General features: G+C 59.6%; 46 protein-coding genes and 3 tRNA genes (2 of these 49 cut by a window edge). 29 read left to right on the forward strand and 20 right to left on the reverse strand.

What is annotated here, in order from left to right; all coding sequences use genetic code 11:
* The 13 genes from tpiA to B723_RS09385 form a co-directional block, all read left to right on the forward strand.
* Positions 1-367, forward strand: the final stretch of a protein-coding gene (tpiA, locus tag B723_RS09325) for a triose-phosphate isomerase (protein WP_017336472.1). 389 nt of this gene lie to the left of the window's left edge; only the last 367 of its 756 coding nucleotides appear in the window; its start codon lies off the left edge, out of view; the stop codon is at positions 365-367.
* Between the two features lie 4 nt (positions 368-371).
* Complete coding sequence (secG, locus tag B723_RS09330) at positions 372-755, forward strand: preprotein translocase subunit SecG (RefSeq protein WP_017336473.1); 384 nt, start codon at positions 372-374, stop codon at positions 753-755.
* A 22-nt stretch (positions 756-777) separates the two neighbouring features.
* A tRNA-Leu gene (locus B723_RS09335) sits at positions 778-863 on the forward strand.
* A gap of 96 nt (positions 864-959) precedes the next feature.
* Positions 960-1036, forward strand: a tRNA-Met gene (locus B723_RS09340).
* Between the two features lie 138 nt (positions 1037-1174).
* Entirely contained in the window at positions 1175-1633 is a 459-nt protein-coding gene (gene rimP, locus B723_RS09345; RefSeq protein ID WP_010463487.1) for a ribosome maturation factor RimP, read from the forward strand.
* Between the two features lie 47 nt (positions 1634-1680).
* Positions 1681-3162: a transcription termination factor NusA gene (gene nusA / locus B723_RS09350; protein ID WP_007900474.1), complete on the forward strand. Its 1482-nt coding sequence runs from the start codon at positions 1681-1683 to the stop codon at positions 3160-3162.
* Between the two features lie 27 nt (positions 3163-3189).
* Positions 3190-5718, forward strand: coding sequence for a translation initiation factor IF-2 (gene infB / locus B723_RS09355; RefSeq protein ID WP_017336475.1), 2529 nt, complete (start codon positions 3190-3192; stop codon positions 5716-5718).
* 159 nt (positions 5719-5877) lie between these two features.
* Positions 5878-6279 carry a 30S ribosome-binding factor RbfA gene (gene rbfA / locus B723_RS09360; RefSeq protein ID WP_017336476.1) on the forward strand — a complete coding sequence of 134 codons (402 nt, stop codon included), beginning with the start codon at positions 5878-5880 and terminating at the stop codon, positions 6277-6279.
* Positions 6280-6282: 3 nt separating this feature from the next.
* Complete coding sequence (truB, locus tag B723_RS09365; protein ID WP_017336477.1) at positions 6283-7200, forward strand: tRNA pseudouridine(55) synthase TruB; 918 nt, start codon at positions 6283-6285, stop codon at positions 7198-7200.
* A 118-nt stretch (positions 7201-7318) separates the two neighbouring features.
* Entirely contained in the window at positions 7319-7588 is a 270-nt protein-coding gene (rpsO, locus tag B723_RS09370) for a 30S ribosomal protein S15 (protein ID WP_003176135.1), read from the forward strand.
* Positions 7589-7783: 195 nt separating this feature from the next.
* The gene (gene pnp, locus B723_RS09375) at positions 7784-9889 is read left to right on the forward strand and encodes a polyribonucleotide nucleotidyltransferase (RefSeq protein WP_007900459.1); all 2106 of its coding nucleotides are present in this window, start codon (positions 7784-7786) and stop codon (positions 9887-9889) included.
* Positions 9890-10028: 139 nt separating this feature from the next.
* Positions 10029-10104, forward strand: a tRNA-Thr gene (locus tag B723_RS09380).
* 134 nt (positions 10105-10238) lie between these two features.
* Positions 10239-10544, forward strand: a complete 306-nt coding sequence (locus tag B723_RS09385; protein WP_031318375.1) for a DUF6388 family protein — start codon at positions 10239-10241, stop codon at positions 10542-10544.
* Positions 10545-10595: 51 nt separating this feature from the next.
* Here B723_RS09385 and nadC read toward each other — a convergent pair whose 3' ends face one another.
* Positions 10596-11444, reverse strand: a complete 849-nt coding sequence (nadC, locus tag B723_RS09390; protein ID WP_052909685.1) for a carboxylating nicotinate-nucleotide diphosphorylase — start codon at positions 11442-11444, stop codon at positions 10596-10598.
* A 348-nt stretch (positions 11445-11792) separates the two neighbouring features.
* On the opposite strand from nadC, the gene B723_RS09395 reads away from it, so the two are divergent.
* From B723_RS09395 to B723_RS34100, 4 genes are all read left to right on the forward strand, one after another.
* Positions 11793-14009, forward strand: coding sequence for a DUF1631 domain-containing protein (locus B723_RS09395; RefSeq protein WP_017336481.1), 2217 nt, complete (start codon positions 11793-11795; stop codon positions 14007-14009).
* A gap of 64 nt (positions 14010-14073) precedes the next feature.
* Positions 14074-14634 (forward strand): 1,6-anhydro-N-acetylmuramyl-L-alanine amidase AmpD, encoded by a 561-nt coding sequence (gene ampD / locus B723_RS09400; protein ID WP_017336482.1) that lies wholly within the window; start codon positions 14074-14076, stop codon positions 14632-14634.
* The gene (gene ampE / locus B723_RS09405) at positions 14631-15467 is read left to right on the forward strand and encodes a regulatory signaling modulator protein AmpE (RefSeq protein ID WP_017336483.1); all 837 of its coding nucleotides are present in this window, start codon (positions 14631-14633) and stop codon (positions 15465-15467) included. The genes ampD and ampE overlap by 4 nt, the downstream gene beginning before the upstream one ends.
* Positions 15468-17009: 1542 nt before the next feature.
* Complete coding sequence (locus B723_RS34100; protein WP_414879635.1) at positions 17010-17714, forward strand: methyl-accepting chemotaxis protein; 705 nt, start codon at positions 17010-17012, stop codon at positions 17712-17714.
* On the opposite strand, the gene B723_RS09415 is transcribed toward B723_RS34100, so the two are convergent.
* On the reverse strand, positions 17711-18490 hold the full coding sequence (locus B723_RS09415) for a TatD family hydrolase (RefSeq protein ID WP_017336485.1): 780 nt from the start codon (positions 18488-18490) through the stop codon (positions 17711-17713). The two genes, B723_RS34100 and B723_RS09415, sit on opposite strands and share 4 nt — an antisense overlap.
* A gap of 3 nt (positions 18491-18493) precedes the next feature.
* The gene (cra, locus tag B723_RS09420) at positions 18494-19489 is read right to left on the reverse strand and encodes a catabolite repressor/activator (protein ID WP_031318379.1); all 996 of its coding nucleotides are present in this window, start codon (positions 19487-19489) and stop codon (positions 18494-18496) included.
* Between the two features lie 282 nt (positions 19490-19771).
* Here cra and ptsP point away from each other — a divergent pair, with 282 nt between their 5' ends.
* Genes ptsP through B723_RS09435 form a run of 3 tightly spaced genes read left to right on the forward strand, consistent with a single transcriptional unit; the run spans position 19772 to position 25325 of the window.
* Positions 19772-22633: a phosphoenolpyruvate--protein phosphotransferase gene (gene ptsP / locus B723_RS09425; RefSeq protein WP_017336487.1), complete on the forward strand. Its 2862-nt coding sequence runs from the start codon at positions 19772-19774 to the stop codon at positions 22631-22633.
* Positions 22633-23574 carry a 1-phosphofructokinase gene (pfkB, locus tag B723_RS09430; protein ID WP_017336488.1) on the forward strand — a complete coding sequence of 314 codons (942 nt, stop codon included), beginning with the start codon at positions 22633-22635 and terminating at the stop codon, positions 23572-23574. Before ptsP ends, pfkB begins: the two co-directional genes overlap by 1 nt.
* An 11-nt stretch (positions 23575-23585) precedes the next feature.
* Positions 23586-25325: a PTS fructose-like transporter subunit IIB gene (locus B723_RS09435; RefSeq protein ID WP_017336489.1), complete on the forward strand. Its 1740-nt coding sequence runs from the start codon at positions 23586-23588 to the stop codon at positions 25323-25325.
* Positions 25326-25504: 179 nt separating this feature from the next.
* On the opposite strand, the gene B723_RS09440 is transcribed toward B723_RS09435, so the two are convergent.
* Positions 25505-25804, reverse strand: a complete 300-nt coding sequence (locus B723_RS09440) for a hypothetical protein (protein WP_017336490.1) — start codon at positions 25802-25804, stop codon at positions 25505-25507.
* A 407-nt stretch (positions 25805-26211) separates the two neighbouring features.
* Between B723_RS09440 and B723_RS09445 the strand changes: the two genes are divergently transcribed.
* Together B723_RS09445 and B723_RS32880 are read left to right on the forward strand one after the other, a co-directional pair.
* Positions 26212-27753: an alkaline phosphatase D family protein gene (locus tag B723_RS09445; protein ID WP_017336491.1), complete on the forward strand. Its 1542-nt coding sequence runs from the start codon at positions 26212-26214 to the stop codon at positions 27751-27753.
* 132 nt (positions 27754-27885) lie between these two features.
* Positions 27886-28302, forward strand: a complete 417-nt coding sequence (locus B723_RS32880) for a hypothetical protein (protein WP_144425212.1) — start codon at positions 27886-27888, stop codon at positions 28300-28302.
* Positions 28303-28366: 64 nt separating this feature from the next.
* Here B723_RS32880 and B723_RS09450 read toward each other — a convergent pair whose 3' ends face one another.
* A complete protein-coding gene (locus B723_RS09450; RefSeq protein ID WP_031318381.1) occupies positions 28367-30892 on the reverse strand; it encodes a PepSY domain-containing protein in 2526 nt (841 codons plus the stop codon).
* 131 nt (positions 30893-31023) lie between these two features.
* Positions 31024-33285 (reverse strand): TonB-dependent receptor, encoded by a 2262-nt coding sequence (locus tag B723_RS09455; RefSeq protein ID WP_017336493.1) that lies wholly within the window; start codon positions 33283-33285, stop codon positions 31024-31026.
* Positions 33286-33491: 206 nt separating this feature from the next.
* On the opposite strand from B723_RS09455, the gene B723_RS09460 reads away from it, so the two are divergent.
* From B723_RS09460 to B723_RS32060, 4 genes are read left to right on the forward strand one after another with little or no spacing between them, the layout of a single operon-like run.
* On the forward strand, positions 33492-34172 hold the full coding sequence (locus B723_RS09460; RefSeq protein WP_017336494.1) for a Fe2+-dependent dioxygenase: 681 nt from the start codon (positions 33492-33494) through the stop codon (positions 34170-34172).
* Entirely contained in the window at positions 34169-34954 is a 786-nt protein-coding gene (locus B723_RS09465) for a tetratricopeptide repeat protein (RefSeq protein ID WP_017336495.1), read from the forward strand. Before B723_RS09460 ends, B723_RS09465 begins: the two co-directional genes overlap by 4 nt.
* A 56-nt stretch (positions 34955-35010) precedes the next feature.
* On the forward strand, positions 35011-35274 hold the full coding sequence (locus B723_RS09470) for a CopG family ribbon-helix-helix protein (protein WP_017336496.1): 264 nt from the start codon (positions 35011-35013) through the stop codon (positions 35272-35274).
* Positions 35274-35540, forward strand: coding sequence for a type II toxin-antitoxin system RelE/ParE family toxin (locus B723_RS32060; protein ID WP_080995108.1), 267 nt, complete (start codon positions 35274-35276; stop codon positions 35538-35540). The genes B723_RS09470 and B723_RS32060 overlap by 1 nt, the downstream gene beginning before the upstream one ends.
* 91 nt (positions 35541-35631) lie before the next feature.
* On the opposite strand, the gene B723_RS09475 is transcribed toward B723_RS32060, so the two are convergent.
* The 5 genes from B723_RS09475 to B723_RS09495 all read right to left on the reverse strand — a co-directional run bounded on the left by B723_RS09475 (position 35632) and on the right by B723_RS09495 (position 40739).
* Complete coding sequence (locus tag B723_RS09475; RefSeq protein WP_008024420.1) at positions 35632-36795, reverse strand: type III PLP-dependent enzyme; 1164 nt, start codon at positions 36793-36795, stop codon at positions 35632-35634.
* A 493-nt stretch (positions 36796-37288) separates the two neighbouring features.
* Positions 37289-38446 carry a betaine/proline/choline family ABC transporter ATP-binding protein gene (locus tag B723_RS09480; protein ID WP_017336497.1) on the reverse strand — a complete coding sequence of 386 codons (1158 nt, stop codon included), beginning with the start codon at positions 38444-38446 and terminating at the stop codon, positions 37289-37291.
* Positions 38443-39096 (reverse strand): ABC transporter permease, encoded by a 654-nt coding sequence (locus B723_RS09485; protein ID WP_007942812.1) that lies wholly within the window; start codon positions 39094-39096, stop codon positions 38443-38445. Before B723_RS09485 ends, B723_RS09480 begins: the two co-directional genes overlap by 4 nt.
* Before the next feature lie 12 nt (positions 39097-39108).
* The gene (locus B723_RS09490; RefSeq protein ID WP_017336498.1) at positions 39109-40002 is read right to left on the reverse strand and encodes a glycine betaine ABC transporter substrate-binding protein; all 894 of its coding nucleotides are present in this window, start codon (positions 40000-40002) and stop codon (positions 39109-39111) included.
* Between the two features lie 20 nt (positions 40003-40022).
* Complete coding sequence (locus B723_RS09495) at positions 40023-40739, reverse strand: ABC transporter permease (protein WP_017336499.1); 717 nt, start codon at positions 40737-40739, stop codon at positions 40023-40025.
* 388 nt (positions 40740-41127) lie between these two features.
* On the opposite strand from B723_RS09495, the gene B723_RS09500 reads away from it, so the two are divergent.
* Positions 41128-42711, forward strand: a complete 1584-nt coding sequence (locus B723_RS09500; protein WP_017336500.1) for a peptide chain release factor 3 — start codon at positions 41128-41130, stop codon at positions 42709-42711.
* A gap of 252 nt (positions 42712-42963) precedes the next feature.
* Complete coding sequence (locus B723_RS09505; protein ID WP_017336501.1) at positions 42964-43215, forward strand: hypothetical protein; 252 nt, start codon at positions 42964-42966, stop codon at positions 43213-43215.
* A 127-nt stretch (positions 43216-43342) separates the two neighbouring features.
* Here the strand turns inward: B723_RS09505 and B723_RS09510 are convergent, their stop codons facing one another.
* The 9 genes from B723_RS09510 to B723_RS09550 all read right to left on the reverse strand — a co-directional run bounded on the left by B723_RS09510 (position 43343) and on the right by B723_RS09550 (position 56089).
* A complete protein-coding gene (locus B723_RS09510; protein ID WP_017336502.1) occupies positions 43343-44323 on the reverse strand; it encodes a peptide ABC transporter ATP-binding protein in 981 nt (326 codons plus the stop codon).
* Positions 44323-45291: an ABC transporter ATP-binding protein gene (locus B723_RS09515; protein WP_017336503.1), complete on the reverse strand. Its 969-nt coding sequence runs from the start codon at positions 45289-45291 to the stop codon at positions 44323-44325. The genes B723_RS09510 and B723_RS09515 overlap by 1 nt, the downstream gene beginning before the upstream one ends.
* A gap of 10 nt (positions 45292-45301) precedes the next feature.
* Positions 45302-46213 carry an ABC transporter permease subunit gene (locus B723_RS09520; RefSeq protein WP_031318385.1) on the reverse strand — a complete coding sequence of 304 codons (912 nt, stop codon included), beginning with the start codon at positions 46211-46213 and terminating at the stop codon, positions 45302-45304.
* A gap of 13 nt (positions 46214-46226) precedes the next feature.
* On the reverse strand, positions 46227-47237 hold the full coding sequence (locus B723_RS09525) for an ABC transporter permease subunit (RefSeq protein ID WP_017336505.1): 1011 nt from the start codon (positions 47235-47237) through the stop codon (positions 46227-46229).
* Positions 47238-47311: 74 nt separating this feature from the next.
* Entirely contained in the window at positions 47312-48907 is a 1596-nt protein-coding gene (locus B723_RS09530; protein WP_017336506.1) for an ABC transporter substrate-binding protein, read from the reverse strand.
* Between the two features lie 79 nt (positions 48908-48986).
* On the reverse strand, positions 48987-50363 hold the full coding sequence (locus B723_RS09535; protein WP_017336507.1) for an OprD family porin: 1377 nt from the start codon (positions 50361-50363) through the stop codon (positions 48987-48989).
* A 171-nt stretch (positions 50364-50534) separates the two neighbouring features.
* Positions 50535-52136 carry an ABC transporter substrate-binding protein gene (locus B723_RS09540; protein ID WP_017336508.1) on the reverse strand — a complete coding sequence of 534 codons (1602 nt, stop codon included), beginning with the start codon at positions 52134-52136 and terminating at the stop codon, positions 50535-50537.
* A 306-nt stretch (positions 52137-52442) separates the two neighbouring features.
* The gene (locus B723_RS09545) at positions 52443-54068 is read right to left on the reverse strand and encodes an ABC transporter substrate-binding protein (RefSeq protein WP_052909686.1); all 1626 of its coding nucleotides are present in this window, start codon (positions 54066-54068) and stop codon (positions 52443-52445) included.
* A 1304-nt stretch (positions 54069-55372) separates the two neighbouring features.
* Positions 55373-56089: an SIMPL domain-containing protein gene (locus tag B723_RS09550; protein ID WP_017336509.1), complete on the reverse strand. Its 717-nt coding sequence runs from the start codon at positions 56087-56089 to the stop codon at positions 55373-55375.
* A 370-nt stretch (positions 56090-56459) separates the two neighbouring features.
* On the opposite strand from B723_RS09550, the gene B723_RS09555 reads away from it, so the two are divergent.
* Positions 56460-57671, forward strand: the 5' portion of a protein-coding gene (locus B723_RS09555; RefSeq protein WP_017336510.1) for an ATP-binding protein. The gene runs 51 nt beyond the window's last position; the window shows 1212 of its 1263 coding nt (coding positions 1-1212); the start codon lies at positions 56460-56462; its stop codon lies off the right edge, out of view.

A 57671-nucleotide genomic window follows, 5' to 3' on the forward strand; every position in this document is an offset into this window, starting at 1 on the left:
CCTCGAGCAGCGCGAAGCCGGTAAAACGCTTGAAGTTGTCGGGCATCAGCTCGGCAGCGTCATCGAGAAGCTGGGTGTCGGTGTTTTTGCAAAGGCAGTAATCGCTTACGAGCCGGTCTGGGCCATTGGCACCGGGCTGACTGCTTCGCCGCAACAGGCGCAGGATGTGCACGCAGCCATTCGCGCTCAGTTGGCGGCAGAGAATTCTGAGGTCGCACAAGGTGTGCGGCTTCTATACGGCGGCAGCGTGAAGGCGGCCAATGCGGTCGAACTGTTCGGCATGCCGGATATCGATGGGGGGCTCATTGGTGGAGCTTCCCTGAATGCAGATGAGTTCGGTGCGATTATTCGCGCCGCGGGAAACTGAAAAAATGCTGGAAACAGTCGTAGTCGTTTTTCATCTGCTGGGTGCATTGGGCGTAGTTGCTCTGGTATTGCTGCAGCAGGGTAAAGGTGCGGATGCTGGCGCGTCTTTCGGAGCAGGTGCTTCAAATACTGTGTTCGGAAGCCAAGGTTCCTCTACCTTTCTTAGTAAGTTTACTGCTATACTTGCCGCCGGTTTCTTCATAACCAGCTTGGGGTTAGGTTACTTTGCTAAAGAGAAGGCTCACCAGCTGACTCAAGTAGGTTTGCCAAACCCGGCAGTGTTGGAAGTTCCAAAGCAACAACCGGCTTCTGATGATGTCCCGGTGCTTCAAGAGCAAAAGTCGGCTACTCCAGCGACTGACGTGCCTCCAGCTCAAGAGCAAAAGTAAGAAGGGTTTCAAACGTAGTATTGCCGAGGTGGTGGAATTGGTAGACACGCAACCTTGAGGTGGTTGTGCCCATAGGGTGTAGGGGTTCGAGTCCCCTTCTCGGTACCAATTATCAGGAGAGCCCGCTGTTGCGGGCTTTCTTGTAGGTGGAAGGTTACATTGACCCTGTCAGGGATCGGTCGTATACTTCCGCCCCAGCTTTGTCGCGGGGTGGAGCAGTCTGGTAGCTCGTCGGGCTCATAACCCGAAGGTCGTCGGTTCAAATCCGGCCCCCGCAACCAGTTTAAGGAGCCCCTTTTAAGGGGCTTTTTGTTAGCTGGACACTTTCTACGCCGCTGTTCGACGGCGTTTCAAGGATGGGCGTTTCGCCCATTTTTTTATTTTGCATAGCATGCACATACATGCACGAGGGGGTTCAGGTGTCGAGCAAGCTAGAAGAGTTGCAGGCCTTGCTGGCCCCGGTGGTCGTGGCCCTAGGCTATGAATGCTGGGGTATTGAGTTCTCGGCTCAAGGTCGCCACTCAATGTTGCGCGTTTATATTGATAAAGAAGGCGGCGTGTTGGTGGACGATTGCGCCATCGTCAGCCGTCAGATCAGCGGTGTCCTGGATGTTGAAGATCCAATCGCCGTTGAATACACCCTTGAAGTTTCCTCGCCTGGCATGGAACGCCCACTGTTCACTATTGAGCAGTTTGCAAAATTTGCCGGTGAACAAGTGAAGATCAAGCTGCGCTCGCCTTTTGAAGGGCGACGCAACTTTCAGGGCCTTCTGCGCGGTGTAGAAGAGCAGGACGTCGTGGTGCAGGTAGAAGACCATGAATTCCTGTTGCCGATCGATATGATCGACAAGGCCAACATTATTCCCAGTTTTGACTGAGACGCGGATCCCGCGGATCCAATGGCTTGCGAAAGGCGAGGCGTACGATGAGCAAAGAAGTACTGCTGGTTGTTGAGTCGGTATCCAATGAAAAGGGCGTACCGGCAAACGTAATTTTTGAAGCGCTGGAGCTGGCTCTGGCCACCGCTACCAAAAAGCGGTTTGAGGACGAAGTCGATCTGCGTGTGGAAATCAATCGCCACACCGGTGCTTACGAGACATTCCGTCGCTGGACGGTTGTCGAAGAAGCAGACCTGGACGATCCGGCCATCGAAACCTGGCCGAGCAAGGTTGCCGAAACGCATCCTGGCGCCAAGGTTGGCGATGTAGTCGAAGAAAAAATCGAATCCATCGAGTTCGGCCGTATCGCGGCACAGACTGCCAAGCAAGTCATTGTGCAGAAAGTTCGCGAAGCCGAGCGTGCTCAAGTCGTTGACGCCTATCGCGAGCGCCTGGGGGAAATCATCTCCGGCACCGTGAAGAAAGTGACCCGCGACAACGTGATCGTCGACCTGGGCAACAACGCCGAAGCGTTGCTGGCTCGTGAAGACATCATCTCTCGCGAAACCTTCCGGGTGGGTGTGCGCCTGCGTGCGCTGCTCAAGGAAATCCGCACCGAGAACCGCGGCCCGCAGCTGATCCTGTCGCGTACCGCGCCGGAAATGCTGATCGAGTTGTTCCGCATCGAAGTGCCGGAAATCGCTGAAGGCCTGATCGAAGTAATGGCAGCTTCCCGTGACCCGGGTTCGCGCGCCAAGATCGCGGTCCGCTCCAAGGACAAACGCATCGACCCGCAAGGCGCTTGCATCGGTATGCGCGGTTCGCGCGTCCAGGCAGTGTCGGGTGAGTTGGGTGGTGAGCGTGTCGACATCGTCCTGTGGGACGACAACCCGGCTCAGTTCGTGATCAATGCAATGTCGCCGGCTGAAGTGGCGGCAATTATCGTTGACGAAGATGCCCATGCAATGGACATCGCCGTTGGCGCAGACAATCTGGCTCAGGCCATCGGTCGTGGTGGTCAGAACGTGCGTCTGGCCAGCCAATTGACTGGCTGGACCCTGAACGTGATGACCGAATCGGACATCCAGGCTAAGCAGCAAGCAGAAACCGGCGACATCCTGCGCAACTTCATCGACGAGCTGGAAGTCGACGAAGACCTGGCACAGGTGCTGGTAGATGAAGGCTTCACCAGCCTGGAAGAGATTGCCTACGTACCGTTGGAAGAAATGCTCAACATCGACGGCTTTGACGAAGAAACCGTCAACGAGCTTCGCGCTCGTGCCAAGGATCGTTTGTTGACCAAAGCCATCGCTACTGAGGAAAAGCTGGCAGACGCCCATCCGGCCGAAGACCTGCTCTCGCTTGAGGGTATGGACAAGGATTTGGCGATGGAACTGGCGGTGCGCGGCGTAATTACCCGCGAAGACCTGGCCGAGCAGTCTATTGACGACCTGCTCGACATCGACGGCATTGACGATGATCGTGCCGGCAAGTTGATCATGGCCGCCCGAGCCCACTGGTTCGAGTAATTAGGCGCGGCCTGAGGAGAGAAGTGCATGACGCAAGTCACGGTGAAACAACTGGCCGATGAGGTCAAAACACCGGTAGAGCGCCTGTTGCAGCAGATGCGTGAGGCAGGTCTGCCGCACACCGCCGCCGAAGAACATGTGACTGACAGTGAGAAGCAATCTTTGCTGACTCACTTGAAAAGCAGCCACAAGGCGAAAGTGGAAGAACCACGCAAGATCACACTGCAGCGTAAAACCACCAGCACCCTGCGTGTTGCTGGCAGCAAAAGCATCAGTGTTGAAGTCCGTAAAAAGAAAGTTTTCGTACAGCGCAGCCCGGAAGAAATCGAAGCCGAGCGCAAACGCGAACTGGAAGAACGTCGCGCAGTAGAAAATGCTGCTCGTCAGAAGGCTGAAGAAGAAGCCAAGCGTCGCGCCGAAGAAGAAGCGCGTCGTCAGCCTGCTGCTGCGCAAACCGCTTCCAACGACGCCGTTGCAGCGCCGGTTGCAGTTGCCGAACCCGTACGTGAAAGCGCACCGGTTGTTGCAGCTGCGCCAGCTCCGTCTGCTGACGTTCGCAATAAGCAGAACGAACAGCGCCGTCCGGACAAACCACGTGCCGACGATAACAATCGTCGTGGCAGTGGCGATGGCGAGCGCAAAAACGCTCCGCATCGTGCTTCGGTCAAAGAGAAAGCGCCTGCTCCACGTGTTGCGCCACGTACTACCGACGAAGAAAGCGATGGCTTCCGTCGTGGTGGTCGCGGCAAGGCCAAGCTGAAGAAACGCAACGCTCACGGTTTCCAGAGCCCAACCGGCCCTGTAGTGCGCGAAGTGAAGATCGGCGAGACCATCACTGTTGGCGATCTCGCCCAGCAGATGTCGGTCAAGGCGGCTGAAATCATCAAGTTCATGTTCAAACTGGGTACTCCAGCGACCATCAACCAGGTACTGGACCAGGAAACTGCCCAGCTGGTTGCCGAAGAGCTGGGCCACAAAGTGACCCTGGTCAGCGACACCGCCCTGGAAGATTCCCTGGCCGAGTCCCTGAAGTTTGAAGGTGAAGCGTTCTCCCGTGCTCCGGTCGTGACCGTAATGGGCCACGTTGACCACGGTAAGACCTCGCTGCTCGACTACATCCGTCGTGCCAAGGTAGCTGCAGGCGAAGCCGGCGGTATTACCCAGCACATCGGTGCGTACCACGTTGAAACCGAACGCGGCATGGTCACCTTCCTCGACACCCCGGGTCACGCCGCGTTTACCGCAATGCGTGCTCGTGGTGCCAAGGCGACCGACATCGTGATCCTGGTGGTTGCAGCGGACGACGGCGTAATGCCGCAGACCGTTGAAGCTGTTCAGCACGCGAAGGCTGCCGGTGTTCCGCTGGTTGTAGCTGTGAACAAAATCGACAAGCCGGGCGCCGATCTCGATCGTATCCGCAGCGAACTGTCGGTTCACGGCGTGACCTCGGAAGAGTGGGGCGGCGACACCCCGTTCGTATCGGTTTCGGCGAAAGTCGGTACTGGCGTGGACGAGTTGCTCGAAGCTGTTCTGCTGCAAGCCGAAGTTCTGGAACTGAAAGCAACTCCGTCGGCTCCGGGCCGTGGCGTTGTGGTTGAATCGCGTCTCGACAAAGGTCGTGGCCCGGTTGCAACCGTTCTGGTTCAAGACGGTACCCTGCGCCAAGGCGACATGGTCCTGGTCGGTTCGAACTATGGCCGTGTACGTGCCATGCTCGACGAGAACGGCAAGCCAATCAAGGAAGCCGGTCCTTCCATCCCTGTCGAGATTCTCGGCCTGGACGGTACCCCGGACGCTGGCGACGAGATGAGCGTGGTTGCCGACGAGAAGAAAGCCCGTGAAGTGGCTTTGTTCCGTCAAGGCAAGTTCCGCGAAGTCAAACTGGCCCGTGCTCACGCCGGCAAGCTTGAAAACATCTTCGAGAACATGGGTCAGGAAGAGAAGAAGACGCTCAACATCGTCCTCAAATCCGACGTCCGTGGTTCGCTGGAAGCGTTGAACGGTGCCTTGAACGGCCTGGGTAACGACGAAGTGCAAGTGCGTGTTGTCGGTGGCGGTGTCGGTGGTATCACCGAGTCCGACGCCAACCTGGCACTGGCCTCCAACGCTGTACTGTTCGGCTTCAACGTGCGTGCCGATGCCGGCGCTCGCAAGATCGTCGAGCAGGAAGGTCTGGATATGCGTTACTACAACGTGATCTACGACATCATCGAAGACGTCAAGAAAGCCCTCACCGGTATGCTGGGCAGCGATGTTCGCGAGAACATCCTGGGTACCGCTGAAGTCCGTGACGTGTTCCGTTCGCCGAAGTTTGGCGCGATCGCTGGTTGCATGGTTATCGAAGGTGTTGTTCACCGTAACCGTCCAATCCGTGTACTGCGTGAAGACATCGTTATCTTCGAAGGCGAGCTGGAATCCCTGCGCCGCTTCAAGGATGACGCTTCCGAAGTACGTGCCGGCATGGAATGCGGTATCGGCGTGAAGAGCTACAACGACGTCAAAGTCGGTGACAAGATCGAAGTCTTCGAGAAGGTTCAGGTTGCTCGCAGCCTCTAACTCGCGCACTTCAAGGGCCACGCCAAGCCGCCGCATGCAAATGCGCGACATAGCGTCAGGACTCTAAACGCAACGCCCGGTCTGGCTTTTGTCAGGCCGGGCGTTTGCCGCTTTCAGACCCTTCGGGTTTCACCGTGGGGCAGTAACAGGTAACAAGACATGGCAAAAGAATACAGCCGTACCCAACGTATCGGCGATCAGATGCAGCGTGAGCTGGCACAGCTGATCCGTCGTGAAGTCAAAGACCCGCGCGTCGGCCTGGTCACCATTACCGCTGTTGAAGTCAGCCGTGACGTCGGTCACGCCAAGATTTTCATCACCGTGATGGGCCAGGACAACGCCGAAGACATCGCGCAAAGCATCAAGGTGCTCAACTCCGCCGCCGGTTTCCTGCGCATGCAGCTGGCCCGCGAAATGAAGTTGCGCAGCGTTCCGCAGCTGCACTTCCACTACGACGAAAGCGTCGTGCGTGGCGCGCACCTGTCGGCCCTGATCGAGCGTGCGGTGGCTGAAGACAATCAGCACCCGGTTGCGGCAGACGCCGAAGACACCAAGGAGTAATCGGTGGCTCAGGTCAAACGTATCCGTCGTAACGTCAGCGGCATCATCCTGCTCGACAAACCGCTGGGGTTCACCTCCAACGCGGCGTTGCAGAAGGTCCGCTGGTTGCTGAACGCCGAGAAGGCCGGGCACACCGGCAGTCTCGATCCGCTGGCCACCGGCGTGTTGCCGTTGTGCTTCGGTGAGGCCACCAAGTTCTCGCAATACCTGCTCGATTCCGACAAGGGTTACGAAACCCTGGCGCAACTGGGCAAAACCACCACCACGGCAGATGCCGAAGGTGAAGTTTTGCAGGAGCGTCCGGTGACCGTTGGTCGATCCGATGTCGAAGCGGTACTGCCGAAATTTCGTGGTCAAATCAGTCAGATACCGCCGATGTACTCGGCGCTCAAGCGTGATGGCCAGCCGCTGTACAAGCTGGCACGTGCAGGCGAAGTAGTGGAGCGCGAACCGCGTTCTGTTACTATTGCGCGCTTGGAATTGCTGGCCTTTGAAGGTGATACTGCGCGGCTTGCGGTGGATTGCAGCAAAGGCACCTATATCCGCACCCTGGTGGAGGATATTGGTGAGCAACTCGGTTGTGGCGCTTACGTTGCAGAACTGCGACGTACCCAGGCCGGGCCTTTCACACTGGCGCAGACAGTCACGCTTGAAGAGCTGGAAGCGGTACATGCCGAAGGCGGCAACGAAGCGGTCGACCGCTTCCTGATGCCATCGGACAGTGGCCTGCTGGATTGGCCTCTGTTGCAATTCTCGGAGCATAGCTCGTTCTACTGGCTCAACGGCCAACCGGTACGAGCCCCGGATGCACCGAAGTTCGGCATGGTACGGGTACAGGATCACAACGGTCGCTTCATCGGTATCGGTGAAGTGAGCGAAGACGGGCGCATCGCGCCGCGTCGACTGATTCGGTCAGAATGACCGGACGAGGGTGGCTGTTAACAGGCACGGTCACTTCCTCATTTTTAGATACAGGGATTTGTCCCTGGCCTGTTGAAGCTGTTTTTCTGAAACAGTTTCCTGATAAAAGGATTGCCACATGGCTCTCGACGTTCAAGAAAAAGCTCAAATCGTAGCTGACTACCAGCAAGCTGTTGGTGACACTGGTTCGCCAGAAGTGCAAGTTGCACTGCTGACCCACAACATCAACAAACTGCAAGGTCACTTCAAGGCCAACGGTAAAGACCACCACTCCCGTCGTGGTCTGATCCGCATGGTAAACCAGCGCCGTAAGCTGCTGGACTACCTGAAAGGCAAGGATCTGGGCCGTTACCAGGCTCTGATCGGTCGCCTGGGTCTGCGTCGCTAATAAGCGATTGCGCTAGAGGTTGGTTGTCTGTCGTACGTCAGTGGGTTTCCCGCTGGCGTAGGGCAGGCTCCCAGCCTCAAGTTTTATCTGGATACACGTTTTACCCTGGACAGGCGTTGGGCCGATTCCCGACATTGCCCAAGAATTTCGCAAGAAGACAAGTTCCCCAAGAGCCACAAAAGAAGGTAGGACACCGTGAACCCGGTAATCAAAAAATTCCAGTTCGGTCAGTCGACCGTTACCCTCGAGACTGGCCGTATCGCCCGTCAGGCCTCCGGCGCAGTATTGGTCACCGTTGACGACGACGTCAGCGTGTTGGTGACTGTAGTCGGTGCCAAGCAAGCCGATCCAGGCAAGGGCTTCTTCCCTCTGTCCGTTCACTACCAGGAAAAGACTTACGCTGCCGGTAAGATCCCTGGCGGTTTCTTCAAGCGCGAAGGCCGTCCTTCCGAGAAAGAAACCCTGACTTCCCGACTGATCGACCGTCCGATCCGTCCGCTGTTCCCGGAAGGCTTCATGAACGAAGTGCAGGTTGTCTGCACTGTCGTTTCCACCAGCAAGAAGACCGATCCGGACATCGCTGCGATGATCGGTACCTCGGCTGCGCTGGCCATCTCCGGCATTCCTTTCGATGGCCCGATCGGCGCTGCCCGCGTTGCGTTCCACGAAAGCACCGGCTACCTGCTGAACCCGACTTACGAACAACTGAAAGCATCGAGCCTGGACATGGTCGTTGCCGGTACTTCGGAAGCCGTTCTGATGGTTGAATCGGAAGCCAAAGAGCTGACCGAAGACCAGATGCTGGGCGCGGTACTGTTTGCTCACGACGAGTTCCAGGTTGTGATCAACGCTGTCAAGGAACTGGCTGCCGAAGCTGCGAAGCCGACCTGGACCTGGGCTCCACAGCCAGAAGCCACTGCGCTGCTGGGCGCGATCCGTGCCGAGTTCGGCGAAGCGATCTCCCAGGCTTACACCATCACTGTCAAAGCCGACCGTTATGCACGTCTGGGCGAGCTGAAAGACCAGGTGGTTGCCAAGCTGTCCGGTGAAGAAGGTCAGCCGACTTCCGCTGAAGTCAAAGCTGCTTTCGGTGAAATCGAATACCGCACCGTTCGCGAAAACATCGTTAACGGCAAGCCACGTATCGACGGCCGCGACACCAAGACCGTACGTCCTTTGAACATCGAAGTCGGTGTTCTGCCAAAGACCCACGGTTCGGCACTGTTCACCCGTGGCGAAACCCAGGCTCTGGTTGTTGCAACACTGGGCACCGCCCGTGACGCACAGCTGTTGGACACCCTGGAAGGCGAGAAAAAAGACCCGTTCATGCTGCACTACAACTTCCCTCCGTTCTCGGTAGGCGAGTGTGGTCGCATGGGTGGCGCCGGTCGTCGCGAAATCGGCCACGGCCGTCTGGCCCGCCGTTCGGTTCAGGCCATGCTGCCTGCTGCCGACGTGTTCCCGTACACCATCCGTGTGGTGTCGGAAATCACCGAGTCCAACGGTTCGAGCTCCATGGCTTCGGTCTGCGGCGCTTCCCTGGCCCTGATGGACGCCGGTGTTCCGATGAAGGCACCGGTTGCCGGTATCGCCATGGGTCTGGTTAAAGAAGGCGAGAAGTTCGCCGTCCTGACCGACATCCTGGGTGACGAAGACCACCTGGGCGACATGGACTTCAAAGTAGCCGGTACCGCCAAAGGTGTGACCGCGCTGCAGATGGACATCAAGATCAAAGGCATCACCGAAGAAATCATGGAAATCGCTCTGGGCCAAGCCCTGGAAGCGCGCCTGAACATCCTCGGTCAGATGAACCAGATCATTGGCCAGTCGCGTACCGAGCTGTCGGAAAACGCTCCGACCATGATCGCGATGAAAATCGACACCGACAAAATCCGTGATGTCATCGGTAAAGGCGGCGCGACCATTCGTGCGATCTGTGAAGAGACCAAGGCTTCGATCGACATCGAAGATGACGGCTCGATCAAGATCTTCGGCGAAACCAAGGAAGCGGCTGAAGCAGCACGTCAGCGCGTACTGGGCATCACCGCAGAAGCTGAAATCGGCAAGATCTACGTTGGTAAGGTTGAGCGCATCGTCGATTTCGGCGCATTCGTCAACATCCTGCCAGGCAAGGACGGTCTGGTTCACATCTCGATGCTGAGCGATGCTCGCGTCGAGAAAGTGACCGACATCCTGAAAGAAGGCCAGGAAGTGGAAGTGCTGGTACTGGACGTGGACAACCGCGGCCGTATCAAGCTGTCCATCAAAGACGTCGCAGCAGCCAAGGCTTCGGGCGTTTAATCACTCCCCACGCCTGACCGCTTCAACGTTATAAAAAATGCCTCGCCGTGAAAACGGCGGGGCATTTTTTTGTCTGCATGAAATTGAGGCAATTTGGGAAGTTGCCTGACCCTAAAGTCAGTGCTAGGTTTAGCCCACCGCCCGTGTAGCTCAGTTGGTAGAGCAGCGCACTCGTAACGCGAAGGTCGCAGGTTCAATTCCTGTCTCGGGCACCAGCGACACTTTGTTTTCAAATGATCCACGAATGGTTCTGAAGGCCAGACAAACCGGGCTTCACACGGTTTTTTGCGTCAGAGAGATCCTTGATGATCCAGATCCATCTTCCATTCCCCCGATCAGCGAGAACGACATGACCGTTAAAGAATTGACCCAGGAAGCCAGGCACGAAGAAGCACTGAAGAAGTACTTGCTTGATTCGCCCCAGCTCTCCGATGAGATCAAGGACCTGCCCGCCGACGATCAGAAAGACCAGATCCAGTGGGCGTTCGAGGATGAGGCGGAAGCCCAGGGCTTGCAGCCGTGGGAACTGACGCTCAAGTACACCTCGAGCCCGGAAGAGTTCGAGGCGTCGCGCCTGGCGCTGCACAAAGAGGCGGCCGAGGTATTGGGCGTCGAGTGGGAAGAGTACTGCGAGATGAACAATCTGGTGGTCTGACAAAAACGCCAGCCTCAATGAGGCTGGCGTTTTTCATTCAACCAGGCGTGATCAGAGGCTCAAACGCATCGACAGATCGACAGCCTTCACGTCCTTGGTCATCGCACCAATCGAAATGTAATCCACCCCTGTTTCGGCGATCGGCAGCAACGTGCTTTCGTTGATACCGCCGCTGGCCTCCAGTTTTGCCTTGCCGCCATTCAGGCGCACGGCTTCGCGCATGTCATCCAGGCTCAACTCGTCGAGCATGATGATATCGGCACCGGCGGCCAAGGCCTCCTTCAACTCTGCCAGGCTTTCCACTTCGATCTCCACCGGTTTGCCCGGGGCAATCTTGTGCGCGGCGTTGATCGCTTCAGGGATGCCCCCGCAGGCGGCGATGTGGTTTTCCTTGATCAGGAACGCGTCGTACAAGCCGATGCGGTGGTTGTGGCAGCCGCCGCAGGTCACGGCATACTTCTGTGCCAGACGCAGCCCCGGCAGGGTTTTACGGGTATCGAGCAGCTTCACCTGCGTCTGGCCAACGAAATCCGCCAGGTATTGCGCGCGTGTGGCCACGCCGGACAGCAATTGCAGGAAATTCAGTGCGCAGCGTTCCCCTGTGAGCAGCGAGCGCGCGGGGCCTTCGAGGTGGAACAGCGCCTGATTGGGTTTCACCCGTTCGCCGTCGCGCACCTGCCAGTGCACGGCCACTCGCGGGTCCAGTTGCCGGAACACGGCATCGACCCAGGCGGTGCCGGCGATGACCGCGGCGTCACGGGTGATGATGGTGGCTTTGGCCAGGCGTTCGGCCGGGATCAGCTGCGCGGTGATGTCGCCGCTGCCGATGTCTTCACGCAACGCACGGCGCACGTTGGCTTCGATTTCGGCGGTCAGATCGGCGAGACGTAGATTCGGCATAACGGACTCCACAAACAAAGTGGCCCGATTATAGGGCCATGGCGCAGAGCAACCCAAGGCGTGAGAGACCTTCCGGTCGCTCTGAAACCTGTATTTGGTCGATTTGCCCGAGCCATTGGCGCTAAGCGGCGGTCTATCCGGAACGTCTATTTCAATAAGAGGCCCAGAGTCCGCTGGCACACGGGACATCTTTTGCAAGATAATGCGCCTTTCCTTTGACGTCATAGCTTTGACGTACTTTATGTCCCGAATTATTGAATGACAGCGGATGGGCAGTGTCCACCGTTGAGCGCGGGTGTGAGTCCGGCGCACCGATCTACCGACGCATCACCGTTTCAGGAGGCCAGGATGCACAACGACGGGAATGTAGTGCCTTTGCACAAGGCGGCTACCGATCAGGCGACACCTTCGCCGCTCGCCCGTGTGCCTGTGATTCTGCTTCAGGTTCGCGACAAGGCCGCGCTACAGCTCAGGCATGGTTTGCAGGAACTGTTCGATAACGCCGACGACACGCTGTTCGAAATGGCTGACCGTGCCCGCGACGACGTCGAGCAGAACCTCTATTTCGAAGCCATGCGCGACTTGCGCCTCAAGCGCAAAAGTATCGAGCGGGTTTTTCTGGAGCAATTCCTTGAGGCCTTTGTCGGGCTCACCCGGAACGACACTACCAAGCCAGCCTTGCCCAGGGCACTGGTCTTCGACACGCTGGCTGCGCAGTCCGGCGATGACCTGGAACGCAGCGTGGCGGTGGAGGCCATGGTCAACAAGGTGCTGAGCCGTGACGGTTTCGGTCTCGATCAACTGACCGCTCGGCTCAGCATGTTGCTGGGCAAGAAGCTGGTGGCTCAGCACAACCCGTTGGGCCCGGCGATGCTGTGTGAATATTTCATGGAGGCCGGGCGTAATCTGGGGGTGGAGATCAAGGTCAAGCTGATCATTCTGAAACTCTTCGAGCGCTATGTGCTCAGCGACACCGACCAGCTCTACACCGAAGCCAATCAACTGCTGATCGCCACCGGCATATTGCCCGACCTCAAGCCCGCGCCGGCGCGGCGTGCGACCGATCGGGCGGAGGCCAGTGTCCATGCCGAGCCCGCCGAAGCCGGTATCCACGCCGGTAGCATGCAGATCGACGATGGCGTGCAGGAGGTTTTCGCGGCACTGCAGGAACTGCTGTTTCACGTGCGCGGCAGTGTCGCGCCGACACTGGAAGTCAGCGCCACGGCGCAGCCGATTTCTACCCGCGACCTGCTGCGCCTGCTCTCGCATTTGCAGCAATACGTGCCGGCGCCTGCTGCCCAGGACGATTTCGACCTGCGCAACCAGCTTGAACAGCTGCTGACCCGGGTCAGCGTCAAAAGCGGCAAGTCGCGCGTTGTTGGTGTGGCTGATGAAGACGTGATCAACCTGATCGCCATGCTGTTCGAATGCATCCTCGATGATCGCAATCTGCCGGATTCTCTCAAGGCGCTGATCAGCCGCTTGCAGATCCCGATGCTCAAAGTGGCGGTGCTCGACAAAAGTCTCTTCAGTCGCAGTAGTCATCCGGCACGCCGTCTGCTCAACGAAATCGCCGCTGCCGCCATGGGGTGGGGGGAATGCGATGACTATCAGCGCGACAGTCTGTACTTGCGTATCGAGCAAGTGGTTCAGCGCTTGTTGAACGATTTTGTCGACGATCCAGCTATTTTTTCCGAACTGTTGGCGGATTTTCTCGCGTTCACCAGCGATGAACGTCGTCGCAGCGAGCTGCTGGAACAACGCACCCGCGACGCTGAAGAAGGTCGCGCCAAAACCGAAATGGCCCGTCAGCGTGTCGAACGGGCGCTGAACCAGGTGCTGATGGGCAAGGTTCTGCCGCAGCGGGTGGTGGCGTTTGTCCAGGAGGCCTGGAGCCAGGTGCTGTTGCTGACCTGCCTCAAGCACGGCGATCAGTCGGCCGAATGGCAAGCCGATGTGCAAACCATGGAACAGCTGGTCTGGAGCGTGCAGCGGCATGACGAACCTGACGCCAGCCTGCGCCTGTTGGCGCTGGTGCCGGGGTTGCTCAAGTCCCTGCGTGACGGGTTGAACAGTTCGGCGTTCGATCCGTTCGCCACCGGCGAGTTTTTCAGTGAGCTGGAAAGCCTGCACGTTCAGCTGTTCGAGCGCCCGGATCAGACTCCGGCATCCACCCGGGAAGCCGATGCGCCGGTGATGGTGCAAGTGCAGGAAGAAATCGTGCTGCGCACCGCTGACGAAGGGGCGGTGGCGTCGACCTCCGCACGCTTGTCGACGGATGATGCGGGGCTGATTCAGGTCGATCAACTGCGCGTGGGCTGCTGGGTCGAGTTTCAGGAGGAGGAAGATCACAACCTGCGCTGCAAGCTGGCTGCGATCATCGAGGCCACGGGCAACTACATTTTCGTCGACCGCACCGGGATGAAAGTACTGGAACGCAGCCGTACCGGCCTGGCCCTGGATTTTCGCCGGGGCGCGGTGCGAATCCTGGACGACACCTTGCTCTTCGACCGGGCGCTGGAGTCGGTCATCGGCAACCTGCGGCGTCTCAATCGCGGCAAGTGATCGCGCGCCAGGGGGCTATCGCGGCATACTGGGCGCCAACACAGTCGACGTTGAAGGAACCTGTATGCAGTTGGACCCCGCGAGCGGTTGGTGTCAGGGCGTGAATGTCTGCCCTTCACCCAACTTCAATGCGCGCCCCACGGGCGAAATTTCCCTGCTGGTGATCCACAACATCAGTCTGCCGCCGGCGCAGTTCGCCACCGGCAAGGTGCAGGAGTTTTTCCAGAACCGGCTGGATGTCACAGAGCATCCCTATTTTGAAGGGATCGCTGACCTGCGGGTGTCCGCGCACTTTCTGATTGAGCGTAACGGTACTGTCACTCAGTTTGTCTCGTGTCTCGAGCGCGCCTGGCATGCCGGCGTGTCATGTTTCGATGGCCGGGACACCTGTAACGATTTTTCCGTGGGCATCGAGCTCGAAGGCACGGATGATCTGCCGTTCACCGACGCTCAATATGCGTCGTTGACGGCCCTGACCTTGCAGCTGCAAAGCACTTTCACGGCCATCACCACGCAGCGCATCTGCGGACATAGCGACATCGCGCCGGGGCGCAAGACCGATCCGGGGCCGGCGTTCGATTGGGCGCGTTACCGCGCGGCCCTGGCTAAAGAGGAACAAGAATGAGTTTTCTGGTGTTGCTGTTGGCGGTATGGATCGAAAAATTCTCGGCCCTGCGCCATCGGATTCAACGTGACGGCGGCTGGGTACGCGAGCTGCACAAGCTTGAAGCCAGCCCGCGTCTGGCCAACCGTCCATGGTTGATATTGGTGATTCTGGTGTTGCTGCCAGTGGCGTTGCTGGGCCTGTTACTGGTGGTTCTGGAGCCGGTGGCTTACGGTCTGTTGGCGTTGCCGGTGCATTTGCTGGTGGTCATTTACAGCCTGGGTCGCGGCGATCTGCTGGCCGGTCTCGGGCCGTTTCGCGATGCCTGGCGCCGGGAAGACCTGCAGGCCGCCGCTCACGTGGCAAAGCGCGACCTGGATATCTGCGCCGACAGCGGCGAGCAACTGCTGGAACGGGTGGAAGGTCATTTGCTCTGGGAGGCCTACCAGAGCTTTTTTGCGGTGATTTTCTGGTATTTCCTGTTGGGCCCGGTGGCGGCGTTGAGCTACCGACTGCTGGCACTTGCCGAAGAACACGGGCAGAACCTCGCAGTCGTCGAGCGCGCCGCACAATTGCGCCACGCGTTCGATTGGGTGCCGGTGCGTCTGCTGGCGGCCAGCTTCGCGTTGGTCGGTAACTTTGTCGCGGTCAGCCGGGTGATGCTGCACGAACTGCTGAACTGGAACATCAGCGCCGCCCGGTTGATCGAGAAGGTCGGGCTGGTGGCCGGTGAAATTCCCGCGCCGGTGGTCGGCCCGGACGGCATCAACAGTCTCGACCGGATCTGGGAGTTGCTGCTGCGAGCGGCGGTGCTCTGGTACGCCGGTTTTGCCCTGTGGACGGTCCTTCCGTAATTCCGACATCCATTCCTCTGTGACGAGGGCGCTTGCTCCCGCTGGGGTGCGAAGCGCCCCCCGGCATTCCATCAGACAGACCTGGTTCCCTCCCGTTAACCTTAAGTTACAAACCCCCCAGCCGATTTAAGCTATACAGAGATAGCACTGAATAGTGGCTATCTGCTGCCTGTCTGTGCCTGCCAATAAAAATAAGAATGCAAAGGGAGACTTCCAGTGAAGAGCTTGCTCTATCCCGCCGTCGCGCTAATGAATCGCCTGAGCTTCGGCATGAAGTTCAGCCTGATCAGCGTGCTGTTCCTGGTGCCGATGCTGGTGACCAACTTTTACCTGGTGCGCGATTCCTATCGTGAATTCCAGGGCACCCGGGTCGAACTGCAGAGCCTCGACCTGCTGGGCAGCAGCCTGACCTTGCGACGCGACCTGGAAACCCTGAACAACCTCGTGCAGATCAACGTCATCCTGGGCCAGTCCGGCAAGGCAGCCGGTGTCGAACCCAAGATCAGTGCGTTGGAGCAAAGCGTTCTGGCCCGCCTGGAAGGACTTGCGGCGATGACCACCGATCCGGAACAAATCACGGTTTTCGATGGCAAACGCGATGAAATGCTCGCCGCGTTCAAGGCCCAGCAAGCAGAAAACTCCCTGCAAAGCAAAAGTGCGTTGATCGGCAAATTGCTTGGCAATGCGCAGATTTTCAGCCAGATCATTGCCAGCCAGGCAGGGTTGAGCCGCGACAGCCAGGGCGACATGCGTCAGCTTACCGAACTCATTACCAACGTCACGCCGCCCGTGACCCAGACCTTGGGCGATGGCCGTGCGATGGGCTCCTACTCGCTGGGGCAAGGGTTCCTCAACTCGTCTTCGAGCACCCGTTTCGATGAGTTGCTGGCGCAGATCGAAAAGCTCCAGGCCGAATACGGCCTGAAATTGCAGGACGCGCTGGGCTCAAGCAAAGCGGCGAGTGAAACCCTGGCCGCCCAGGCCGAGAGCAGTAAGGCAACGCTGAAAAAAGCCAGTGAACTGTTCGAAGAACAAGTGGTAATGGCCGACACCCTCGATGCGCCGTGGCAGGCCTTTTATGATCAGGTCACCGGCCTGATGGACCAGACTTATCAACTCAACGAAGCCACCCTGAAATTCCTCGACACCCAGTTGCAGCAGCGGCTGACTCAGAACCGCACGCACATGGTCTTGCAGGCCGTCGCGTTGTCGGTGGTGTTTGTGTTGATCTTCTACCTCTATGGCGGTTTCTACGTCTCGACCCGCACCACCCTCAAGCGTCTTGGCGCGATGATGGACAAGGTGGCAGCCGGTGACATGACCGTGACCTTCAACGCCAACAGCCGTGATGAGCTGGGCGAGTTGGGCGAGGTGTTCAACGGCACCGTGAAGAAAATCCATGACCTGATCGAGCGTGTGGGCCATACCGTCGGTGAAGTCGAGCGTCAGGCCGGTCAGGTCGAGAATGTGTCGGCCCAGAGTAACCAGGCCGTTGCGGGGCAGCGCACACAGATCGAACAGGTCGCCACGGCCATGAATCAGATGTCGGCCACGTCACTGGAGGTGGCTCGTAGTGCGGCGGCGGCGGTCAGCAGTGCCCACAGTGTCAACGACGAGACGGTCAGCGGTCGCGGTCTGGTGGAATCGCAACAGGGCAGCATTGCCGCACTGGCCAGCGAGATCGATCAATCGGTGCTGGTGATCAATCAACTGGCCAGCGACAGCCAGTCCATCAGTCGGGTGCTGGAGGTGATCAAGAGCATCGCCGAGCAGACTAACCTGCTGGCGCTCAACGCTGCCATCGAGGCGGCGAGGGCGGGCGAGCAGGGGCGTGGCTTCGCGGTGGTGGCGGACGAGGTCCGGACCCTGGCCAAACGCACCCAACAATCCACTGAAGAAATCGAGCAGATGATTGCCAAGCTGCACAGCGGTGTCGGCGCGGCGGTGAAAGCCATGGGCACCAGCCATCAAATGGCCAATGGCACGGTGGGGCAGTCGGAAAAGGTCCAGCAGGCGCTGGAAAATATCCTTGGGGCGGTGGGAATGATCGTCGATCAGAACCAGCAGATCGCCGCTGCCGTGGAACAACAGACCGCCGTGGCGCACGACATCGACCAGAACATCGTCGAGATCAACCGAGCCGGCGAGCGCACCGCCGAAGGCGCGCACCAGACCGAGAACGCCAGTCGGGCGTTGTCGGCTCAGGTGGTGGAGCTTAAACAGCTGATCAGCGCGTTCCGGGTCTAGAGAAAGTTAAACAACTCACAGGCATTGTTCGTGCTCGCGGTGGCCAGTTGTTCCGGACTGATCGCCATGATTTCAGCCAGCGCCGCACAGATCGCCGGCAAATGCGCCGGGCTGTTGCGTTGACCGGGAAACATGGCGGGCGCCATGTCCGGTGAGTCGGTTTCCAGCACCACCGACTCCAGCGGCAACTCGGCGAGGACGCGGTGCATGCGCAAGGCCTGCGGCCAGGTCGCCGCGCCGCCAAGACCCAGTTTGAAACCGAGCTTGATGTACTCGCGGGCCTCTTCCTTGCTGCCGGCGAAGGCGTGAATGATGCCCGCGCGTTTCAACTTGAACCGTTTGAGCGTGGCAATCACCGCCGCATGGCTGCGTCGCACATGAATCAGCGCCGGCAGATTGAAGTCCGCCGCCAGTTGCAATTGCGCGTCGAACAGCGCCTGCTGGCGCTCGCGGTCGAGGGTTTCGATGAAGTAATCCAGGCCGATTTCGCCCACCGCACACAATTGGCGGTGACCGGCTAAACGCGTCAGCCAGTCGCCCAGCTCGTGCAAATCGTCGGGGCGATGATCCTCCAGATACACGGGGTGCAAACCGAACGCCGCATGCAGATCGGGATCGCTCAGCACCAAATCCCAGACGCGCTGCCAATTGGCCTGATAAACCCCCAGCACCACGATCCGTCGCACACCGAGGGCGCGGCTCTCGGCGAGCAGCGCCTGACGATCCTCGTCGAAATCCGGAAAATCCAGATGCGTGTGGGTGTCGATCAGCTCCACGGTTCAGTCCTGGCGAATACGCTGCTTGAAGGTCCGCGCGATGGCTTGCACGCCGGGCTGGTAATCGGATTGCTCGATGGCGGCGAGGGCCAGTTGCAGTGCTTTGTCGGCGATCAACTGGTGCTGCTGGGCCATGGCGTTGACCGGCAGCGGCAGGAAGTCCAGCAACTGCGTGTCACCGAACGTGCCGAGGCGCAGCGGACGGGTTTTCAACGGGAAGTCGTGCAGTGCGTCGAACACGCCCTGAAGCAACACGTAGGACGTGGTCACCAACGCGTCCGGCAGATGGCCCAGGCGCTGGATCATGTCTTCCATCAACTGTTTGCCGCACTCACGGCTGAAGGATTCGCCGTGTTCGATCAGGATCTCGCCTTTGAACCCGGCCAGCGCTTCCTTGAACCCGGCCGCCCGCTCCTGGCTGATGCTCAGTTCGGGGCGTGCGCCGATCAGGGCGATCTGCTTGGGCAACGGGTCGAGCAGGCTGCGTGTCAGTTGCAGGCTGGCTTCGCGATCATCGCTGATCACCGAGCAGAAATGCTCAGGCTCCATGACCCGGTCAATGGCGATGATCGGGACACCCTTGGCCTGCAACTGACGGTAACTGTCGTCACCGGTCGGCAGGCAGCTGGCGACGATCAACGCGTCGCAACGACGGGCGCGGAACAGTTGCAGCAATTGCCGTTCGCTGTCCGGCGCGTCGTCGGAGCTGGCGATCAGCAACTGATAACCACGGGCCCGGGCACCTTGTTCCAGCAGTTTGGCGATGCGTGCGTAGCTGGGGTTTTCCAGGTCCGGCAAAATGAAGCCCAACGTGCGGGTGTGCCGACTGCGCAGCCCGGCCGCCTGGGGGTTGGGCGTGAAGCCATGTTGCTCGACGACCGCGCGCACGCGCTCGACGGTGGCGCTGCTGATGCGTTGCTGTTCGGCCTTGCCATTGATGACATAACTGGCGGTGGTCACGGACACACCAGCCAGCTGGGCGATATCACTGAGTTTCAACTCGGGTTTTCCTTGTTTGTCGGCCGACATTTTCGCCAATCCTACCCGATTCGGGCAGGCAACTATTGTCGCAGCCAATCCGACAAGTTGGGCTTCAAGGATGGGACATAATCGAGTAACGTGCCAATCATTCTAGATTAAACGTTTCAGCAAGCGTATTTTCTACGTTTCAGGTGCATTTGGCCGGTTCTGCCGTGAAACCGCCAAAAGTGATGATTAAGCGCCTAAGCTGACTCATTCAAAACAATACCTGGCACCTCAAGGTGCCAAAAAGGAGAAAGCATGCTCGAGCTCACCATAGAGCAGATTTCCATGGGCCAGTCGGCCGTGGACAAGTCCGCAGCGTTGCAGTTACTGGCTCGGCATCTGGTCACCGATGGTCTTGTGGCCGAAGGTTATCTCGCCGGTTTGCAAGCACGCGAAGCCCAGGGCTCGACCTTTCTCGGCCAAGGTATTGCCATCCCCCACGGTACGCCGGAAACCCGCGACCAGGTGTTTTCCACCGGTGTGCGGCTGATGCAGTTTCCCGACGGCGTGGATTGGGGCGACGGCCAGATCGTTTACCTGGCGATCGGCATCGCCGCCAAATCCGATGAACACTTGCGGCTCCTGCAACTGCTGACCCGCGCCCTTGGCGAGACCGATCTGGGCCAGGCCCTGCGTCGCGCCAGTTCTGCCGAAGCCTTGCTGAAACTGCTGCAAGGCGCGCCGCAGGAGCTGGCGCTGGATGCACAGATGATCGGCCTGGGTGTGTCGGCCGATGACTTCGAAGAACTGGTCTGGCGCGGTGCCCGTTTGCTGCGTCAGGCAGATTGTGTGAGCAATGGTTTTTCCGCCGTGTTGCAACAGGTCGAAGCGCTGCCACTCGGCGATGGCCTGTGGTGGTTGCACAGCGAACAGACGGTCAAGCGTCCGGGCCTGGCCTTCGTCACCCCGGACAAACCGATGCGTTATCTCGGTCAGCCACTGAGTGGTCTGTTCTGCCTGGCCAGCCTCGGCGAGGCGCATCAGGCCTTGCTCGAACGCCTTTGCGCGCTGCTGATCGAAGGCCGTGGCCATGAACTGGGCCGCGCCACGAGTAGTCGTAAAGTCCTCGAAGTGCTCGGCGGTGAGTTGCCGGCGGACTGGCCGAGCGCGCGCATTGCACTGGCCAACGCCCACGGCTTGCACGCGCGCCCGGCGAAAATCCTTGCGCAACTGGCGAAGAGTTTTGAAGGCGAGATTCGCGTCCGGCTCGTCGAGGGACAGGACAGCGCCGTGTCGGTGAAGAGCTTGAGCAAGTTGCTCAGCCTCGGCGCCCGTCGCGGCCAGGTACTCGAATTTGTCGCCGAGCCAAGCATTGCCGCCGACGCCTTGCCAGCCTTGCTGGCCGCGATCGAAGAAGGCCTCGGTGAAGAAGTCGAGCCATTGCCGGTGGTGAGCCAACAGCGCGAAGTCGTCGCGGATGTGGCCGAAGTGTTGCTCGCTCCGGCGTCCGGCAGCGTGGTTCAAGCCATACCGGCAGCACCGGGCATTGCCATTGGCCCGGCACACATTCAAGTGCTGCAAACCATCGAATACCCGTTGCGCGGTGAGTCTGCCGCCCTTGAGCGCGAGCGCCTCAAGCAAGCGCTGGCAGATGTGCGTCGCGACATCGAAGGGTTGATCGAGCGCAGCAAATCCAAAGCCATTCGCGAAATCTTCATCACCCACCAGGAAATGCTCGACGACCCGGAATTGACCGATGAAGTCGAGACTCGTCTCAAGCAGGGCGAAAGCGCTGAAGCGGCGTGGATGGCCGTGATCGAAGCGGCGGCGAAACAACAGGAAGCGCTGCAGGATGCGTTGCTCGCCGAGCGCGCGGCAGATTTGCGCGATATCGGCCGACGCGTGCTGGCGCAACTGAGCGGCGTCGAAACCCCGAGTGAACCTGATCAGCCGTACATTCTGGTGATGGATGAAGTCGGTCCTTCCGACGTGGCGCGTCTCGATCCTACCCGCGTCGCCGGCATTCTCACCGCCCGGGGCGGCGCCACTGCGCACAGCGCCATCGTCGCCCGTGCGCTCGGTATTCCGGCGTTGGTCGGCGCAGGGGCGGCGGTGTTGCTGCTGGCACCGGGCACGCCGTTGCTGCTCGACGGCCAGCGCGGTCGTTTGCATGTCGATGCCGATGCGGCGACCTTGCAGCGTGCCACCGAAGAGCGTGACACCCGCGAGCAACGCTTGAAAGCGGCGGCCGAACAGCGTCATCAACCGGCACTGACTACCGATGGTCACGCGGTGGAAGTGTTCGCCAACATCGGTGAAAGCGCCGGCGTCACCAGCGCAGTGGAGCAGGGTGCTGAAGGCATTGGCCTGCTGCGTACCGAACTGATTTTCATGGCCCACTCGCAAGCGCCGGACGAAGCGACCCAGGAGGTCGAATACCGTCGCGTGCTCGATGGCCTCGCTGGTCGCCCCCTGGTGGTGCGCACCCTCGACGTCGGCGGCGACAAACCGCTGCCGTATTGGCCGATCGCCAAGGAAGAGAACCCCTTCCTCGGCGTGCGCGGCATTCGCCTGACCTTGCAGCGTCCGCACATCATGGAAGCGCAATTGCGCGCCCTGCTGCGGGCTGCTGACAACCGCCCGCTGCGCATCATGTTCCCGATGGTCGGCAGCGTTGACGAGTGGCGGCAGGCGCGGGACATGACCGAACGGCTACGTCTGGAAATCCCGGTGGCGGACCTGCAACTGGGGATCATGATCGAGGTGCCATCGGCTGCACTGCTGGCGCCGGTGCTGGCCAAGGAAGTCGACTTCTTCAGCGTCGGCACCAACGACCTCACGCAATACACCCTGGCCATCGACCGTGGTCATCCGACCTTGTCGGCCCAGGCTGACGGCTTGCACCCGGCGGTGCTGCAACTGATCGACATCACCGTGCGCGCGGCCCATGCCCATGGCAAATGGGTCGGCGTGTGCGGCGAGCTGGCGGCCGATCCGCTGGCGGTGCCGGTACTGGTCGGTCTCGGCGTGGACGAGTTGAGCGTGTCGGGCCGCAGCATTGCCGAGGTCAAGGCGCGCATTCGCGAACTCAGTCTGACCCAGACTCAAACCCTTGCCCGACAGGCCCTGGCCGTGGGCAGCGCCAATGAAGTGCGCGCATTAGTGGAGGCCCTGTAATGGCCAAAATCCTGACCCTGACCCTCAACCCGGCGCTGGACCTGACGGTGCAGTTGCCGTGCCTTGAACCCGGCCAGGTCAATCGCAGCGACGAGATGCACACCCACGCCGCCGGTAAAGGCGTGAACGTGGCGCAGGTGCTGGTGGACCTTGGGCATTCGCTCACCGTCTGCGGTTTTCTCGGCGAAGACAATCTTCAGGCGTTCGAAACCCTGTTTGCCAAACGCGGTTTTGTCGACGCGTTTATCCGCGTCCCCGGCGAAACCCGCAGCAATATCAAACTGGCGGAACACGACGGGCGCATCACCGACATCAACGGCCCCGGCCCCTTGGTGAGTGCAGCGGCGCAGCAGGCGTTGCTGGATCGCCTCGATCAGATTGCGCCGGGTCATGATGCCGTCGTCGTTGCCGGCAGCCTGCCTCAGGGCATCAGTCCCGAGTGGTTGCAGGCGCTGATTGTGCGCTTGAAGAATCTTGGTTTGAACGTCGCCCTGGACACCAGTGGCGAAGCGTTGCGCGCGGCGCTCAAGGCCGGCCCGTGGCTGATCAAACCCAACACCGAAGAACTGGCCGAAGTGCTCGGCTGCGAAGTGGTGTCGGTCGCGGCTCAAGCCGAGGCAGCGAGCCGCTTGCATGCGCAAGGCATCGAGCACGTGGTGATTTCCCACGGCGCCGATGGCGTGAACTGGTTCAGTGTCGGTTCGGCGATGCATGCCACGCCACCCAAGGTTAGCGTCGCCAGCACGGTCGGCGCGGGTGATTCGCTGTTGGCCGGCATGCTCCACGGTCTGCTCAGCGCCGACACACCGGAACAGACCCTGCGCACCGCCACGGCGATTGCCGCGATGGCGGTGACCCAGATCGGTTTCGGCATCGGTGATGCGGCGCAATTGGCGCGGCTTGAACAGGGTGTGCGCGTGCGTCCCCTGACAGAACAATAAGAGGGTTTGTCATGAAGTTAGCCATTGTTACGGCTTGCCCCAACGGCATGGTCACCAGCGTGCTGTGCGCCCGTTTGCTCGATGCGGCGGCCCAGCGTCAGGGCTGGAGCACCAGTGTCGAAGTCAACGATGTCGCGCACCCTGAACGCCAATTGTCGGCGGCAACGATCGAGGCGGCCGAGTGGGTATTGCTGGTGACCAGCACGCCGGTAGATATGTCGCGATTCGTCGGCAAACGCGTGTTCCAGAGTACCCCGGCGCACGCCCTGCAAGATGTCGAAGCCGTGCTGCGTCGTGGTGCCGACGAAGCTGAGGTTTACGTCGCACCTGCAGCGGTCGCCGAACCCGTAGCTGTCACGAAAAACGCACCCCGGCTGGTCGCGATCACCGCGTGCCCGACCGGCGTTGCTCATACCTTCATGGCCGCTGAAGCCTTGCAGCAAGCGGCGAAACGTTTGGGCTACGACCTTCAGATCGAAACACAAGGCTCGGTCGGTGCACGCAATCCGTTGAGCGCGACGGCAATTGCCGACGCCGACGTGGTGCTGCTGGCCTGCGATATCGAAGTCGCGACCGAGCGTTTTGCCGGCAAGAAAATCTACCGTTGCGGTACCGGCATCGCCTTGAAGCAAGCCGAAGCGACGCTGAACAAAGCGCTGGCCGAAGGCAAACAGGAAAGCGCCGCGACCGGCGCCAACGGCCCGGTCAAAAAGGAGAAGACCGGCGTCTACAAACACCTGCTGACCGGCGTGTCGTTCATGCTGCCGATGGTGGTGGCGGGCGGTCTGATGATCGCGTTGTCGTTCGTCTTCGGCATTACCGCCTTCAAGGAGGAAGGCACACTCGCCGCCGCCCTGATGCAGATTGGCGGCGAGACCGCGTTCAAACTGATGGTGCCATTGCTGGCGGGTTACATCGCCTACTCGATTGCCGACCGCCCGGGGCTTGCGCCGGGGATGATCGGTGGTCTGCTGGCGAGCACGTTGGGCGCCGGTTTCATCGGCGGGATCATTGCCGGTTTCATCGCCGGTTACGCGGCGCAGGCGATCAATCGGTATGCGCGTTTGCCACAAAGCCTTGAGGCGCTGAAACCGATCCTGATCATCCCGTTGCTGGCGAGTCTGTTCACCGGGTTGGTGATGATCTACGTGGTCGGCAAACCGGTGGCCGGGATGCTCGCGGGGCTCACGCATTTCCTCGACAGCATGGGCACCACCAACGCTATTCTGCTCGGCGTATTGTTGGGCAGCATGATGTGCGTCGACCTCGGTGGGCCGATCAACAAGGCGGCCTATGCGTTTTCGGTGGGGCTGCTGGCGTCGCAAAGTTATGCACCGATGGCGGCGACGATGGCCGCCGGGATGGTGCCGCCGATTGGCCTGGGCATCGCCACGTTCATTGCCCGACGCAAGTTCGCCCAGACTGAACGCGAGGCCGGGAAAGCGGCACTGGTGCTGGGGCTGTGCTTTATCTCCGAAGGGGCGATTCCGTTTGCCGCCAAGGACCCGCTGCGGGTGATTCCGGCGAGCATTGCCGGTGGTGCGCTGACGGGCGCACTGTCGATGTATTTCGGCTGCAAACTGATGGCGCCGCACGGGGGATTGTTTGTGTTGGCGATTCCGAATGCGATCAACCATGCGTTGCTGTATTTGCTGGCGATTGTGGCCGGGAGTTTGCTGACGGCGGTGGTGTATGCGGTGGTCAAGCGGCCGGAAGTTACTGAGCTGGCGGTAGAACCCGTCAGCGCCTGACGCAAACCTGCAGGAGCCAGGCTTGCTCGCGAAAGCGGTCTTTCAGCCAACATAGATGTTGAATGCGAGTCCGTCATCGCGGGCAAACCCGCTCCCACAGTGATCTCTTTCGTACACAAGATTTGTGGCAAACGCCTTAACCTGCGGGCTTGCCCGCGATGGCGTCAGTGGCAACACCATCAAGCCGGGGTTTTGTACTCATTCTCCCGCTGCAACGCCCGCGCCTGAACCACATCCAGCACCGCACAGCCCTCTCGCATCAGCAGATGCACGGCGCGGGTGATCCGCGTCAGATCACAATCGGAAATGTTTTTCAGATTCAGGCTGGTGAACGTGTCTGCCAGATCGCGAACCACGGTGAAGCGATGCATTGCGCAGGCGGTGAGTTCGCTGAGTTCTTTGTGGGTGTTGACGAAGAGCACCGGTGTTTCGGCGTCGTAGGTGTCGATCGGGAGGTAACGCGGCATGACTTGGAACATGATGTAACTCCTGTAATTGGAGCTACCACCACTCGCGGCCAAACGAGGGTGGCAGCCATACGCGGGTTGGCCGACCGGGTACAGGAACCGGCACACCCGAAGGTGTCCCACGCACAGCCGCCATAAAACAACGCCTCAGGCACGAAGTACCTGAGGAGGTGTTGTTACGCTGTAGCGTTCCTGCACCGACCGGCCAAGGTCGTTCGCGGTGTTTTCCGCGAGCCCGAACTATGGAGTCGATCCCGAAACGCGGCAACAAGATACGTTGTAGGAAACGTCTTGAAAAGTTGTGTGCCTCGCGATGATCATTTCCGCCCGTGTGGGAGAACGATGCAGGCCTTGTAGGAGCCGTGTCATCCGTGGGTCATGCAGGCGTGTTTTAGTTTTCCTTTTTCAGGGAGAACACCATGAGCGAATTCAACCTCGGTCGCCGTCGTGTCATGCAAGCGGTCGGCGCCGGGCTGTTGATGCCCGGCCTTGCACCGGCGGTGATTGCGTCGGTCAAGGACCGGCCGCAACTCACCGATGGCGTGCAGTCCGGTGACGTGCTGGGTGATCGGGCGATGGTCTGGATCCGTAGCGATCGTGCGGCGCGGATGGTGGTGGAATGGGACACCCGGAGTCTGTTCACCAACCCTCGGCGTTTTGTCTCGCCACTGGCTGATGCCCGCAGCGATTTCACCGCGCGTGTGGAGCTCACTGGTCTGCCTGCCGATCAGGCGATTTTCTATCGCGTGCACTTCGAAGACGCCCAGAGCGGTGTCACCAGCGAACCCTGGTTCGGTCACCTGCGCAGCGTGCCGCAGACCCGGCGCGACATCCGTTTCGTCTGGAGCGGCGACACCGTCGGCCAGGGGTTCGGCATCAACCCGGAGATCGGCGGCATGCGCATCTACGAAGCCATGCGCCTGCGCCTGCCGGACTTCTTTATCCACAGCGGCGACACCATCTACGCCGACGGTCCGGTGCCCGCGCAGCTGACCACGGAAAGCGGCCGCGTGTGGCACAACATCACCAGCGAGGCCAAGAGCAAAGTCGCCGAAACCCTCGATGAGTATCGCGGCAATTACCGTTACAACCTGATGGACGAAAACGTCCGTCGCTTCAACGCCGAAGTGCCGCAGATCTGGCAGTGGGACGACCACGAAGTGGTGAACAACTGGTCGCCGGGCAAGCAACTGGATGAGCGCTACAAGAGCAAGGATATCCACAGCCTGGTGGGGCGCGCGCGCCAGGCCTGGCTGGAATATGCACCGATGCGGTTGCAGAGCGCCGACGGTGGCGGGCGGATCTATCGCCAAATCAGTTATGGGCCGATGCTCGATGTGTTTGTGCTCGATATGCGCAGCTATCGCGAAGCCAATGACAACAATCTGGGGGCCGCCAAACCCTTTCTCGGACGTGAGCAACTGGACTGGCTCAAGCGTGAATTGAAGGCCTCCAGCGCCCAGTGGAAAGTCATCGCCGCCGACATGCCGATCGGTCTCGGCGTGCCCGATGGCGAAATCAGCCCCGGCGTGGCGCGCTGGGAAGCGGTGGCCAATGGCGATCCGGGACCGGCCCAGGGGCGAGAGCTGGAAATCGCTGAATTGCTCGGTTTTCTGCGGGCGCAACAGGTGCGCAATTTCGTGTTCCTGACGGCGGATGTGCATTACTGCGCGGCACATCATTACCACCCGGATCGGGCGGCGTTTCAGGATTTCGAACCGTTCTGGGAGTTTGTCGCCGGGCCATTGAATGCGGGGAGTTTCGGGCCTAACCCGCTGGATAAAACCTTTGGTCCTGAAGTGGTGTTCGAGAAGGCACCGCCGGCGCAGAACACCTCGCCGTTTGCCGGGTTTCAGTTTTTTGGCGAGGTGAATATCGAGGGCGCGACGGGGGCGATGAGTGTGGTATTGCGGGATCTGGATGGGGTGAGTGTGTTTGAGCAGAAATTGCAGCCAATGTAAGAACAAATAGGCATTACTGACTTGAGTGCGGTGACCGCTTATTGCCAATCAATATAATTGTCTGTCATTTCTTACAGGTGTTTTGTGGTGGGTTTTATTTAGGCTAAACCAAAACCAACCGAGTAATAGCTGATGAAATATATAAAAGGACAATCAGGGTCAGCATGGAAGACCGTTGTATCTCTGATCTTTTGTGCGCTCGCGCTCTCTGCTTGCAAAAAAACCAATGAAACTAATGCAGGTATATGTAATGGGGATTGGGGATTAGTCGCAGGTTGGGTTTGTGATATCGGTTTTCCCGGAAACGAAAAGAACTGCTTTATTTTCGCAAAGGATGTAGATCGTAACGGTGCTTACCGAAGCAATACGAGCGACGTCTGTATCCTTGATTACCAGATGGATCAAGAAGCCATCGACTGCGACAAGATGTGCCGGGATCACGACTGTTCTAAAGTTCGATGCCCGGCTGCTCAGGACGTCGAGCGTATTGATAAGCGGCTCAATATCAAAAAGCAGCCCACAAGCAGCGACCCATTGACGTCACCTTGAGCTTCGCGTTGAGAACCTGCCCTGACGGCACATTTTCATGTGACGTCAGGTTGTTCACTTTCCCTCAGTAAACGTCTCGGCGATAGCGACCTTGCTCGATCAGGCGGTCGACCTCTTCAATCCCCAGCACTTCGTTGAGCACGTGATCCACCCCTGAAGCCATGCCCTGCAAGCTGCCGCAGATGTAAATCACGGCGCCGTCGGCCAGCCATTGCTTGAGCAGATTGGCCGATTCACGCAAGCGATCCTGCACGTAGATCTTTTCAGCCTGATCCCGCGAAAACGCCAGGTCCAGACGCTCGATGTCCCCGGAAATCAACCACTCTTCCAGCTCGGCACGGCACAGGTAGTCATGCTCGCGATTGCGCTCGCCAAACAGCAGCCAATGGCGAGTCTGCCCATCGGCAATCCGCGCCTTGAGCAAACTGCGCAGCCCGGCCAGGCCGGTGCCGTTGCCCAGCAGGATCATCGGCACCGGTTCGACCGGCAGATGGAAACCGCTGTTGCGCCGTACGCGCAAGCTGAGGGTGCTGCCCACCGGCGCGTGTTCGGTCAGCCATCCGGAACCGACGCCCAGGCTGCCGTCGGAATGCACCTCCTGGCGCACGATCAGTTCCAGCACGCCGTCGGCGGCAATCGAGGCGATGGAGTATTCGCGCATGGCCAACGGCACCAGCGCGTCCACCAGTGCTTGCGCGTGCAGGCCGACTAGGTGGGTGCGGTTCGAAGGTAATTGGCGAGTGGCGAGCGCTTGTTCCAGCGATTGCGACAAGCCATCAAGCACCACCGCCGCCCGCCCATCGATCCCAAGACCATCGAGGAAATGCTCGATCGCCCACGGGCAGTTGCGGGGCAACACTTCCACCAGGTCACCGGCCAGCCAGCTGCTGGTGGTCGGGGCGGTGAGGCCCAGCAAGTACACCGGCGAACCGTTGCTGTCCGGGTTCATCAATTCGCGGCGGGTGAGCGTCCAGTTGTCGTAGCTCGGTGCTTGCCAGGTGTCCACGGGCGCCTGTCCGGTCAGCAGGCCGAGTTGTTGCTGCCAGTGACGCAAGGCGTAAGGGTCGCCGCAATCGACTTCCACGGGCGCGAACAGGTGCTTGCCGCCGTGCTCGCCGAGCCAGGTGTGCAAGCGGCGAGCGAAACCGCAGAAGTGTTGGTACTGGCGATCACCGAGTCCGAGCACCGCGTAATTCAGGCTCTCCAGGCTCAACGCGCGGCCCAGTACCTTGCGTTCGAAACCGCGAGCGCTGTCCGGCGCTTCGCCGTCACCGAAGGTACTGACTACGAACAGCGCGTTATTGGAATCACGCAGGTCCTGCTCGCTGACAGTGGCCAGCGGCTGAACCTTCACCGGCAAGCCTGCCGCTTGCAGTTGCCCGGCGGTCTGCCACGCCAGTTGCTCGGCAAACCCGCTCTGGCTGGCGAAACCGATCAGCCACGCCGGGGCATCGCTGTCCGGTTGTTCAAGGCCCTTGCGGGCGTCCTTGATCTGCTTTTTCTTGCGTCGACGATCGAGGTACAGCAACCAGCCGGTGATGAAAAACAGCGGCATGGTCAGCGCGCTGAGTGTCAGGACGATCCGGCCGACAATCCCGAAGTAACTGCCGACGTGCAGCGCGTAGAGGCTGGTCAGTAGCTGCGCCTTGAAGCTTTTGTCGCTGTAGCGGTCGTGGCGTTTGACGAGGCCGGTGGCCGGATCGAGGGTGATCTGGTTCAGCGCGCGGTCGTGCGGCGAGGAGTCCAACAGGTAAAACACGGTCGCGGGTTGTCCGGCCACGGGCGGCATGCGGATGTTGTAGGCGCTCAGTGTCGGACCGGCAGCGCTGTAGATGCTGCTCCACATCGCGGCGTAATCGGCGGTCGGTGCCGGGCCATCAGGCGCAGGACCACGATTGCGAACCCGCTCGTTCTGCGGTGAGTCGGACAGCAATCGGGTCAGGCCTTTGTTGTACCACTCGTAGGACCAGGACAACCCGGTCAGTGCCGCCAGGAGGTAAAACACCAGGCACCAGGTGCCGGCCACCGAGTGCAAATCCCAGTTGAAGCTGCGGCCCTTTTTCTTCCAGTCGAGGGTCAGCCAGGCGCGCCAGCTTTTCCACTGGCGCGGCCAGCGCAGGTAAAGGCCGGACAGGCAGAAAAACACCAGGATCAGCGTGCAGGCGCCGGTGATTTGTCGACCGGTATCGCCCATGGCGAGGAAGCGGTGCAGTTGCAGCATCAGGCCGAAGAAATCCTGGCCGATGGCGTTGCCCATGAACTCGGCGGTATAGGGATCGAAGTAGCGCATCTCGCCGCGACGCTCGCCCGGTGGCGGGGTAAAGGACACCCGTGCGGCGTTGCCGCTGTCGGTGTCGACCCAGATCATCGCGACTTTCTTGCCTGAGGCGCCTTCGATTTTTTCCACCAGCTCAGCGGGCGGCAGCACGCCGGCGACCTGTTTCTCGACCTGCAACACCGACGGGTTCAGTGCGCGCAGGATTTCATCCTCAAACGACACTGTCGCCCCGGTGATGCCCATGAGGGCCAGGACCAGCCCGGCACTGATACCGAAAAACCAGTGCAACTGGAACAGGGTTTTCTTCAACACGTTGCTCGCCTTGTCCGTTCGAAAATTGTCATCACGGCGCGCATTATGCCGTGGGCTGTCGAGAAGCATTCTTTTTTACGCACAAAAGCCCCGTTCATGTGGATGAACGGGGCTTTGACCTCACGCTTCCATCAGAAGTGGAAGTTGGCGCTCAGCAGGGCGGTACGACCCGCCGCCACGTGGGCGTAGTGCGTCTGGAACACCTGGTCGAAGTAACGCTTGTCGGTCAGGTTCTGTACGTTGAGTTGCAGGTCGACGTTTTTGGTCAGGCGGTAGCTGGCCATCGCGTCGTAGCGCCAGTAGGAAGGAATCTCCACCGAGTTGGCGATGTTGCCGAATTGCGAATCAACGAATGTGGCACCCGCACCGATGGTCAACTTTTCCGGTATCACGTCATAGGTCGACCACAGGGTGAAGTTGTTCCGCGGGGTGCTCGGCATATGGTTGCCTTCATCGGCGGCGAGGGTGGTTTTGACCACTTCGCTTTCCATGTAGGTGTAGCCGCCGTAGACCTTCCAGTGACGGGTCAGCTTGCCGGTGTAGGTCAGTTCCAGGCCGTTGACCTGCTGTTCGCCGTCCAGCACTTGCGTGGTGGCGCCATCCGGATCGTCGATGCGGGCGTTGGTTTTCTCGGTGCGGAACAGCGCTGCGGTCAACGACAGGTCATCACCGAAGAAGTCCCACTTGGTGCCGATCTCGTAGTTGCGGTTCTTTTCCGGGTCGAGGTCGCTGTTGTTGGCGGCCAGTTCCAGGCTGCCGTTGCCGCTGGTTTCGCCGGCCGGGTTGCTGGAGGTCGAGTAGGCCGCGTAAATGCTGCCGTTCGGCAATGGGTTATAGACCACACCAATCTGGTAGTTCACCAGGTCGCTGGTGTTCTCCCGGGAGAAATTGCCCGCTACCGATCCACGACCACCGGTGCTGTAACCGCTGGATTCGGTCTTGTAGTTGTCATAACGCAGGCCCAGGTTCAGGGACCACTGCTCGTTGAACTTCAGCGTGTCGAACACATAGGCGGCGGCAGTCTTGGTGTCGGTATCGGTGAACGCCGTGCTGTCGGTGATCCGTCCGTTCCAGTTATCCCCAGGCGTCGGATTTTGCAGGCTGGTGCAGTCGCCGGAGCGCAAGAGTGCTGGGTTGCACGTCGTGCCGCTGGCGGCCGACGTCAGGATATACGGGCGGTTGTGGGTGTCCTGATAAGAAAACTCGACACCGGTGACCAGGCTGTGTTCGATGGCGCCGGTGTCGAACCTGGCGCTCAGGTCGGTCTGGTTGATCCAGCCGCTGGACGTCGAGTTACGGTTCTTGGTGCCACGGTACACGCTGCCCCTGGCGACGTTGCCCTTGCTGTCGTCCGGGTTGGTGACGATGTAGTCCAGGGTCGAGCGGGACATGCGGAAGCTGTTGGACACGGTCAGGTCTTCATTCAGATCGTGCTCGATCTTGAAGGTGCCGCTGTCATTGGTGGTTTCGCGATAGTCGCGATTGGTGATGCCGTAGAAATTGTCGCGATCGACATGCACCGGCTTGTCGACGTTGTACTTGCTGCGGGCCGGGTTCAGGGTCAGCGGAATGCCGTAGTCCGGCATGTCATCGGTTTCGACGTGGTAGTAACCGAGGGTCACGCGGGTATCGGTGCCCAGGCCGAAAGCGAACGTCGGTGCCACACCCCAGCGGCTGACGTCGACGGTGTCACGGCCCGCGACATTGGCTTCGTGTTTCATCAGGTTCAGGCGCAAGGCCGAGGTATCGGTCATCTGCTGGTTCAGGTCGAGTGTGGTGCGCTTGGTCTGATCCGAGCCCCAGGTGAAGCCGCCGTTGTAGAAGCTGCCCAGTTTGGCGGTCTTGCTCACCAGGTTCAGGCTGCCACCGGTGGAGCCGGCGCCGGTGAAGGCCGACCCCGGGCCTTTGCTGACTTCGATCGACTCAACGTTGAAGATTTCGCGGCTCTGGGACGCCGGGTCGCGCATGCCGTCCACGAAGGTGTCGCTTTCAGCGTTGAAGCCACGAATGATCGGACGGTCGCCCGCCGGGTTGCCGCCTTCGCCAGCACCGAAGGTGATGCCCGGTGTGGTGCGCAAAGCGTCGACCAGGCTGGTGGCGCCGGTGTCGCGGATCACTTGCTGCGGAATCACGGTGACGCTTTTCGGCGTCTCGCGCAGCGGTGCGGTGTATTTCTTGTTGGCCGACGTATCGGTCTTGTAGGAGGTGTCGTCCTGAGCTTCGCCGGTGATGTCGGTAGCGCCCAGGGAAATCACATTGCCCGGTGCTTTTTCGTCGGTTTTTTCAGCCGCGAAAACCATGTGGCCCGCGGAGCCGGCGGTGATCGCCACGCCAATTGCAGAAGCGAGTAAACGCGGTGAACTGACCGGTGATTGTGGTTGTTGGCGTGACATGTGAATTCCCCTCCCCAAGGATTTGAGGCCGCGGAATATAGGGTAGACGCGTCTATGTATCAATTGCGAAACGTTACTATTCGCACTGAATTTACATTCTTTACAATTTTCCTTTACGGTTTTTGCTGTTTCATTCGTCTCGGGGGTTTTACAGCGCCAATAAGAATCAATACCATTGGCGCCTCTTTGTCCTCAGGTGTATTCCCATGCTGCTGCACATCCCCGGCGTGTTCGCTAAAGAAGAAGTGCAGCGCATCCGCGAGGCTCTGGAACAGGCGGATTGGGCCGACGGCAAAATCACTGCCGGCTACCAGTCGGCCAAGGCGAAACACAATCTGCAACTGCCGGAAGGTCATCCGCTGGCCAAGGAAGTCGGCGCGGCGATGCTGGAGCGGTTGTGGAAGAATCCACTGTTTATGTCCGCGGCACTGCCGCACAAGGTTTTTCCTCCGTTGCTGAACTGTTACACGGCCGGGGGCAGTTTCGATTTTCATATCGACAACGCCGTGCGTCAGCCCAAAGGCAGCATCGAGCGTGTGCGCACCGACCTGTCGGCCACGCTGTTCTTCAGCGAGCCGGAGGATTACGACGGCGGTGAACTGGACATTCAGGACACCTTTGGCACCCAGCGCGTGAAGCTGCCTGCCGGTGACATGGTCCTGTATCCCGGCACCAGCCTGCACAAGGTCAATGCCGTCACCCGTGGCACTCGCTATGCCTCATTCTTCTGGACCCAAAGCCTGGTCCGCGAAGACAGCCAGCGCGCGCTGCTGTTCGAGATGGACGGGGCGATCCAGCAGCTGACGCAGGACATGCCGGATCACCCATCGCTGATCCGACTCACGGGCACGTACCACAACCTGTTGCGTCGCTGGGTCGACGTATGAGTTATCAATTGCGCCGCGAAGAAGTGCTCGACGGCGATCAACTCAAAGCCATGCTCAATGAAAGTCCGGCGCGTGCTGCTCAGGCGATCCTGATCGCTGCTCGCGAAGGGGTTCTCGATGCCCAGGCTTTGCTCGGCCAGATTCTGCTGGACGGGCAAGGGATCGAACAGGACCAGCCATTGGCCGTGCGCTGGTTCGGGATCGCCGCGCAGCGCGGGCATCTGATGGCGCGCAACATGCTCGGTCGCTGTCACGAACACGGCTGGGGTTGCGTGGCGGATGCCACGGTCGCCGCCCAGCATTATCGCGTCGGCGCCGAAGCCGGGCTGGATTGGGCGATGTACAACTACGCCAATCTGCTGGCGACAGGGCGAGGGGTGATCGAGGATCAGCTGCAAGCGCTGGCACTCTACCGTCGCGCGGCAGAACTTGGCCATGCGAAGTCGATGAACCTGCTGGGACGTTATCTTGAAGAAGGGCGGGTTTGCCCGGCGGATCCGGTCGGCGCTGTCGATTGGTATCGGCGTTCGGCGACGGGTGGGGATTTTCGTGGGCAGTTCAGTTATGCCGCGGTGCTGGCGGATGAAGGAAAAATAAACGAGGCGCTGGAATGGTTGCGCAAGGCATTGGCCGGGGGGAATTTGAATTTCCTGCGGGTGGCGAGTCAGACGTTGTTGAGCGCTGTGAATCCGCACATTCGTGAAATGGCGGCTCTCTATCATCAGCGCGTCGTTCAGATGAGCGATGAGCGGTCCGTGCCAGGGGTTGTTGAGCTGGTTTAAATCACTATGATTGGAAACTAATCAAATCTCATCAATGTCTTCCTGGAGACGAAATCATGGCTGCTACCAAAGTGCTGACGGCCCATGTCCCCTTGGAACTGGCTGATAAAGTCGATCAGATGGCTGCGAAGATGGAGCGTTCACGGGGCTGGATCGTGAAGCAAGCGCTTGCCGACTGGGTTGATCATGAAGAGGCGCGCAGCCGGCTTACTCGAGAGGCAATGGCAGATGTTGACGCCGGACGAGTGATTGATCATCAGTCTGTCCAGGCCTGGGCAGAAAGTTTGGATACTGATAAGCCGCTGCCGGTCCCGTACTGATGGAGTTGAAGTGGACGAGCAAGGCGTTATCGGACCTCGCCCGACTTTTTGATTTTCTTGCAGTGGTCAATCGTCCTGCTGCAGCCCGCACCGTGCAATCTCTCACTCAGGCTCCTACAGCTTTACTCAGCAATCCGCGGATCGGAGAACGGGTTGACGAGTTTGTACCGCGAGATGTGCGACGACTTTTGGTCGGCCATTACGAAATGCGGTATGAGATTCAAGGCTCAACGCTCTACATCCTTCGTCTTTGGCATGTGAGATAAGACCGATAACAGTCGCTCCGACCGCCCGGAGTGTCTGTTACAAAAAAGCCCATGACTCGTCATGGGCTTTTTGATTTCTGCGTGCAGCGTTTTACACGTAGAACGACTTCAGCGGCGGAAAGCCGTTGAATTCAACCGCGCTGTAACTGGTGGTGTACGCACCGGTCGACAGCCAGTACAAACGATCACCGATCGCCAGGTTCAGCGGCAGGCCGTATTTGTAGTTCTCGTACATGATGTCGGCGCTGTCGCAGGTCGGGCCGGCGATGACCACTTCTTCCACTTCGCCTTTCTTCTCGGTCCAGATCGGGAACTTGATGGCTTCGTCCATGGTTTCGATCAGGCCGGAGAACTTGCCCACGTCCGTGTACACCCAGCGCTCGACGGCGGTACGGGATTTACGCGCCACCAGTACCACTTCGCTGACCAGGATGCCGGCGTTGGCGATCAACGAACGGCCCGGCTCGAGGATGATTTCCGGCAGGTCATCACCGAAGTCTTCCTTGAGGAAACGGATGATTTCTTCAGCGTAGGTTTCCAGGCTGTTGGTGCGGGTGATGTAGTTGGCCGGGAAGCCGCCGCCCATGTTGATCAGCTTGAGGTGGATGCCGTCTTCTTCTTTCAGACGCTCGAAGATCACTTTGACCTTGGCGATCGCCGCGTCCCAGACGCTGATGTCGCGCTGTTGCGAACCGACGTGGAACGAGATGCCGTAAGGCACCAGGCCCAGGTCGCGAGCGAGGATCAGCAGGTCCATGGCCATGTCGGTCTGGCAGCCGAATTTGCGCGACAACGGCCAGTCAGCGGTGGTCGAGCCTTCGGTAAGGATGCGCACGTAGACTTTCGAACCCGGTGCCGCCTTGGCGATGTTGCGCAGGTCGGCTTCGGAGTCGGTGGCATACAGACGCACGCCCTTCTCGTAGAAGTAGCGAATGTCCTTGGATTTCTTGATGGTGTTGCCATAGCTGATGCGATCCGGGCCGACGCCCTGGTTCATCACTTTGTCGAGCTCGTAGATCGAAGCGATGTCGAAGTTCGAGCCTTTCTCTTTGAGCAGGTCGATGATTTCGACGGCCGGGTTGGCCTTGACCGCGTAGTAGACCTTGGCGAATTCGAAACCGGCGCGCAGGTCGTCATAGGCCTGGCTGATCATCGCGGTGTCGATCACCACGAACGGGGTTTCTTGTTTGTCGGCGAAGGCCTTCATTTTCTGGAAGGTATCGCGCGCGAAATAGTCTTCGACGTTGATCGACATGCTGGGAACTCCTACTGGCAAACTGAAATTATCAATGGGCGCAAATGAACGTCCTCCGTATCCCCACTTTGGTTCGCCTACTTCCCAAGGCATGTCGCCGAAAGCAAAAAGGCCACGGGAGGCGGTGCTGCCCTTGGCCTTGCTGTCTCGTCGTCAGTACTTGAGCCGGATGGATCGTTTCCAGCATGGACGTTCGGCGCGAACTTTAGGGCGTGAGGGGCTTGAGATCAACAAAAAATGTCGCGTTTTTGCACACTTCCGTCGTGCGGTCCCGGACAGTTACTGATGTAACCGACCTGCATGACAGTGTGATGTTCCCCGAATGAGGAATTCTGGAGGGATTTACATCGCCTTTGTGGCGAGGGAGCTTGCTCCCGCTGGGGCGCGAAGCGGTCCCGGATTCAGGCAATGCAGTTCTTCAGAAGGACCGCATTGCCTGATTTACGGCTGCTTCGCAGCCGAACGGGAGCAAGCTCCCTCGCCACAGGGTCGGTCAGGCGACAGCAGTCTCGGCTGGCGAAACAATGCTGGTCTTGCCCCCACGGGATTTGCCCGAGCTCAAATACTCGGCAATCGATTCCTGAGTCACTTCCCCGAGGAACACCCGCTCGGCATCCATCACCGGCAACCACGAGCGATTGAACTCGTACATCCGCGACAGCAGGATGCGCAAATGCTCGTCGTACGCCGCGGTGGCATTGAACTCACGCAGGTATTGCGCGCAAGTGCCGGTCTGACGGTGCAGGTCGCGACGTCGTACATAACCGAGCGCCTTGTTCTCACCATCGGTGACCACCACGTAACGACGGTCCAGTTCGTCCATCAATTCCAGTGCTTCGGTCACCGAGGTTTCCGGACTGACCGACGGCGCGTTGTCCGCCGCGTCTTCAGCCTTCACCAGCAACAGACGCTTGAGCGTGCTGTCCTGGCCGACGAAGTTGCTGACAAAGTCGTCTGCCGGGTGCGCAAGCAAAGTGTCGGGGTGGTCGATCTGCAGCAGTTTGCCGGCGCGGAAGATTGCAATCTTGTCGCCCAGTTTGATCGCCTCGTCGATGTCGTGGCTGACCATGATCACGGTCTTGTTCAGCGCGCGCTGCATCTCGAAGAATTCGTTCTGGATCATCTCGCGGTTGATCGGGTCGACCGCGCCGAACGGTTCGTCCATCAGCAACAGCGGTGCATCCGCCGCCAGTGCGCGAATCACCCCGATCCGCTGCTGTTGGCCGCCGGACAGTTCCCGCGGGTAGCGCGTCAGATACTGCTTGGGCTCCAGCTTGATCATGCTCATCAACTCGCGGGCGCGGTCGTGGCATTTCTGTTTGTCCCAGCCCAGCAGGCGCGGAACGATGGTGATGTTTTCCTCGATGGTCATGTTCGGGAACAGGCCGATCTGCTGGATCACATAACCGATGTTGCGACGCAGGGTCACTTCGTCGAGGTCGGTGGTGTCTTCGCCGTTGATCAGGATCTTGCCCGAGGTCGGTTTGATCAGGCGGTTGATCATCTTCAGCGTGGTGCTTTTGCCGCAGCCCGATGGCCCGAGGAACACACAGATCTCGCCTTCATTGACGGTCAGGCTCACCGAGTCCACGGCTTTCACATCTTTGCCGTTGCTTTGGAAGGTCTTGCTGAGGTTTTGAAGTTCGATCATTTCAGGAGTCCTTTTGGAGTCAGCGTGCGTTGCAGCCATTGCAGAAGCAGGTCGGCGAAGATGGCCAGGAGACTGACCAGCACGGCGCCGACGATCAGCATCGACATGTCGCTGCGGCTGATGGAAGCGAGAATGAGTACACCGAGGCCACCGGCGCCGATGGTCGCGGCGATGGTCATGACACCGATGTTCATGACCACGGCAGTGCGTACACCGGCGAGGATCACCGGCACGGCAATCGGCAGTTCGACCATGCGCAGGCGCTGGCCGAAAGTCATGCCGATGCCGCGCGCGGCTTCGCGAATACCCGGTTCAACGCCGGTCAGGGCGAGGTAGGTGTTACGCATGATCGGCAGCAGCGAGTACAGAAACACCGCGGTGATCGCCGGCATCGGACCCAGGCCCTGGCCGAATTTCGAGTAAAACGGCAGCAGCAGACCGAACAGTGCAATCGACGGCACGGTCAGCAGCACCGTGGCGCTGGCCTGCAAGGGGCCGGCGAGCGTCGGGAAGCGCGTCATCAGAATGCCCAGCGGCACGCCGACCAGAATCGCCAATGTCACGGCGATGCCGACCAGGGTGATGTGCTGCCAGGTCAGGTGCAGCACCAGCGGCCAGTCGAGATGGGAAAAGGCGTTGAGAAATTCCATGGCTTTTCCTCCTTAGTTGAGTGGATGCTGGCGCAGGAAATCGGCGGCAACGGATGAAGGGCTTTCGTGATCGACATCGACCCGTGCGTTCAACGCACGCATGGTGTCGTCATCGAACAGCTCGGCCAGTGGCTTGATCTCCTCCGCGAGTTTCGGGTGGGCATCGAGGTAAGCCTGACGCACCACCGGCGCGGCGGTGTAGTCCGGGAAGTAGTGCTTGTCGTCTTCGAGCAGCTTGAGCTTGAAGGCGTTCAGGCGACCGTCGGTGGTGTAGACCAGGCCGGCAAATACCTGGCCATTGCGCAGGGCGGTGTAGACCAGCCCGGCATCCATCTGCCGGATGTTTTTGCGGGTCAGGTTCATGCCGTAAAGGTCGACCATGCCGTCCAGGCCGTCGGAACGGTTGGCGAACTCGGTGTCCAGCGCGACCAGGTGATTAGTCTTCGCCTCAGCCTGCAGCACCGTGTTCAGCTCGCTGATGGTGTTGATCTGCGGGTAGGCTTTCGCGGTTTTTTCCGGCAGGGCCAGGGCGTAGGTGTTGCTGAATTTCGACGGAGTGAGCCAGATCAGGCCTTTTTTCGCGTCGAGTTCTTTCACCTTGGCGTAGGACTGAGCGCTGTCGAGTTTTTCGGTGACATGGTTGTAAGCCACCAACGACACACCGGTGTATTCCCACATCAAATCCAGCTGACCACTTTCGTGGGCGCTGCGGGCCAGGTTGCTGCCCAATCCGCCGGTCACCTGGGTGTCATAACCCTTGGTGCGCAGGTATTGGGCGGTGATTTCCGCGAGCAGGGTTTGCTCGGTGAACACCCGGGCGCCGATGCGGATCACGGGTTTTTCAGCGGCTTGGGCAAATCCTGCGAACAGCAGGGCGCAGCCTATAAATAAGCATATTTTTTTCATGTCAGTTCCTTTGCCGAGGCTTAAGACGGGCGCAAGCCGCGTTCGAGCCAGAGGCGGCTGGCGAGTGTCACCAGACCGTCGAGCAGCAAGGCCAGCAGGGCGGTGCAGGCCGCGCCGAGCAGCAGTTGCGGCTGATTGTTCAGGGCAATGCCGGGGAAAATCAGGCTGCCCAGGCTGTTGGCACCGATCAGGAACGCCAGTGGCGCGGTACCGACGTTGATCGCCAGCGCCACACGCACACCGCCGATGATGATCGGCACGGCGTTCGGCAGTTCGACCCGCCACAGCACTTGAGTCGGCGTCATGCCGATGCCGACGGCCGCTTCCTTGAGTGAACCCTGGACGTTTTTCAGGCCTTCATAGGTGTTGCGCACGATCGGCAACAACGAGGCGAGGAACAGGGCGAAGATCGCGGGGCCGCTGCCGATGCCGAGGATACCCAGGGCGATGGCGAGTACGGCAAGAGGCGGCACGGTGTTGCCGATGTTGAAGATCTGCATGAAGCGTTCAGCGCGGCCCACCATGGTCGGGCGGCTGAGGAAGATGCCGGCGGGGATGCCCACAACGAGGGCGGCCAGCATGGAAACGAGGACGAGAATCAGGTGAGCTTGCAGGTAAAACAACAAATCGTCGCGGTAATGTTCGATCGTGTTGATGCCAATCCAGTGGACCAGCAGGGCCAGAAGGGCGACGACAACCGCACCTCCTGTCAGCCCCTTGCCATAGCGAATAGCCACAGGCGGACTCCTTTTTTTCTTTGTCGGCGAACGCAGTCCCGAGTGGCAATGCCATTCCTGGCTGCCGGGATTATCAACGTTCGCGAGAAGCAGCTCTTCATGCTGATGCAACCGCATGAGATCGAGCCATAAGCGCAGCCTCGTCAGGCTAACTTGCAGGTTCTTCAAACCCTGCTACGAGAGCTGTAACAGGGGAGTGGACGTCTCTACCTTTTAAAAGGTTCCATATTTAACAGCAGATAGCCACCCTTAATGCCCAGGCACGTCCCCGCGCGATGCCACAACACGCTCCTACAAAGATCCGTGTGGCGGGCCGAGCGGTGGTCTGCCAAGGTCTGTTTGCGCTATACTCGCCGCCCTTTTTTGAATCACCGCCAGGCGATTTCCCATGACCAAACAGGCCGCCGAAGTCGCGAAACGCCGCACTTTCGCCATTATTTCCCACCCCGATGCCGGTAAGACCACCATCACCGAGAAGCTCTTGCTGATGGGCAAGGCGATTGCGGTTGCCGGCACGGTGAAGTCTCGCAAGTCCGACCGCCATGCCACCTCCGACTGGATGGAAATGGAAAAGCAGCGTGGTATCTCGATTACCACGTCGGTCATGCAGTTCCCGTATCGCGATCACATGATCAACCTGCTCGACACCCCGGGCCACGAAGACTTCTCCGAAGACACCTACCGCACCCTGACGGCGGTCGACTCGGCGTTGATGGTTCTCGACGGTGGTAAGGGTGTAGAGCCACGGACCATCGCCCTGATGGACGTCTGCCGTCTGCGTGACACGCCGATTGTCAGCTTCATCAACAAACTCGACCGTGACATCCGCGACCCGATCGAACTGCTCGACGAAATCGAAGCGGTCCTGAAGATCAAGGCGGCGCCGATCACCTGGCCGATCGGTTGCTACCGCGACTTCAAGGGCGTTTATCACCTCGCCGATGACTACATCATTGTGTACACCGCCGGTCACGGTCACGAGCGTACCGATGTGAAAATCATCGAGAAGCTCGACTCCGACGAAGCCCGCGCGCATCTGGGTGATGAATACGATCGCTTCGTCGATCAGCTGGAGCTGGTGCAGGGCGCCTGCCACGAATTCAATCAGCAGGAATTCCTCGACGGCCAACTGACACCGGTGTTCTTCGGTACTGCGCTGGGCAACTTCGGTGTCGATCATGTGCTCGACGCCGTGGTCGACTGGGCGCCGAAACCGCTGGCCCGTGTCGCCAACGAGCGCACCGTGGAACCGGTCGAAGAGAAATTCACCGGCTTCGTGTTCAAGATCCAGGCGAACATGGACCCGAAACACCGCGACCGTATCGCCTTCATGCGTATCTGCTCCGGCAAATACGAGAAGGGCATGAAGATGCGCCACGTGCGCACCGGCAAGGATGTGCGCATCGGCGATGCCCTGACGTTCTTCTCTTCCGAGCGTGAGCAACTGGAAGAGGCGTTTGCCGGCGACATCATCGGCCTGCACAACCACGGCACCATCCAGATTGGCGACACCTTCACCGAAGGCGAAGTCCTGGGCTTCACCGGTATCCCGCACTTCGCTCCGGAACTGTTCCGTCGCGTGCGCCTGCGTGACCCGCTGAAATCCAAGCAACTGCGTCAAGGCTTGCAGCAATTGGCCGAAGAAGGCGCCACCCAGGTGTTCTTCCCCGAGCGCAGCAACGACATCATCCTCGGCGCCGTCGGTGTGCTGCAGTTCGATGTGGTCGCCAGCCGCTTGAAAGAGGAATACAAGGTCGAGTGCTCCTACGAGCCGATCACTGTGTATTCCGCACGCTGGATCGATTGCGACGATAAGAAGAAGTTCGAGGAGTTCCAGGTCAAGGCCGTGGAAAACCTCGCGGTTGACGGCGGTGGTCACCTGACTTACCTGGCCCCGACCCGGGTCAATTTGGCGTTGATGGAAGAGCGCTGGCCGGATGTGAAATTCCGTGCGACGCGTGAGCATCACTAAGCGCTGAGTTGAAACAATAAAAAGCCCCGGTCGCGAAAGCACCGGGGCTTTTTCATACCTGACGCGGTCAATTGTGGGAGCCAGCGTTGTTGGTGGGTTTGGGTATAAACATTATTCCAAACCAGTCTCCCCATTCATGGCATTTCCCGCGCATCGTCAGAGTCCTATCTGGAGAACCCGCCCCATCGGAACCGAATGTCTCTCAGTGCCGTCGGGCTTCAATGTTTCACCTGTAAAAGGATGGAATCGGTCATGAGCATTTTTCAACGCATTGTGTTGTTGCTGAAGGTTTTGGTACTGCTGTCGGTTGGCATGTCAGCGGCGTGGGCGGAATGTTCGTCTCATGATGAGCAAGCGTCGAGCGGGCAGGTGACGCACACCGGGCTGATGATCGCCGCGTCCGAGTCGGAGCCCGGCGATCAAGGCCAGGGCGGCAGCGCGGATGATGACGATTCGACCACCGAGGATCCGGATGCCGATACCGATGAAGATGAAGGGGCTTAAGTAGCAGGCAAAAGAAAACCCCTTCTGCCCTGACTGATGCGCAGCCAGGGCAGAAGGGGTTTTTGAACAGGCCGGGTGTCCCCTGTGGCAGCGAGCAAGCACGCTCCCACAGGTTTTTCTTCGCCCGTTATGCCGCGCCGTCGAGGAACTGCTCGGCGTAGTGGCACGCCACCTGGCGGTTATCGAGAGGGCGCAAGGCTGGCTCTTCGGTTTTGCAGCGGTCGGTCGCGTACGGGCAGCGCTTGTGGAAAGCGCAACCCGACGGCGGGTTCAACGGGTTGGGCAACTCGCCGACGATCTTGATTTTCGGCTTGTTCGGGTCCGGGTGAATGGTCGGGGTGGCCGACAGCAACGCCTGGGTGTAGGGGTGCAGCGGGCGTTCGTAGATGTCGTTCTTCGGGCCCATTTCCACCGGGCGGCCGAGGTACATCACCATCACGTCATCGGCAACGTGTTGCACCACCGCCAGGTTGTGGGAGATGAACACGTAGGCCGTGTTGAACTCTTGCTGCAAATCCATGAACAGGTTCAGCACCTGCGCCTGGATCGACACATCCAGCGCCGAGGTCGGTTCGTCCGCCACCAGCACTTTTGGCTGCAGCATCATCGCGCGAGCGAGGGCGATCCGCTGGCGCTGACCGCCAGAGAACATGTGCGGGTAACGCTGATAATGCTCAGGGCGCAAACCCACCTGCTTCATCATCGCCTGCACTTTCTCGCGACGTTCGGTTGCGCTCAGGCTGGTGTTGATCAACAGCGGTTCGGCCAGTTGATCGCCGACTTTCTGCCGAGGGTTCAACGAGGCGTAAGGGCTCTGGAACACCATCTGCACGTCTTTACGCAGTTGTTTGCGCTGGGCCTTGTCGGCGCCGGCGACTTCCTGCCCGGCGATTTTCAAGGAGCCGGAAGAGGGCTCTTCGATCAGCGTCAGGGCCCGGGCCAGGGTGGATTTGCCGCAACCCGATTCGCCTACGACGGCCAGTGTCTTGCCGGCTTCCAGTTCGAACGACACACCGTTCAGGGCGCGTACGGTCGCATGACCCTTGAACAGGCCACGGGACACTTCGTAGTGACGGGTGAGGTCGCGGGCGGTAAGTACGACGGCCATTACGCCACCTCCTGGTTCAGCGGGTAGAAGCAGCGGGCGAGGCTGTTGCTTTTCGGGTCAAGGGTCGGACGTTGCGCACGGCAGTTGTCCTGCACATACGGGCAGCGCGGCGACAGCAGGCAACCTTGCGGACGGTCATAACGACCGGGGACGATGCCTGGCAGCGTGGCCAGGCGCGTGGCGCCGAGGCTGTGTTCCGGAATCGCCTTGAGCAGCGCTTCGCTGTACGGGTGCGCCGGAATGTCGAACAGCTGCGGCACCTGACCGACTTCAACCGCCTGGCCGGCGTACATCACGCACACGCGCTGAGCGGTTTCGGCCACGACCGCGAGGTCGTGCGTGATCAGCACCAGGCCCATGTTCTGCTCTTTCTGCAACGCCAGCAGCAGGTCCATGATCTGCGCCTGGATCGTTACGTCCAATGCCGTGGTCGGTTCGTCGGCGATCAGCAGTTTCGGTTCGCCGGCAATTGCCATGGCGATCGCAACACGCTGGCTCATACCGCCGGACAATTGATGCGGGTAAGCATCCATACGGCTGGCGGCGCCCGGGATTTCAACTTTTTCCAGCAGTTCGATGGCGCGGGCGCGGGCTTGCTTGCCGGACATCTTCAGATGCAGGCGCAGCACTTCTTCGATCTGGAAGCCGACGGTGTAGCTCGGGTTCAGCGCGGTCATCGGGTCCTGGAAGACCATGGCCAGGTCTTTGCCGACAATTTGCCGACGCTGACGGTTGCTGAGCTTGAGCATGTTCTTGCCGTCGAAATTCAGGGCGTCGGCGGTGACGATCCCCGGGTGCTCGATCAGGCCCATCAGCGCCATCATGGTCACGGATTTACCGGAGCCCGACTCGCCAACGATGGCCAGCACTTCACCCTTGTCCACGGAAATGTCGAGCCCGTCGACCACCGGAACGGCGTTCTTGTCGCCGAAGCGAACGTTGAGATTCTTGATTTCTAACAGTGACATTTGAATCTCCTCAGGCGGCGTTCTTGAGTTTCGGGTCCAGCGCATCGCGCAGGCCGTCGCCCATCAAGTTGATTGCCAGCACGCTGAGCAAAATGGTCAAACCAGGCAGACTGACGACCCACCAGGCGCGTTCGATGTAGTCGCGAGCCGAAGCCAGCATGGTGCCCCACTCAGGGGTTGGCGGTTGTACGCCAAGGCCGAGGAAGCCCAGTGCCGCGGCATCGAGAATCGCCGAGGAGAAGCTCAGGGTCGCCTGAACAATCAGTGGTGCCATGCAGTTAGGCAGCACGGTGACGAACATCAGGCGTGGCAGACCGGCACCCGCCAGGCGCGCGGCGGTCACGTAGTCGCGGTTCAATTCGCCCATCACCGCGGCGCGGGTCAGACGAACATAGGACGGCAACGAAACCACGGCGATGGCAATAATGGTGTTGATCAGGCCAGGGCCGAGGATGGCGACAATCGCCACGGCCAGCAGCAGGGACGGCAGGGCCAGCATGATGTCCATCAGACGCATGATGGTCGGGCCGAGCACGCGCGGGAAGAACCCGGCGAACAGACCCAGGAGGATGCCCGGAATCAGCGACATCACCACCGACGACAAGCCGATGAGCAAGGACAGGCGCGAACCGTTGATCAGTCGCGACAGCAGATCGCGACCCAGTTCATCGGTGCCGAGCAGGAACTGGATCTGCCCGCCTTCCAGCCAGGACGGCGGGGTCAGCAGGAAGTCGCGGTATTGCTCGCTCGGGTTATGCGGGGCAACCCACGGCGCGAAGATCGCGCAGAAAATCACCAGCAGCATGAACATCAGGCCGGCAACGGCGCCTTTGTTCTTGGAAAACGCCTGCCAGAATTCTTTGTACGGGGACGGATACAGCAGGCTTTGATCGACTGCTACCGCTGGAATTGGAGTGGTCATGGTCATGATGATCTCAGCGCTGATGACGGATGCGTGGGTTGGCAAAGCCGTAGAGGATGTCCACCACGAAGTTGACCAGAATCACCAGGCAGGCGATTAACAGGATGCCGTTCTGCACCACGGGATAGTCCCGTGCGCCAATGGCTTCGATCAGCCATTTGCCGATGCCGGGCCACGAGAAGATGGTTTCGGTCAGGACCGCACCGGCCAGCAATGTGCCGACTTGCAGGCCGACCACGGTCAGCACCGGAATCAGCGCGTTGCGCAGGCCGTGCACGAACACCACGCGCGACGGCGACAGGCCTTTGGCGCGGGCGGTACGGATGTAGTCCTCACGCAGCACTTCGAGCATCGACGAACGGGTCATCCGCGCAATAACCGCCAGCGGAATGGTGCCGAGCACGATGGCCGGCAGGATCAGGTGATGCAAGGCATCGAAGAACGCACCGACGTCATCGGCCAGCAGCGTGTCGATGAGCATGAAACCGGTGCGCGGCTCGATGTCATAGAGCAGGTCGATCCGCCCGGACACCGGGGTCCAGCCCAGGGACACCGAGAAGAACATGATCAGGATCAGGCCCCACCAGAAGATCGGCATCGAATATCCCGCCAGGGAGATGCCCATCACCCCATGGTCGAACAGGGATCCTCGCTTGAGTGCCGCGATCACCCCGGCCAACAGGCCCAGGATGCCGGCGAACAACAGGGCGGCCATGGACAGTTCCAGGGTCGCGGGGAATAGGGAAGTGAATTCGCTCCAGACGCTTTCCCGGGTACGCAGGGATTCGCCGAGATCGCCGTGGGCCAGTTTGCCAATGTAATCCAGGTATTGGGCATACAGCGGTTTGTTCAGACCTAGGCGTTCCATTGCCTGAGCATGCATTTCGGGGTCGACTCGACGTTCGCCCATCATTACTTCCACGGGGTCGCCTGGAATCATGCGAATCAACGCGAAAGTCAGCAAGGTGATGCCGAAGAACGTGGGGATCAATAACCCCAATCGGCGGGCAATAAAACTAAACATCTTGTGGTGTACCTCATCAGCCGGTTAGGCGTGCCTGGTGTCCCTGGAGTCAGGGACACCGGGAGTTTTCTTATCTACTTCACCTGGGTGGTGGCGAAGTTATTAGTGGTGAGGGGGCTAATGTGATAGCCCTCTACGTTGTTGCGCATTGCGGTGAACATTCTAGTGTGCGCCATGCTGATCCATGGCTGGTCCTGGTTAAAAATAACCTGAGCCTGTTCGTACAGCGCTGCCCGCTCGGCCGGATCGGTTTTTTCCCGGGCCTGGTCGATCAGTGCCTGGAACTTGTCATTGCACCAGCGCGCATAGTTTTCGCCGTTCTTCGCGGCTTCGCAACTGAGCATAGGCGTCAGGAAGTTATCCGGGTCGCCGTTGTCGCCCGCCCATCCGGCGGAAACCATATCGTGCTCGCCGTTTTTCGCGCGCTTGAGCATTTCGCCCCATTCCATCACGCGGATGTCGATCTTGATACCGACCTTGGCCAGGTCGGCCTGCATCATCTGCGCGCCGAGCATCGGGTTCGGGTTGGTTGGACCGCCGCCGTTGCGGGTGAACAGGGTGAAGGTGGTGCCTTCCGGTACGCCGGCTTCCTTGAGCAGGGCGCGGGCCTTGTCCAGGTCACGGGCCGGATTTTTCAGGCTGTGGTTGTAGCCCAGCAGCGTATCCGGGAACGGGTTGACCGCCACGGTCGCATTGCCTTTGCCAAACAGCGCGTTGACATAAGCCTCTTTGTCGAAGGCGATGTCGATGGCTTTACGCACGCGCACATCACTCATGTATTTGTGCGTGGTGTTCATGGCGATGTACGAAACGGTCATCGCGTTCAGCTCGTCAACCTTCAGTTTGGCGTCTTTCTTGATGCTCGGGATGTCATCCGGCTTCGGATACAGCGCCACCTGGCACTCGTTGGCCTTGAGTTTTTGCAGGCGCACGTTGTTGTCGGTGGCGATGGCCAGGATCAACGAGTCCGCCGGCGGCTTGCCACGGAAGTAGTCCGGGTTGGCCTTGAAGCGAACCTGCGCGTCCTTCGCGTAACGCTGGAAAATGAACGGGCCGGTGCCGACCGGTTTGTTGTTCAGGTCGCCGGTCTTGTTCGCCTTGAGCAGCTGGTCGGCGTACTCGGCGGAATAGATCGAGGAGAAGGCCATGGCGATGTCGGCCAGGAATGGCGCTTCGCGGCGGGTCAAGGTGAAGGTGACGGTGTTGTCGTCGATCTTCTCGACGCTTTTGAGCAGTTCCTTGAAGCCCATGCTTTCAAAGTACGGGAAGCCCACGCTCGACAGCTTGTGCCACGGGTGATTCGGGTCCAGCTGACGCTGGAAGCTCCAGACCACGTCGTCGGCGTTCATGTCGCGGGTCGGCTTGAAGTAGTCGGTGGTGTGAAACTTGACGCCTTTGCGCAGATGGAAGGTGTAGGTCAGGCCGTCCTCGCTGATGTCCCAGGACTCGGCCAGCGCCGGAATCACTTCCGTGGTGCCGGGCTTGAAGTCCGCCAGGCGGTTGAAGATGGTTTCGGCCACCGCATCGGCTGTGACTGCAGTCGTGTACTGGACCATGTCGAAGCCTTCCGGACTGGCTTCGGTGCAAACCACCAGGGGGTTGGCCGAGACGCCAACGGCAACACTCAGCAACGCGGCAGCGATGGCCGCACGTAGGGGAAGCATTTTCATCAAGAACCCTCTGCAATCGGTTGAACAGGAAGAAACCGAACGGCCGACTCATCATGAGTCAGCCGTCGGCTGGCGCTTTTTACAAAATTTTGAACGGGATGGTGGTCACGAGACGGAACTCGTTGATGCTACCGTCAGCCTGGTTATCGCTGGCGCGGTGGGTGGTGTAGGTAGCGCGGACTGTGGTGGCCTTGAGCGGACCGCTTTGTACGGCGTACGACGTACCGATGCCGTATTCATAGTGGTTCTCACCGTCCATTTTACGTACGTCGTAGGCGGTACCGGTGTAGTGCGTACCGTCGATGCCCCAGCCGCGAGCCTGGTAGATGTTGAACTTCAGCCCCGGCACGCCGTATTCGGCCATGTTCAGGCCGTAGGCGATCTGGAAGGACTTCTCGTTCGGGCCGTTGAAGTCGGACAGCAGGGAGTTGGCCAGGTAAATGCCGTTGGTTTCATGCAGGTAGTCGAAGTACTCGTTACCGTTCACTTCCTGATAAGAGAACGTCAGGCTGTGGGCGAGGTGAGTCAGTCCCAACGACAGCGAGTAAGTGTCGTTGTCGATCTCACCCATCAACTTTTTGCCTTCGTCGACGGTTTTGTAATAGTTCAGGCCGGTGGTCAGGCTCAGGATCGAGCTGTCCCCCAGTTCGTGAGTGGCGCCAAAGTAGTACTGGTTCCAGAAATCTTCTACGTTGCTCGCGTACAGGCTGGTTTTCAGGCTTTTCAGCGGCTGATAGTTCAGACCTGCGGTGTTTACGTGGTCGGTTTCAGCGCCATTTGCCGAGTACTCGGACGTGAATTTGGTCAGGCTCTGTTCGGTACGAGGCGATACGCGGTCGAAGGTGCCGAGGTCGAACGACAGGTTGTCGAACTCTTCGCTGTGAATGGCCACACCTTCAAAGCTCGAAGGCAGCGGACGGTTGCCGATGACGTCGACGATCGGGCTGCTGAAGTTCTGGCGACCAGCGGTCAGGGTGGTGTTGGAGATACGCGCCTTGACGTTGGCCAGGCCCAGTTTGCTCCACTGATCCACCGCGTCGCCGTTGGTGTGAGCCAGGGTACGGTTGGAACCGCCCTTGATGTCTTCGCGGCTACGATCCAGTGCAATGGCATTGTAAGCAGCGACTTCGGTGCTGAAACCCACGGTGCCTTGGGTGAAACCCGAGGTGTAATTCAGGATGGTGCCCTGAACCCAGTTGATACGGCGCGTGCCGTTCAGGGTTTCGCCGTGGCGCTCGTACTTGTAGGTAGCGCCTCGCTGTTTATCTTCGTTGGCGTACCAGTTACGGGTGCTGCCCGACAGGCTTTGACCATCAATGAAGCCCTTGGCTTCCGACTGTGCGTTGGTGCTTGCCAGTTGGGTTGGAACGAAGTCCTGGCTCTGGGATTCTGCGTACGCCGTGGCGGTGACGCTGCTGATGGCCAGGGCTAATAACGCGGTGCTGCTCAGTTTCATGGGTGAAGCTCCTTACTTTCTTTTTTTAATGTCGGTCTTTTTGGGTGATCCGACTATTGGTTTTGGAACTCATGCAGGGCATCGCAAACGTTTGCTTCAGGCCTTAAAGGCAAATTGCGGCAATACGCTTGCGCGAGGGCGGAATCCGCCCCCAGCGTTTTGGCTAATCGGTTATTGGTCGATACTGACGCCCGAGAACACGTTGCGGCCGAATGGACTCACCTTGAATCCTTCGACTTTGGCGCTTAACGGCTGGTTGACCGTCGAGTGGGCGACAGGCGTGATCGGCACTTGCTGCTTGAGCAACTGCTGGGCCTGTTTGTAGAGCACGGTGCGCTGGTCACGATCGGTGACGACCTTGGCCTGCTTGATCAGCTTGTCGTAAGCCGGATCACACCATTGGGAGTAGTTGTTGCCGCCAATGGCGTCGCAGCTGTAAAGCGTGCCGAGCCAGTTGTCCGGGTCCCCGTTGTCACCGGTCCAGCCAATCAGGCTGACGTCGTGCTCGCCATTCTTGGTGCGCTTGATGTACTCGCCCCATTCGTAGCTGACGATCTTCACTTTGAGACCGATTTTCCCCCAGTCAGCCTGGAGCATCTCGGCCATCAACTTGGCGTTCGGGTTGTACGGGCGCTGAACCGGCATCGCCCATAAAGTGATTTCGGTGCCTTCTTTCACGCCGGCAGCCTTGAGCAGTTCCTTGGCTTTTTCCGGGTTGTAGGCGGCGTCCTTGATGGTCTCGTCGTAGGACCATTGGGTCGGCGGCATGGCATTTTGCGCAAGTTGCCCGGCGCCTTGGTACACCGCGTTGAGAATGCCTTGTTTGTTCACCGCCATGTCCAGGGCCTGACGCACTTCGAGCTGGTCGAACGGCTTGTGGCGCACGTTGTAGGCGATGTAGCCGAGGTTGAAACCGGGCTTCTCGATGAGTTTGAGCTTGGCGTCGTTCTTCAACGCTTCAACGTCGGCAGGGCGCGGGTGCAAGGTGATCTGGCACTCGTTGGCCTTGAGCTTCTGCACGCGCACCGAGGCGTCGGTGTTGATGGCGAAAATCAGGTTGTCGAGCTTGACCCGGCTCGGGTCCCAGTACTGCTTGTTGCCGCTGTAACGGATGTTGGAATCTTTCTGGTAGCTCTTGAACACGAACGGCCCGGTGCCGATCGGCTTCTGGTTGATGTCGCTCGGCTTGCCTTCGGCGAGCAGCTTGTCGGCGTATTCGGCGGACAGGATGGCGGCGAAGCTCATGGCGATGTTCTGGATGAACGCGGCGTCCACGCTGTTGAGCGTCATGACCACGGTCAGCGGCCCGGTCTTCTCGACCTTGGCGATGTTCTTGTTCAGGCTCATCCCGTTGAAGTACGGGAATTCGGTTGGATAAGCCTTACGGAAAGGTTGCTGCGGATCGAGCATGCGATTGAAGGTGAACAGCACGTCGTCGGCGTTGAAGTCACGGGTCGGCGTGAAGTACTTGGTCGTGTGAAATTTCACCCCTTCGCGCAGGTGGAAAGTGTACTTGAGGCCGTCCTCGGAAATATCCCAGCTTGTTGCCAGGCCTGGTACGACGTTGGTGGCGCCTTTTTCGAATTCTGCCAGTCGGTTGTACAACGGCTCGGCGGCATCGTTATCGGTCGCGGTCGTGTACTGCGCGGTGTCGAAGCCAGCCGGGCTGCCTTCGGAGCAGAACACCAGGCTGTTGTTGGCGGCCTGGCTGATGGAAGTGGCGGCCAGCAGGCCGGTGCCCAGCAATGCGGATAAAACCAAGGTATGGCGCATGACGCTCCCTTTTTCTTTCTCTAAGTGTTTTCAATGAGCCGCGGTCCCGTCCGGGACGTGGAGGCATCATTGATCTCAAGCCATGACGTGCAGCAAAAACCGAAAGCCCACGCATAAGCTGGTCAGATCCCGACGGTATGAACCGTGGGTCTGGCAGTAAATGCGAAGAGTCCTAAAGACTCGTAGGAAAGGGCAACGCGTCCGACCCCGCCGCTGTAGTACTCGGCAGAATTGGATGTAGGTGTTTTCCTGCTTTCTCGGTAGATAAAGCAACGGCGACGTCAAAAACGTCGCCGTTGCCAGATCTTATTTGCTGACGCTAACGCCGTAGAAGGAGTTCAAGCCGAATGGGCTGATCTTGAAATCCCGCACTTCGTTGCGCATGGGTTGGAACACCGTCGAGTGAGCGATAGGTGTCATCGGAACAGCGTCTTTGAGGACGTGTTGCGCCTGCTTGTACAGTTCGGTGCGCTTGGCCTGGTCGGTCGTGCGCTTGGCTTCCTTGACGATGCCGTCGAACTTCTTGTCGCACCACTTGGAGAAGTTGTTGCCCTGCAGCGAATCGCAGCCGAACAGCACGTTCAGCCAGTTGTCCGGGTCACCGTTGTCGCCGCTCCAGCCAATCAGCATCGCGCCGTTTTCACCGCCTTTGGAGCGCTTGATGTACTCGCCCCACTCGTAGGTCACGATCTTGGCTTTGATGCCGATCTTGGCCCAGTCGGACTGCAGCATTTCTGCCATCAGCTTGGCGTTCGGGTTGTAAGGACGCTGCACCGGCATCGCCCACAGGTTGATCTCGGTGCCTTCCTTGACGCCGGCTTCCTTGAGCAGCTCCTTGGCTTTCTCAGGGTTGTACGGCGCATCCTTGATGGTGGTGTCGTAAGACCACTGGGTCGGCGGCATGGCGTTGACGGCCAGTTGACCTGCACCCTGGTAAACGGAATCAATGATCTGCTGCTTGTTGACGGCCATGTCCAGCGCTTGACGCACTTTCAGTTGGGCCATCGGGTTCGGCTGATCGCTGCCCTTGATCTTGTCCATCACGTTGTAGGCGATGTAACCCAGGTTGAAACCAGCCTGGTCAGGCACTTTCAGGCTCTTGTCTTCTTTCAGCGCCTTCAGGTCAGCCGGACGCGGGAACAGAGTGATCTGGCACTCGCCCTTCTTCAGCTTCTGGATACGCACCGACGGGTCGGTGGTGATGGCGAAGATCAGGTTGTCGATCTTGACGTCGTCAGGCTTCCAGTAGTCCTTGTTCCCGGTGTAGCGGATGTTGGAGTCTTTCTGGTAGCTCTTGAACACGAACGGGCCAGTGCCGACCGGCTTCTGGTTGATGTCGGCGGCTTTGCCTTCTTTCAACAGTTGAGCGGCGTACTCGGCGGACTGTACCGAAGCGAAACTCATGGCCATGTTCTGGATGAACGCAGCGTCCACTTCTTTGAGGGTGAACTTGACGGTGTGGTCGTCGACTTTATCGATCTTGGTGATGTTGGTGTCCATCCCCATGTCGGTGAAGTACGGGAATTCGGTCGGGTACGCCTTACGGAACGGGTCATCCTTGTTAATCATGCGATTAAAGGTGAACAGCACGTCGTCGGCGTTGAACTCGCGAGTCGGCTTGAAGTACGGGGTGGTGTGGAACTTGACGCCTTCACGCAGGTGGAAGGTGTACGTCAGGCCGTCATCGGAGATGTCCCATTTGGTCGCCAGACCAGGAATAACGGCGGTGCCGCCGCGCTCGAACTGAGTCAGGCGGTTGAACATGGTTTCTGCAGAGGCGTCGAAGTCGGTTCCGGTGGTGTACTGACCAGGATCAAAACCGGCCGGGCTCCCTTCGGAGCAAAACACCAGGTTAGTCGCCGCTTGGGCGAAAGGTGCGGCAGCTAACAAGCTGGCGCCGACTAAAAACGGAATGACCGCGTGTTTAAGCATGTTGGCCTCATGATTTGTTGTCATTTTTGGAATTAGAGGACGACCTCGTGAGCCGTGCCTGCGGATACTTATGCAGGGGCCATACCCAATGCAAGATCCTGAGCGACCACAGGCGTTAAACAGTGGCACGAACGTACCTTAATGTCGCATATGTGTAAATTCGTGCGCATTTGACCGTTTGCGCAGGGTTTTTTCGGTGCAAACCATGCACTGGCAGGGGGCGATCGTGGTGTCTGGCGCACCCGGTTGGAGCGCGGTGTTACTTATTTATACCCCCAGTTTGGCTCGTTGCTGTTTGTCAGTGGACACCTTGGTGGTTTGCAGTGATCTTTATCTTGGCGGCCTGGTAGCCGACCAGGTTCTGGCTGATTGAGTACATATCCATTTCTGCGGTAACGGCGGCTGGCGGTTTCGCCCTTACGGCGACTCACTTTTTTTTCAAACGCCAAAAAAAAGTAAGCAAAAAAAGGCTCGCCCCGAGCGTCCGGCCCCTCGCTGAGGCTCGGCGTTCCTTCGCTCCGGTATTCATCCGGGGACACTGCCCTCCGGTCTGCTTCGCGACGACCTACATGCAGCGTGTTCGACTGCGTCGAACGGCGCTGCGCGCCACTCCCCGGATGAACACCTCCACTCAGCCTCCCGAAGGGGCGGGTGGATCAAGATCAAGAGCGCAAGGCGAGCTAACGCTCGGCCTCGTGGTTTGGTGGTGGGGGGCGCTGATCCATTGCGTAGGATGGCGGCCTGACAGCCGACCTGTTCTTGTGGATGTGCCGGAATCCTGTGGGAGCTGTTTTGCCAGCGATGGCGGCCTGACAGCCGACCTGTTCTTGCGGATGTACCGGGATCCTGTGGGAGCTGGCCTGCCAGCGATGGCGGCCTGCCAGCCGGCCTGTTCTTGCGGATGTACCGGAATCCTGTGGGAGCTGGCCTGCAAGCGATGGCGGCCTGCCAGCCGGCCTGTTCTTGCGGATGTACCGGAATCCTGTGGGAGCTGGCCTGCCAGCGATGGCGGCCTGCCAGCCGACCTGTTCTTGCGGATGTACCGGAATCCCGTGGGAGCTGGCCTGCCAGCCGACCTGTTCCTGCGGATGTACCGGAATCCTGTGGGAGCTGTTTTGCCAGCGATGGCGGCCTGCCAGCCGACCTGTTCTTGTGGATGTGCCGGAATCCTGTGGGAGCTGGCCTGCCAGCGATGGCGGCGGTGCGATCGCCACATATCAGGCAGTTCCACCGCTGCCTTTTGTCAGGCAATAAAAAACGGCGATCACTTCGGTGATCGCCGTTTTTTTGTACGGGTTATCGAATCAAGGCAGCAACACTTCAACCACCCCGTCCGCCGTCATGCTGACCTGGCTGGTGCCGGCCTCGACTTCCGGGGTCACCGGTGCGGCGTCCATGCTGGCGGCTTTCATCATCATCGGGCCGCGCATGTACGGTTGTGGGTAACCGTTGCTGTTGAGGTTCAGGTTGACGATTTTGTAACCCTTGCCGCCCAGTGCATCGGTGGCCAGTTGCGCGCGGGCTTTGAAGGCCGTTACAGCATCTTTCAGCAGTGCATCTTCGCTGGCCTTGCGGGTTGGCGTGGCGATGGCGAAGTCCATGCCGCCCATTTTCAGGTCGGTCAGCAGTTCGCCGGTCAGCTTCGACAGCGCGGCGAAGTCGGAGCTTTCCAGGCGCAGTTCCGCACGCTCACGCCAGCCGGTGATTTTCTGGCCCTTGGTGTCGTAGATCGGGTAGCTGTTGCGGCTGCCCTGGCGCAGGGTGATGTCCTTGACTTGCTTGGCCTGGGCCAGCGCCTTGTTCATGGTGGTGCTGACGTCCGCGGCGAGTTTGGCCGGGTCGGTGTTTTGTTCTTCGGTGTAGAGGGTCACGATCATCAGGTCGCGGGCGACTTCCTGACTGACTTCGGCGCGCAGGGATATCTGGTTGTAATGCAGCTCGTCGGCAGCCAGGGCCGGGAGGCTGGCGATGGTGCCAACGCTGAGGGCGAGGAGGGCGGCGCTGCGGCGGAAAGTGTGCATGAAAACTCCTTGGGCGATGCGCAGGGGTTGGGTCCGAGCCTGCGTGAAACCATCAGACTCTAGCTTTAATGATCCGGTTCGCACAGTTACAACTTCTATACAGATGGACCGGTGATCCACTGAAGGACTTTTGTGGCGAGGGAGCTTGCTCCCGCTCGGCTGCGCAGCAGTCGCAAATCGGCTGACGCGGTTTGACTGTTGAATCGCGGTGGCAGGTTTTGGAACTGCTGCGCAGTCCAGCGGGAGCAGGCTCCCTCGCCACATGGGAAACTCGTTGGCGCCTGTGGCCGTTTGCCGCACTTTTGCCTGTCAGCCCCCGTGCTTGGTTATACTCCGTGCGATCCGCCTGGAGCGCTCATCAGGAGAGCTCATGCTCGCCCCCGTTCAAATCACTTCCGCGACTCGTCAGAATCTCTGGCGGCTGACGTTCATCCGCACCTTGGTGCTGGCCGCCCAGGCCGGTTCCGTGGGCCTGGCCTACTGGCTCGACTTGCTGCCGCTGCCCTGGTTTCAACTGGCCGCGACCCTCGGTTGTTCGATGTTGCTGTGCGCGTTCACGGCGATCCGCTTGCGCACCTCATGGCCCGTCACCGAACTCGAATACGCCGTGCAACTGGCCTGCGACCTGTTTATCCACAGTGCCTTGCTGTATTTCTCCGGGGGCTCGACCAACCCTTTCGTTTCTTATTACCTGGTGCCGCTGACGATCGCCGCCGTGACGCTGCCATGGCGTTATTCGGTGATCCTGTCGGGCATTGCGCTGACGATGTACACCTTGCTGCTGGCGGGTTTCTATCCGTTGCAAACCTTCCCGATTGCCCGGGAAAACCTGCAGGTCTACGGGATGTGGCTGAGTTTCGCCCTGGCCGCCGCGGTGATCACCTTCTTTGCCGCGCGCATGGCCGAAGAGCTGCGCCGCCAGGAAGAACTGCGCGCCATCCGTCGCGAAGAAGGCCTGCGTGATCAGCAATTGCTGGCCGTCGCGACCGAGGCCGCCGGTGCCGCCCATGAACTGGGCACGCCGCTGGCGACCATGAGCGTGCTGCTCAAGGAAATGCGCCAGGACCATCATGACCCGATGTTGCAGGACGACCTGAGCGTACTGCAGGATCAGGTCAAGCTCTGCAAGGAAACCTTGCAACAGCTGGTTCGGGCGGCGGAGGCCAATCGCCGTTTGGCGGTGGAAATGCAGGACGTCACCGACTGGCTCGACGAAGCGCTGAACCGCTGGCACCTGATGCGCCCGGAAGCCAGCTACCGCTTCCAGCGTCTGGGCCAGGGCACCGTGCCGCGCATGGCGCCGCCGCCTGACCTGACCCAGGCGCTGCTGAATCTGCTCAACAACGCCGCCGACGCTTGCCCCGAAGGGCTGCAAGTGACGCTGGACTGGAATGCCGAGGATTTGACCATCAGCATTCGCGACCACGGCGCCGGTGTGCCGCTGGCCATTGCCGAACAGATCGGCAAACCGTTTTTTACCACCAAGGGCAAAGGTTTCGGCCTGGGCCTGTTTTTGAGCAAGGCCAGCGTGACACGCGCCGGCGGCTCAGTGAAACTCTACAGTCATGAGGAAGGCGGCACG

Source organism: Pseudomonas fluorescens NCIMB 11764 (assembly GCF_000293885.2).
In the GTDB taxonomy this organism is placed as follows: Bacteria; Pseudomonadota; Gammaproteobacteria; order Pseudomonadales; family Pseudomonadaceae; genus Aquipseudomonas; species Aquipseudomonas fluorescens_B.

Coding starts and splice junctions, on each gene's coding strand:
- secG (WP_017336473.1), top strand. CDS start 372: ATGCTGGAAACAGTCGTAGTCGTTTTTCATCTGCTGGGTGCATTGGGC.
- nusA (WP_007900474.1), top strand. CDS start 1,681: ATGAGCAAAGAAGTACTGCTGGTTGTTGAGTCGGTATCCAATGAAAAG.
- infB (WP_017336475.1), top strand. CDS start 3,190: ATGACGCAAGTCACGGTGAAACAACTGGCCGATGAGGTCAAAACACCG.
- rbfA (WP_017336476.1), top strand. CDS start 5,878: ATGGCAAAAGAATACAGCCGTACCCAACGTATCGGCGATCAGATGCAG.
- rpsO (WP_003176135.1), top strand. CDS start 7,319: ATGGCTCTCGACGTTCAAGAAAAAGCTCAAATCGTAGCTGACTACCAG.
- B723_RS09385 (WP_031318375.1), top strand. CDS start 10,239: ATGACCGTTAAAGAATTGACCCAGGAAGCCAGGCACGAAGAAGCACTG.
- nadC (WP_052909685.1), bottom strand. CDS start 11,444: ATGCCGAATCTACGTCTCGCCGATCTGACCGCCGAAATCGAAGCCAAC.
- B723_RS09395 (WP_017336481.1), top strand. CDS start 11,793: ATGCACAACGACGGGAATGTAGTGCCTTTGCACAAGGCGGCTACCGAT.
- ampD (WP_017336482.1), top strand. CDS start 14,074: ATGCAGTTGGACCCCGCGAGCGGTTGGTGTCAGGGCGTGAATGTCTGC.
- ampE (WP_017336483.1), top strand. CDS start 14,631: ATGAGTTTTCTGGTGTTGCTGTTGGCGGTATGGATCGAAAAATTCTCG.
- B723_RS34100 (WP_414879635.1), top strand. CDS start 17,010: ATGTCGGCCACGTCACTGGAGGTGGCTCGTAGTGCGGCGGCGGCGGTC.
- ptsP (WP_017336487.1), top strand. CDS start 19,772: ATGCTCGAGCTCACCATAGAGCAGATTTCCATGGGCCAGTCGGCCGTG.
- pfkB (WP_017336488.1), top strand. CDS start 22,633: ATGGCCAAAATCCTGACCCTGACCCTCAACCCGGCGCTGGACCTGACG.
- B723_RS09435 (WP_017336489.1), top strand. CDS start 23,586: ATGAAGTTAGCCATTGTTACGGCTTGCCCCAACGGCATGGTCACCAGC.
- B723_RS09440 (WP_017336490.1), bottom strand. CDS start 25,804: ATGTTCCAAGTCATGCCGCGTTACCTCCCGATCGACACCTACGACGCC.
- B723_RS09445 (WP_017336491.1), top strand. CDS start 26,212: ATGAGCGAATTCAACCTCGGTCGCCGTCGTGTCATGCAAGCGGTCGGC.
- B723_RS32880 (WP_144425212.1), top strand. CDS start 27,886: ATGAAATATATAAAAGGACAATCAGGGTCAGCATGGAAGACCGTTGTA.
- B723_RS09455 (WP_017336493.1), bottom strand. CDS start 33,285: ATGTCACGCCAACAACCACAATCACCGGTCAGTTCACCGCGTTTACTC.
- B723_RS09460 (WP_017336494.1), top strand. CDS start 33,492: ATGCTGCTGCACATCCCCGGCGTGTTCGCTAAAGAAGAAGTGCAGCGC.
- B723_RS09465 (WP_017336495.1), top strand. CDS start 34,169: ATGAGTTATCAATTGCGCCGCGAAGAAGTGCTCGACGGCGATCAACTC.
- B723_RS09470 (WP_017336496.1), top strand. CDS start 35,011: ATGGCTGCTACCAAAGTGCTGACGGCCCATGTCCCCTTGGAACTGGCT.
- B723_RS32060 (WP_080995108.1), top strand. CDS start 35,274: ATGGAGTTGAAGTGGACGAGCAAGGCGTTATCGGACCTCGCCCGACTT.
- B723_RS09475 (WP_008024420.1), bottom strand. CDS start 36,795: ATGTCGATCAACGTCGAAGACTATTTCGCGCGCGATACCTTCCAGAAA.
- B723_RS09480 (WP_017336497.1), bottom strand. CDS start 38,446: ATGATCGAACTTCAAAACCTCAGCAAGACCTTCCAAAGCAACGGCAAA.
- B723_RS09485 (WP_007942812.1), bottom strand. CDS start 39,096: ATGGAATTTCTCAACGCCTTTTCCCATCTCGACTGGCCGCTGGTGCTG.
- B723_RS09490 (WP_017336498.1), bottom strand. CDS start 40,002: ATGAAAAAAATATGCTTATTTATAGGCTGCGCCCTGCTGTTCGCAGGA.
- B723_RS09500 (WP_017336500.1), top strand. CDS start 41,128: ATGACCAAACAGGCCGCCGAAGTCGCGAAACGCCGCACTTTCGCCATT.
- B723_RS09505 (WP_017336501.1), top strand. CDS start 42,964: ATGAGCATTTTTCAACGCATTGTGTTGTTGCTGAAGGTTTTGGTACTG.
- B723_RS09510 (WP_017336502.1), bottom strand. CDS start 44,323: ATGGCCGTCGTACTTACCGCCCGCGACCTCACCCGTCACTACGAAGTG.
- B723_RS09515 (WP_017336503.1), bottom strand. CDS start 45,291: ATGTCACTGTTAGAAATCAAGAATCTCAACGTTCGCTTCGGCGACAAG.
- B723_RS09520 (WP_031318385.1), bottom strand. CDS start 46,213: ATGACCACTCCAATTCCAGCGGTAGCAGTCGATCAAAGCCTGCTGTAT.
- B723_RS09525 (WP_017336505.1), bottom strand. CDS start 47,237: ATGTTTAGTTTTATTGCCCGCCGATTGGGGTTATTGATCCCCACGTTC.
- B723_RS09530 (WP_017336506.1), bottom strand. CDS start 48,907: ATGAAAATGCTTCCCCTACGTGCGGCCATCGCTGCCGCGTTGCTGAGT.
- B723_RS09535 (WP_017336507.1), bottom strand. CDS start 50,363: ATGAAACTGAGCAGCACCGCGTTATTAGCCCTGGCCATCAGCAGCGTC.
- B723_RS09540 (WP_017336508.1), bottom strand. CDS start 52,136: ATGCGCCATACCTTGGTTTTATCCGCATTGCTGGGCACCGGCCTGCTG.
- B723_RS09545 (WP_052909686.1), bottom strand. CDS start 54,068: ATGCTTAAACACGCGGTCATTCCGTTTTTAGTCGGCGCCAGCTTGTTA.
- B723_RS09550 (WP_017336509.1), bottom strand. CDS start 56,089: ATGCACACTTTCCGCCGCAGCGCCGCCCTCCTCGCCCTCAGCGTTGGC.